We start from the raw sequence: 56,021 nt of genomic DNA, 5'->3' as shown, positions 1-56,021 counted from the left end.
CGGCTACGAACGGCCGGTGCGGCTGCGGCAGCGCAGCGCCGGACTGGTCGGGCTGATAACCCCCGAACTGGACAACCCCATCTTCCCGGCGCTGGCCCAGGTCATCGGGCAGGCGCTGACCCGGCAGGGCTACACCCCGGTGCTGGCCACCCAGACCCCCGGCGGCTCCACCGAGGACGAGCTGACCGAGATGCTCGTCGACCGCGGGGTCTCGGGCATCATCTTCGTCTCCGGACTGCACGCGGACACCACCGCCGACATGACCCGCTACGACCAGCTGCGCGGGCAGGGCGTTCCGTACGTCCTCATCAACGGCTTCTCCGACAAGGTGCAGGCCCCCTTCGTCTCGCCCGACGACCGGGCCGCGATGCACCTGGCCGTGACGCACCTCACCGCGCTGGGCCACAGCCGGATCGGACTGGCGGTCGGGCCCAAGCGCTTCGTGCCGGTGCTCCGCAAGATCGAGGGCTTCCTGGCCGCGGTGGAGGAGCGGCTGGGCCTCACCGGGGCGGAAGCGGAAGCACTCATCGAGCATTCGCTCTACACCCTGGAGGGCGGGCAGGCCGCGGCGGCCGCGCTCGTCCGCCGGGGCTGTACGGCGGTGGTGTGCGCCAGCGACATGATGGCGCTGGGCGCCATCCGGGCCGCCCGGCAGCAGGGGCTGCGGGTTCCGCAGGACGTCTCGGTCGTCGGCTTCGACGACTCCCCGCTCATAGCGTTCACCGATCCGCCGCTGACCACCATCCGGCAGCCGGTGCAGGCCATGGGGCAGGCGGCGGTGCGGACCCTGCTGGAGGAGATCGGCGGTACTCCGGCCCCGCACAGCGAATTCGTCTTCATGCCGGAGCTGGTCGTCCGGGGCAGCACGGCTTCGGGGCCGGGGCGGGGCTGACCGAGCCGGTCCCGGCCACCGGACGAGTGCCGGACGGCCGTCGTATGCCGCCGTCGGCCGGGCGGCCCTCGGACGATCGCTCCGTACCCCCGTCCACCACAGGACGTAGGGCCGCTACCGGAAGACCGTACCGAGGGAGGATCGACCCGAGTCGGCCATCTGGCAGACTCTCTCCCCATGGGTGAATCGAGCGTGAACACACTGGAGACCCGGACGGACACCTCGTCACCCGCCACAAGCGGAACGGGCACCCGCCCGGCGGACCGGCGCGCCGCGCTGGACCGGCTCCGCGCCCCCCGCCGCCCCCGGATCTGGTTCGAGGTCCTGCTCATCGCGGTGAGCTACTGGACGTACTCACTCATCCGGAACTCGGTGCCCGAGCAGAAGGCGGCCGCGATGCGGAACGCCGACTGGCTCTGGGACGTCGAGCACTCGCTCGGCATCGCCGTGGAGCAGTCGGTCAACCACACCGTGAACTCGGTGACCTGGCTGATCGTGGGCATGAACTACTACTACGCCACCCTCCACTTCATCGTGACCATCGGCGTGCTGGTGTGGCTCTACCGCCGGCATCCGGGCCGGTACGCCGCCACCCGCCTGGTGCTGTTCGCCACCACCGGCGTGGCCCTGGTCGGCTACTACCTCTTCCCGCTGGCCCCGCCCCGGCTGATGAACGGCCAGGACTTCATCGACACCGTCCTGGTCCACCACACCTGGGGCTCGATGGCCTCCGGCAACCTCAAGAACATGTCGAACCAGTACGCGGCCATGCCCTCCATGCACATAGGCTGGTCGCTCTGGTGCGGCCTGACGGTCTTCGCCGTGGCGGCCGCGCCCTGGGCCCGGATCCTGGGCCTGCTCTACCCGGCCGCGACGCTCGTGGTCATCGTCGCCACCGCCAACCACTTCTGGCTGGACGCGGCCGGCGGCATGCTGTGCCTGGCCTTCGGCTACGCCGTCTCGCGCGCCTGGTACGGCGCCCTCCCCCACCACCTGCCCCGGCACCCCCGCGACACGGGCCCCCACCCGGCCACGGCCCTCCTCACCCGCGCCCGCACCCGCCGGGCCTGATCCCGGACCGGCCGGACCGCCTGACCGGGCCCCGACCGGGGCCGGCCGGCGGCCGGACCGGGGTGTTTCCTACGCGCCGTAGAACAGGTCGTCGACGACTGCGCGGGCGCGGCGGGTGATGCGGCGGTAGTCGTCGAGCATTTCGCCGACGCGGCCCTCGCCGTAGCCGAGGTAGCGGCCCACGGCGGCCAGTTCGCGGGCGTCGGAGGGGAAGGTGTCGCCGGCGCGGCCGCGGACCAGCATCACCGCGTTGCGGACGCGCGTGGCCAGGACCCAGGCTTCGTCGAGGATCTGGGCCTCGTCGGTCGGGATCAGGCCGGCGGCGGCCGCCGCGGCCAGGGCCGCGCGGGTGCGGGTGGTGCGCAGGCCCGGTTCGGCCCAGGCGTGGCGCAGCTGGATCAGCTGGACCGTCCACTCCACGTCGCTGAGGCCGCCGCGGCCCAGCTTGGTGTGCAGGGCGGGGTCGGCGCCGCGCGGCAGGCGCTCGGACTCCATCCGCGCCTTGAGCCGGCGGATCTCGCGGACCGCGTCCTCGCCGAGCCCCTCCACCGGGTAGCGCAGCGGGTCGATGAGCTCGGTGAAGCGGCGGCCCAGGTCCTCGTCCCCGGCGACCGGTTCGGCGCGCAGCAGGGCCTGGCTCTCCCAGACCAGCGACCAGCGCCGGTAGTAGGCCGCGTAGGAGGAGAGGGTGCGGACCAGCGGGCCGGAGCGGCCCTCGGGGCGCAGGTCCGCGTCGATGAGCAGCGGCGGGTCGGCGGTCGGGAGCTGGAGGAGGCGGCGCATCTCGGCGATGACGGTCTGGGCGGCCTTCGCGGCTTCCTGCTCGTCGACGCCCTCGCGCGGCTCGTGGACGAAGAGGACGTCGGCGTCGGAGCCGTAGCCGAGTTCGTGGCCGCCGAAGCGGCCCACGCCGATGATCGCGAACCGGGTGGGCAGGGTGTCGCCCCAGTGGTGGCGTACGGCGGCGCGCAGGGCTCCGCCGATGGTGGCCGCGGTGAGGTCGGAGACGGCGTCGCCGACCCGGTCGACGAGGACGGCCGGGTCGTCCGTGACGGGCTGGTCCTCGGTGCCGTAGGAGGCGGTGAGGTCGGCGGCGGCGGTACGGAACAGCTCGCGCCGGCGGACCCCGCGGGCGGCGGCGACCCCGGCCTCGGCGCTGTCGGCGCGGCCCACGGCGGCGAGCACCTCCTGCTCCAGGGCTTCGTGGGTGCGCGGCTGCAGGCCCTCGGGATCGCCCAGCAGGGCCACCGCCTCGGGGGCGCGCATCAGCAGGTCGGGGGCGAACCGGCCGGCGGACAGCACCCGGGCGAGGTTCTCGGCGGCGGCGCCCTCGTCCCGGAGCAGCCTCAGGTACCAGGGGGTCTTGCCGAGGGCGTCGGACACCTTGCGGAAGTTGAGCAGGCCGGCGTCCGGGTCGGCGGAGTCGGCGAACCAGCCGAGCAGGACGGGGAGCAGGGTGCGCTGGATGGCCGCCTTGCGGGTGACGCCGGAGGCGAGTGCCTCCAGGTGGCGCAGGGCCGAGGCCGGGTCGGCGTAGCCGAGGGCCTCCAGGCGCTGGCCGGCCGCGGCCGGGGAGAGCCGGATCTCGCCGGGGGCCAGCTGGGCGACGGCGTCCAGCAGCGGCCGGTAGAACAGCTTCTCGTGCAGTCGGCGGACCACGGAGGCGTGCCGCCGCCATGCCTTGTTGAGCTCGGCGACGGGTTCGGTGCGCAGGCCCATGGAGCGGCCGAGGCGGCGCAGGTCGGTCTCGTCCTCGGGGACGAGGTGGGTGCGGCGCAGCCGGTAGAGCTGGATGCGGTGCTCCATGGCGCGCAGGAAGCGGTAGGCGTCGCCGAGCTGGGCGGCGTCGGCACGGCCGACGTAGCCGCCGGCGGCGAGGGCGTGCAGGGCGTCCAGGGTGGTGCCGGAGCGCAGGCCCGCGTCGCTGCGGCCGTGCACGAGCTGGAGCAGCTGGACGGCGAACTCGACGTCGCGCAGGCCGCCGGGGCCGAGCTTGAGCTCGCGGTCGACGTGGGAGGCGGGGATGTTGTCGACGACGCGGCGGCGCATCTGCTGGACGTCGGCGACGAAGTTCTCGCGCTCGGCGGCCTGCCAGACCATCGGCGTTATGGCGTCGATGTAGGCGGCGCCGAGTTCGGCGTCGCCGGCCACCGCGCGGGCCTTGAGCAGCGCCTGGAACTCCCAGGTCTTGGCCCAGCGCTGGTAGTAGGCCAGGTGTGAGGCGAGGGTGCGGACCAGCGGGCCGTTGCGGCCCTCGGGGCGGAGGTTGGCGTCGACGGGCCAGATGCTGCCCTCGACGGTGGTCTCGGAGCAGATCCGCATGAGGTGCGAGGCGAGCCGGGTGGCGGCCTGGAGGGCCTTGCCCTCGTCGGCGCCGTTCGCGGCGTCCCCCACGAAGATCACGTCGACGTCGGAGACGTAGTTGAGTTCGTTGCCGCCGCACTTGCCCATGGCGATGACGGCGAGGCGGCACTGTGCGGCGTCCCCGGGGGCCGCGGCGGAGGCGATCCGCAGGGCCGCGCGGAGGGTGGCGGTGGCGAGGTCGGCGAGCTCGGCGGCGGTCTGGGCGACGTCGGTGGTGCCGCAGACGTCGCGGGCGGCGATGGAGAGCAGGCAGCGGCGGTAGGCGACCCGGAGGGCCACCGGGTCGTGGGCGTCGGCCAGTCCCTCCTCGAACTCGGCGAGGCCGGGGTGCAGGTCGGCCGCCTCGTAGGTGACCAGGGCCTGCCAGTCGCGGGGGTGGCGGGCCAGGTGGTCGGCAAGGGCCTCGGAGGCGCCGAGCACCCCGAGGAGCCGGTCGCGCAGCGGCTTGGCGGTGATGAGGGTGGGGAGCAGTGCGGGCGGGTCCGTCTCCTGCTGCGCCTCGGCGAGCCGGACGAGGCCGCGCAGGGCGAGGTCGGGGTCTGCGGTCGCGCCGAGCGCGTCGAGCAGGACCGGATCGGCGCGTACGGCGGCCAGCGCGTCGGTGTCGAGCAGCTGCGCGGCGGCCTGGGGGTCGGTGAACCCGCTGCGCAGCAGCCGGATGAAGGTGCTGCTCCTGCGTCCCGGGACCGTCATCCCGCCGCCTTTCGTCCCGTTCCTCGAACCGCGTCCTCGTGCCGGCCGCGGCTCCGCCCGTGGTGCCCTTGATCCCGTCCGAGCCTATCCGCAGCGCGCCCGGGGTGCCGGACCCCCGCCGCCGCTGCGTCAGATCCCCTGCCGGTGAAGGGGGTCGCGCGGGCCGGGCGGACCTCGCGCACGCCCTCCGCGTGGCGAAGATCACACGGGCCGCCGGGTTGGCGGGAGGCGATCCGGGCAGCACGGGCCCGCAGCCGCGACTCCGCCCCCGGCTCCGCCCCCGGCTCCGCCCGGACGCCGGATCCCCGGCCAAACCCCCGCGACCGTACGGACAACCGCGATGACCAGGGCATTTTCCGGCGAGCGTGGACCGGCATGCCGCGTCGGGGCCGCCGCCCGCGCTCCACCCACCCGTACGCCAAACCATGCCATACCGCATGCAATCGCAATGATCATCATCATTAGCCGATGATCACGGACAACCTGACGCCCTCTCACCGTCCGTATCCCGGGCGATTTTTCCTTTCACAAATGCGCGGGGCACAATCACCTCCGCTCGCAACCGGAATGAGTGGAGTCATCGGCCGACACGGTGAACCAAGTTCCCCGAATCGGCCTCTATCTGACTGCTCGGCGAAATTTCCGCACCGTACCGACCACTCAGGGGTGACTGATGCTTCCCGCCCTCCGCATCCGCCTCGCGGCCCTGCTCACCGTCCTCACCGCCGGCGCCACCGGCGTCCTCGCCGTCGCCTACGGCCAGGAGACGAGCGCGGACTCCGCACGCGAACCCGCGGACCGGAAGACGAGCATCCGCCCGGCCGGCCCCGCCGACGGCTCGGTGCTGCAGATCGTCGCCCACCCCGACGACGACCTCTTCTTCATGAACCCGGACGTCAGCCGCACCCTGCTCGCCGGGACGAAGGTCACCACCACCTACCTCACCTCCGGCGAGTCCGACGGCATCAACGCCAAGGGCAAGGAGCCCAAGCCCCCGGCCGACACCGCCGCCTACGGCGAGGCCCGGCAGAACGGCATACGCGCCGCCTACGCCCAGATGGCCACCGGCGACCGCACCTCCGCCTGGAACCGCATCTCCATACCCACCGCCGGCGGCGGCCAGGCCGAGGTCGACACCCTGGTGGCCAAGCCCCAGGTGAACCTGGTGTGGCTGCAGCTGCACGAGGCCGGGAGCATCGGCGCCGACCGGCCGAACAGCCTGCGCGGCCTGTGGAACGGGCGGATACCCGCCCTGCACTCGGTGCTCACCAAGGAGAGCCCGGTCAAGCAGCCGTTCACGTACACCAAGGACCAGGCGATAGCCACCATCGCGGCCGTCATCGAGCGCTACAAGCCGACGACGATACGCATGCAGGACCCCACGCCCGGCAAGCACCCCAAGAGCGGCACCCCGGACGACCACCAGGACCACATGTTCGGCGCCAGGTTCACCCAGGCAGCCGTCGAGCGCTACACACAGGTCAAGAACCGCCCGCACTTCACCGTCCAGAACTACCTCGGCTACCACAACGGCGTTCTGGCCAGGACCCTCGACCCGCAGACCGTCCAGGCGAAGGTGGGCGTCCTGCGGACGTACGGCTGGGCCGACCAGAAGAACTACTGCGGCTCCCCCAACGGCTGCGGCGACCGCAAGGTCGGCAACCTCCCCACCGGCCACATCTGGGCGCACAGCCTCCGCTACACCCGCGCCGACAGCACCTCCTGGCTCGTCCGGGGCACCGGCGGCAAGCTCTGGGCCTTCGCCTCCCTCGACGGCGGGATGGCGTACTGGACCCGGGCCGGCGCCGACCCGCAGGCCGCCTGGAACGGCCCGGTGCTGCTCCCCGGCGGCGGCATCGACCCCGGCGTCTCCGCCGCCCGCCTGCCCGACGGCCGGATCGCGGTCGTCGGCACCCGCACCACGCTCGGCCAGCGCCCGCAGGACTACCGCCGCGAGGTCGTGTACGCCGTCCAGAACGCCCCCGACGGCACCTTCGGCGCCTGGCAGTCGGCCGGCACCCCCGAGGCCGCCGACGCCGACGGCTACTCCGCGATCAGCGGGCCCGCGACCGCCGTGGGCCGCAACGGCCTGCTCACCGTCTACGTGCGCGACGCCAAGCGCAGCCTGCGCTCCGCCACCCAGCTGCCCTCCGGCGGCTTCGGCCCGTGGCAGCAGCTCGGCGGCGGCGACCTGCAGAGCGACCCGGTGACCGCGACCGACGCGGCCGGCCGCACCCACGTCTTCGCCGCCACCGGCCGCACCGTCCTGGCCTGGACCCGCCCCGCCCCGGACGCCCCGCTCCAGGGCCCCTTCGCGACCGGCCTCCCGCCGACCACCGTCCCGCTCACCGCGGTCCCCGACGGCCAGGGCGTCCGCCTGTACTTCCGCCGCCCCGACTCCGGCGTGGTCCGCTCCGCCCTGGTCACCCCCGCCCCCGCGGGCAAGCCGGCGGTCTCCGCGGTCACCGAACACGGCGGCCAGGCCGGATACGGCGCCGTGAGCGTCGCCGGCTCCCTGCTCTCGGGCCGCGCGGACAAGGGCACCGTGGGCTCCACCCCGCTCGCCGGCGCCCCCGCCTGGGGCCAGTCCCGGACCATGTTCACCGGCGCCCCGGCGGGCCTGGTCGAAGCCGGCGGCGCCACCACGACCGTCATCGGCCTCGACGCCCGCCTGTACGCCACCACGGCCCCCGCGCCCCGCGCCTCCGCCACCCCCGGCCCCGCCACCGCCCGCGCAGCCTGGGAACCGGTCGTCAACTGACCGCGCCGGCGGGCACGGCGCAGCGCTCCCGAACACGAGAGGGCCGGGACACCCATCGGGTGGCCCTACGGCCGCCGCGCGCACTCACCCGTCCGGACCGCCGAGGCCGTCCTCCCGCACCCGATGCGCGAGGTCGGTCTTCGTGTACGCCGGGCGCCCCGCGTCCCGGTACTTCTCCTTGACCCGGTCGAGGTAGTACTTCGCCGTGTGGGGGCTGATGGCGGCCCGCCGCGCGGTGGCCTTCAGCGTCAGCCCGGACGCGTAGTCGCGGAGCACCTGGAGCTCCCGGGGGGCGAGCTGCGGGCGCTCCGGGCGGGTGTCGTAGGCCCAGGCGAAGGCCAGGTCCGCCGAATGGGCGGTGCCGCCCGCGGCGACCGTCGCGACCGCCTCGACCAGCTCGTCCAACGCATGGTCCTTGGTCAGGTAGCCGTCCGCCCCGGCCGTCACCGCGGCCCGGATCCGCTCCGGGTCGGCGACCGTGCTCAGCACCAGCACCCGGCTGCCGGAGCCCCGTACCCGACGCAGGTTGTCCTCGGCCGTGGACCCGTCGCGCAGCAGCAGGTCCAGCAGGACCACGTCCGCCTCGCGGCCGGGCCCGGCCAGCAGCGCGTCCACCGTCGCCACCGCGTCCAGCAGGCGCAGGCCGCCCGCCCCCGCCAGCCAGGACCGCAGCCCGTCCAGCAGCATCCGGTCGTCGTCGACCGCCGCGACCGTGATCACGCCGGCCAGCACAGGTCCACCCGGGTCCCCTCCCCGGGGACGCTCTCCACCCCGGCCCGCCCGCCGGCCGCGGCCATCCGGCTGTACACCGAGCGGCGCAGCCCCGTCCCGAGCTCCCGGGCGCCCGCGTCCGCGCCCGCGTCGAAGACCGCACCCGCGTCGAAGCCCGCCCCGCGGTCCACGACCGTCACCGCCACGCCCCCGTCGCGCCCCACGGCGGTCAGATAGGCCCGGCCGGTGCCCGCGTGGACGCGGACGTTGTTCAGGGCCTCCGTGACTGCCGCCGCGAGCGCCGCGGCCGCCTCCCCGGGCACCGCGGGCACCGCGGGCAGCGAGTGGTAGCGCGCGGTCACCTCCAGGCCCAGGCACTCGGCGGAGCGGACCGCGTCCTCCAGCGCGGCCCCCAGGGACACCGCCGGGGCCGGGAGCCCGCCGGACGCAGACCGGCCCGCATCCGCCGGAAGCCTCCCCGGCGCGTCCGCGGCCCCGCCCGCACCCCCGCCCGTGCCGCCGTCCGCACCGTCGTACTGCACCAGCCGCCGCAGGTACGCCGCCTCCCGCGCGCAGCGTTCGCGCACCGGCCCGGCGCCGGCGTCCACCCGCCCGGCGGCGATCGCCGTCAGCGTCGCCAGGACGGTGTCGTGCAGCGCCGCGTGGTGCGCCGTCCGCTCGGCCTGCCGGGCGCGCTCCGCCTCCGCGGTCACGGCCCGGTGCTGGGCGGAGTCCACCAGGGCCCCCTCGCGCTCCAGGTACCACGAGAGCACCCCGGCCAGCAGCGCCGAGGTGGCCACGGCGTTGAGGTGGCCGGGCAGGACGGCCGCGCCCCCGTCCGACGGCCCGAGCCGCACCGCCACCGACGTGGCCAGCAGGAGCAGCACGGCGGCCGCGCCCCCGCGCCGTCCGAGGCCCGCGGCCGCGGCCCCGCTCGCCGAGCCGCCCAGCAGCACCACCCAGCCGTGCGCCGAGGCCGCCGTTCCGCCCACCCACCAGAGGGCGAGCCAGGGCAGCGCGCAGCCCATCACGAGCACGTCGGCCCACACCCAGCGGCGGCGGAACCGCCCGCGCGCGTACGCGGTGCCGTAGAGCGCCGCGCTGGAGGCGACGGCGAGGCCGAACATCGTCCAGGAGGCGGTCAGGACGCCGGGGCCGGTGGGCCCGACCGGACCGGCCGCCGGATCCGGCAGCCGCGCCGCGGCCACCGCCGCCACGACGAGGTGGCTGGTCCGGTTGAGCCCGGTCGCCAGGACCATGAACCGCCGGGCGCGCTGCACCCCGGCCCCCGCCCCCACACCGACCACAACCAGCCTCTTCAGTGAACACCCCCCTGAACAGGCGGGTACCGGTGGATCAGTGGATCTCGGTACGTTCTCGGCGTCAAGAACCCCTCAGGACAGCTGATTTCAGCCAGGAGTACACATGGCCCACACACGCATCCGTCTCCACCGGAACGGATTCGGCGCGGCGCTCGCCGCGGCGCTCACGGCCGCGTTCGTCATGCTGCTGCCGCAGTCCGCGCAGGCCGCGGAGAGGCCGCCGATCCGGTACAGCACCGGCCTGGACGACGCCCCGATCTACGAGATCCGCAGCTCGGACAGCGGACGCTGCATGGACATCGCGGGCGAGTCGAAGGAGCCGGGCACCCGCATCCAGGCCTTCGACTGCAAGGGCGGGCTCCACCAGCGGTTCACGTTCCACCAGCTGAACATGGTCAGCTGGTCCTTCAACATCGGAACCTGGGGCGGGGCTCAGTGCCTCAAGGAGCAGTCCTCCCCCTTCGGGCCCACGACGCTGGTCCAGGGGCCCCGCGACAACGACTGCGCCGTCTTCAACTGGGTGGAGCGCGACAGCGCGTCCGCGACCCGCTGGGAGCTCGTGAGCACCCGGGGCCTCTGCGTGCAGGACTCGGGCCGGCGCGAGGCCCTCACCCTCGCCTCCTGCACGTACGGGAGCACGAACGGCCCCACGTTCTGGATGCCCCGCTACGCCGGCACCCACGACTTCCCGGCCGGCACCTGACCGGCCCCGTTCCGGCCCGCCGCACCCGGTCCGGCTCACCCAGTCCGGGCGCCCGCTCCGGTCGCTCCGCGGGTCAGGCCGTGCGAGGGCCGTGGACGAGGTCTACAAGGCCGCCGATCCGACGGCCCACAGGCGGCCCGGGAAGGGTGAGACGGGTCCGGGCCGGCGGCTGAGTGCCGTCGGCCCGGAGGGTCGTGGTGCTGGGATATTGCCGCTGACCTGCCCTTACAGCACCGGGAGGTTCTTGCGGAGTTCGAAGGCGGTGACTTCCGAGCGGTACTCCTCCCACTCCTGCTTCTTGTTGCGGAGGAAGAAGTCGAAGACGTGTTCGCCGAGGGTTTCGGCGACCAGTTCGGAGCGTTCCATCAGGGTGATGGCCTCGCCGAGGTTCTGCGGGAGGGGCTCGATGCCCATCGCGCGGCGCTCGGCGTCGGAGAGGGCCCATACGTCGTCGTCGGCGCCGGCCGGGAGTTCGTAGCCCTCTTCGATGCCCTTCAGGCCCGCCGCGAGCAGGACCGCGTACGTCAGGTACGGGTTGGCGCCCGAGTCGATCGAGCGGACCTCGACCCGGGAGGAGCCCATCTTGCCCGGCTTGTACATCGGGACGCGGATCAGCGCGGAGCGGTTGTTGTGGCCCCAGCAGATGTACGCGGGGGCCTCGCCGCCGGAGCCCGCGGTGCGGCCGGAGCCGCCCCAGATGCGCTTGTAGGAGTTGACCCACTGGTTGGTGACCGCCGCCGTCTCCGCCGCGTGGCGCAGCAGGCCGGCGATGAAGGAGCGGCCCACCTTGGAGAGCTGGTACTCGGCGCCCGACTCGTAGAAGGCGTTGCGGTCGCCCTCGAAGAGGGAGAGGTGGGTGTGCATGCCCGAGCCCGGGTACTCCGAGAAGGGCTTGGGCATGAAGGTGGCCTGGACACCCTGCTCCAGCGCCACCTGCTTCATCACCAGGCGGAAGGTCATGATGTTGTCCGCCGTGGACAGGGCGTCGGCGTAGCGGAGGTCGATCTCCTGCTGGCCCGGGGCGCCCTCGTGGTGGCTGAACTCGACCGAGATGCCCATGGATTCGAGCATGGTGATCGCCTGCCGGCGGAAGTCCATGCCGACGTTCTGCGGCGTGTGGTCGAAATAGCCGGAATTGTCCGCCGGGACCGGCCGGGAGCCGTCCAGCGGCTTGTCCTTCAGCAGGAAGAACTCGATCTCCGGGTGGGTGTAGAAGGTGAAGCCCAGGTCGGAGGTCTTGGCCAGGATCCGCTTGAGGACGAACCGGGGGTCGGCGAAGGAGGGGGAACCGTCCGGCATGAGGATGTCGCAGAACATGCGGGCGGTGCCCGGGGCCTCGGCGCGCCACGGCAGTATCTGGAAGGTCCCCGGATCCGGCTTGGCGATCATGTCGGATTCGTAGACCCGCGCGAAGCCCTCGATCGCGGAGCCGTCGAAGCCGATGCCCTCGTCAAATGCCTGTTCCAGCTCTGCGGGGGCGACCGCGACCGACTTGAGGAAGCCGAGCACGTCGGTGAACCACAGGCGCACGAACCGGATGTCGCGTTCCTCAAGCGTCCGGAGGACGAATTCCTGCTGCTTGTCCATGGGCTCATCCTCGCAGTTCAGGCGACCTGTGCACCACTCTCTCCGGTACCTGGCGGGGCCAGTATTGCGGGCCGTGGTTTCCGCCAGATTACGCACCCCCGAAGTCACCGGGCACCCCGCACTGACCGCTCGGGCGTCACGAGCACTACCATCGGCGCCCATGGGGGGCAGGTCTGACACGCAGCGCGGGCGCGGAGTGCGCCGGGCGGCGCTGCTGTGCGCCCTCGGGACGCTGGTCGGGGCACTGTTCCTGTGTGCGCGGCCGGGCGGCGGCACGGTTCCGGCTTCCGGGCCGGCCGGTCCGCATCCGAGGCCGCTCACCGTGCGCGCCGTGGCCCCCGTGCCGGTCCCCGCGCACTGGGCGCATGCCTCGTACGTCTGCCCGTACGACCTGCCCGCCTGCGCCCCCTTCTCGCACGTCACCCCCGGTCTGGTGCCCGTGCCGCCGCCCGCCGTGGCCGCGCCCGGGGCCGAGCCGCCGCCGCCCGGGGCGGTGCGCGCGGTGGGTGCGGTGCGGCCGGTGCAGCCCCCGGCCCGGGCTCCCGACCTGCATGTCCTTCAGGTGCTGCGGACCTGACCGGTCCGGTCGCCGACGACCCTCGCCGCTCCACCCACCCCCCTCAGCAGAAGGACAGACAGACCGAGATGGCCACCAAGACCAACAAGAACCAGGACGGCAGCTCCCGCCAGCAGCGGATAGCCGAGATGCGGCGCGTCGAGCAGGCCCGGGACCGCCGTATCAAGATCATCACGATCACCGCCTCGGTGGCGATCGTCGCCGGCATCGTCGGCGGGGCCGGCTACGTGGTGATGGACCAGAAGGACAAGGAGAACAAGCGCGTCGAGGCCCTGAAGAAGCCGGTGGACGGCGAGAAGGACTGGGACGCCAAGAAGCTCGGCCGCAACCACGTCGAGACGCAGGTCAAGTACGAGATGACCCCGCCGGTGGGCGGTGACCACAACCCGCGCTGGATGAACTGCGACGGCGACGTCTACGCGAAGGCGATTCCCGAGGTCAACGCGGTGCACTCGCTGGAACACGGCGCGGTGTGGATCACGTACAACGACAAGGCGCAGAAGGCCGACGTCGACAAGCTCGCCGAGAAGGTCAAGAAGACCCCGTACTCGCTGATGAGCCCGGTGAAGGAGCAGTCCGGCGCGATCATGCTGAGTGCCTGGGGCAAGCAGCTGACCGTGGACAACGCGGCCGACCCGCGGGTCGACACCTTCCTCGGCAAGTACGTGCAGGGCCCGCAGACCCCCGAGCCCGGTGCCGCCTGCACGCAGGGTGTGACGGCTCAGTGAGCCGCGAGGAGGGCGGGGCGGTCGACGGCGGGGCGGTCGACGGCGACGCCGCCGGGACCGGTGCCGCTCCCGCGGCCCGGACCGGGCGTACGGTCCGGGTGGCGGTCGGCTCGGTGCTGCTCGCGCTCGTGCTCGCCGCGGCGGCCACGGTCGCCGTGGCCAGCGGTTCCTCCGGGTCCGGGGCGGACGACCCGGACGGCGCCTCGGCCGACGCGGGCTTCGCCCGGGACATGTCCGTCCACCACCAGCAGGCGGTGGAGATGTCCTTCGTCGTGCGGGACCGCACGAAGGACGAGGCGGTCCGCAGCCTCGCCTACGACATCGCCAACACCCAGGCCAACCAGCGGGGCATGATGCTGGGCTGGCTGGACCTGTGGGGGCTGCCGAAGGCCGATCCCGGCCGGGCTCCGATGGCCTGGATGGCCGAGCCCGGCGGGTCCGGGTCCGGCGAGCACTCCGGGCACGGCGGCGGGCACGACACGGGTTCCATGGACGGCATGAGCGGCATGGACGGCCATGGCGGCCAGGGCAGCCAGGGCGGCCACGACATGGGCGGGGTCAAGACCAAGCCCGGTGCGCTGATGCCCGGCATGGCCACCAAGGAGGAGATGGCGCAGCTCGGTGCCGCCGAGGGCGTGCAGGCGGAGGTCCTCTACCTGCAGCTGATGACGGAGCACCACAGGGGCGGCGTCGCGATGGCCCGGGGCTGCGCGAAGCTGTGCGAGAACCCGGTCGAGCGCAAGCTCGCCCAGGGCATGGTGGACGCCCAGCAGTCGGAGATGCTGCTCATGGCGGACATGCTGAAGCAGCGGGGCGCGAAGCCGCTCGGGTAGCGGTACCGGCCCGACCGGGCCCGCCCCGCCCTGCCCCGACGCGGGACACGCGCGGCCGTACGTTCACCCGTACGGCCGCGCGTTCGTGCGTACACCGGCACGCACGCGCCGTACGGCGGCGCCCTCACTCCTGCGCGGCCGCGCCCAGCACCGCCCTTGCGACCTCGTGCGGGCGGTCCGGCATCACCAGGTGCCCGGCCGGTTCGGCCACCTCGAAACGGGCGCCGAGGGCGTCCGCCAGGGCGGCCTGCCGGGCCAGCCAGTGCAGGGCCGGGCGGCTCGCGGAACCGTCGTGGGCCGCGAGGACCACGGCCGGAGCCGTCAGCGGGCGGGTGGTCCGCAGGGCCAGGACCTCGGCGGCGGCGTCCGGGTATCGCGCGTTCTCCAGCAGGGCCCCGCGCCACACCCGGCCCGTGCGGTAGCAGCGGCGTACGAGGTCCCGCGCGGGCGGCGGGGTCCGGTCGGCCCCGCCGGGCCGGGAGAGCCGTACGGCGGCGGCGCGGACCAGCGGCCCCAGCGCGGCCGGCAGACCGACGGCGGTGACGGCCGCGCCGAGGGCGCGCGCGGCGGCGGTCCGCAGGGCGGTGCCGGCGGCACTCGTACGTACGGCCTCCTCCACGCTGCCGTCGACCAGGACCAGGGCCGCGGTGCGGTCCGGGTACAGCCGGGCGAAGACCTCGGCGTGGAACCCGGCGACCGAGTGCCCGACCACCGTCACCGGCCCGGCCGGAAGCCGGGGGGCGAGTGCGTCGAGCAGGGCGGCGATCCGGTGCGCCTCCCCGGCGGCGGTCGGCGGCAGCGCGGCGGGAGCGCTCAGCCCGTGGCCGGGGCGGTCGAAGCGGACCACGGTGCGGTACGGGGCGAGCAGCCCGGCCACGGCGTCCCAGTCGAACCAGCTCAGGCCCAGCCCGGCGGACAGGACGCAGACCGGCCCCCGGCCCTCGACCCGCACGTGCAGCGGCACCCCGTCCCGGCCGGCCCGTACGAAACCGGACCAGCCCGCGCCCGCGCCCGGTCCCGGCTCCGGCGCGGCGCTCACGTACGGCGTTCCCGGTGGACGGAGTACGCGAGCACGCCGAGCCAGACCGCGACCAGCAGCACCTGGAGGCGCTGGCCGGCGCCGAGCGCCCAGGTGCCGCGTCCGGCCGTGAACATGGCTATCGCGCCCAGGGTCCAGGCGGTGGCGAGGAGCTCCAGCGCGACCAGTGCGGGGCCGTAGCGGGCGAGCGGGGCGAACCAGCCGTAGCGGCGGGCTGCGACGGTGAGCGAGACGATCGCGACGAGCGCACCGCACATGGCCAGACTGCTGCTGATGGCGTGCGCCTGGTGGGTGGCGGGCACCAGGCCGGCGGTCTCCCGGGAGGCGCAGGCGGGGTCCACGGTGGGCTTGCAGCTGAGCGGCAGCCAGGCGTCGGCCGCGGTGGCCGCGCCGAACAGGGTCACGCCGAGCCAGCCGATCACCGACCAGGGGCGTCTGGCCTCCGGGTACCGGGCCAGCCGGAGCAGGGCCAGCAGGCCGCCGGCGAAGGCGAGGAGACCGGCGGTGAAGTCGGTGGCCCGGAACAGGCCGCCGAGGGGCTGGTCCTGGGCGGCGAGTTCGCTGACGTACGTCTCGATGGGGTTCAGCCCGGTGGAGAGGACGACTTCGAGCACCCACGCGGTGTAGGCGGCGGCGCTCAGACCGAGGAGGGCGGCGATGGACCGCGTACCTTGTGGGGACATAGTGCGAATCATCCTAAGCAGGGGGGCCGGGCCGCGTCGGCGTCCCCCTGGAAGACGTACGGGCCGGCGGCCGCGTTCCCCGGGCGGTGCGTGGCGCGCGCGACGGACGGCGGAACCCCGGGGGCAAACCCCCTTTGAGGGCGGGTCAGGCGCATGACAGGCTGGGCGGCCACTGCACGACACCACCGCACGACCCCGCCGCAGGACATCACCGCACGTGAGGAACGCCCCAGGCATGAGTACGCCGCCCTCGAACCAGCCGCACACCACCCCGCCCACCGGCTCCCCCGAGCCGAAGGTCGCCGAGGGCGTCGCGATACCCGCCGAGACCCCGGCGGACCCCGCGCCCACCGCGGCGGAGGCCCCGACCCCCACCCACGCTGCGGCCGCCGAACCGGCGGGCACGGCACCGGCGGACGCCGAACCGGCCGGTGCGGCACCTGCGGACGGGGGCCCGGCGGACGCGACCCTGGCGGAGGCGACCCCTGCGGACGAAGCCCCGGCCACGCTCTCCCTCGACAAGACCCCCGCCCGCTCCGAGGCGCCGGCCTCGACGGACGCGACCCTGGCGGAGGCGACCTCGGCGGACGCGGCCCCGGCAGACGCGGCCCCGGCGGACGCGGCCCCGGCCACGCTCTCCCTCGACAAGACCCCGGCCCGCTCCGAGGCCCCGGCTCCGGCCGCCGACGAGGCCCCGGCTCCGGTCGAGGCCCCGGCCGCGCCCACCCTGTCGCTCGACAAGACCCCCGCCCCGGCGGAGACCCCGGCGGCGGCCCCCGCCGAGCCGGCCGCGCCCGCGCAGACCGCTCCCGCGCCGGGCCCGTTCGCGCCCCCCGCCCCGGCCGCCGGGACGCCCGACGGAGCCGCCGCACCCGCCCCGAACCCCTTCGCGCCGCCGACCCCGGCCGCCCCGGCCGCCGGCGCCCCGCAGCCGAGCGCGTTCGTGGCGCACGCCCCCGGCGCCCCCGCGGGCGCTCCGTACGGAGCGCCCGGCATGCCCGGCGCGCCCGGTGGTCCGGCCGGCCCCGGCAATCCGTGGGGCCAGTACCCCGGTTACCCCACGCCGGGCCCGTACCCGGGCGTCGCGGGCTACTCGCCGCAGCCCGACCCGAACGGCATGGCCCTCGGCTCGCTGATCGTCGGCGCCGTCGCCTTCGTCCTCGGCTTCGTGCCGTACCTCTTCGCGATCGTGTTCACCTTCGGCTCGACGGCCATCGGCATCGGCATCGCCGGTCTCGTCAAGGCCAACAAGGGCGGCCGCCGCAAGGGCATGGCCATCGCCGGCATCGTCCTCGGAGCGCTCTCCTTCCTCTCGATGATCGCGGGCATCGTCTTCACCATCCAGGTCGCCGAGGAGCTGGACGACCGCGCCGACTCGGGCTACGAGCGGACCCTGGACGACTATGAGGACGACTACGACTCCGACTCCGACTCCGGCGGCAAAACCGGCAGCACCGGCGGATCAGGCAGCGCCAAGCCGGACACCGGCTTCCCCGGCGACCTGCCCGGCCCCGACGCCCCGCTCGCCTTCGGCAAGACCTACCGCTACGCGGACGGCGTCGAGGTCACCGTCACGGAGGCCAAGGGCTACAAGCCCAAGCCCAACGCGTACATGCCGGACCGCCCCACCTGGGCGGCCAAGGTGAAGGCGACCATCAAGAACAACTCCGCCAAGAAGATCGAGATCCGGCTGGCCCTGCCCTCCGCCCGCGACGACAAGGGCGTCGAGGCGAACCGGATGTTCGACGACGAGGTCTACAAGCCCTTCGACGGCACCCTGCTGCCGGGCCAGGAGGCCACCGCGGTCTTCGGGTACGGGCTGCCCGAGGGCACCAAGGGCCTGCAGTTCGAGATCTCCCCGGCGGCGGTCGGCTACGACAACGCCATCTGGTCGGGCACCCTCGACTGACCCGGGAGACGGGAGCGGGAGCCGGCAGCGGGAGCCGGGAGACGGGGCTCACGCGCACGGATCCAGGACATCGCGTCAGAAAGACGATTACACTGGATCCGTGCCTCAACTACGCCTCGCGCTGAATCAGATCGACGCACACGTCGGCGCCATCGCGGCCAACGCCGACGCGATCGTGCACTGGACCCGGCACTCCGCCGAGCAGGGCGCCCACCTGGTGGCGTTCCCCGAAATGGCCCTGACCGGCTATCCCGTCGAGGACCTGGCGCTGCGCGCCTCCTTCGTCGAGGGGTCCCGGGCCGCACTCCGCGGGCTCGCCGCCCGGCTGGCCGCCGAGGGGTTCGGCGAACTCCCCGTGGTCGTCGGCTACCTGGACCGGGCGGACCGGGCCGAGCCCCGGCTCGGCCGCCCGGCCGGCGCCCCGGAGAACGCCGCCGCGGTCCTGCACCGGGGCGAGGTGGTGCTCCGCTTCGCCAAGCACCACCTCCCCAACTACGGCGTGTTCGACGAGTTCCGGTACTTCGTGCCCGGCGACACCCAGCCGGTGGTCCGGGTGCACGGGGTGGACGTCGCCCTCGCCATCTGCGAGGACCTGTGGCAGGAAGGCGGCCGGGTCCCCGCCACCCGCGCAGCCGGGGCCGGCCTGCTCATCTCGGTCAACGCCTCGCCGTACGAGCGCAACAAGGACGACGTACGCCTGGAACTGGTGCGCAAGCGCGCCCAGGAGGCCGGCTGCACCCTCGCCTACCTGGCCATGACGGGCGGCCAGGACGAGCTCGTCTTCGACGGCGACTCGATCGTCGTCGACCGCGACGGCGAGGTCATCGCCCGCGCCCCGCAGTTCGCCGAGGGCTGCGTCCTGGTCGACCTCGACCTGCCCGCCGCCGCCCCCGACGCGCCCGGGGGCGTGGTCGGCGACGGGCTGCGCATCGACCGCGTGGTGCTCTCCGAGGAGCCGGCGGCGCCCTACGGGCCGGCGGTCACCGGCGGGCAGGCCGACCGCCCGGACGACGACGCCGAGGTCTACGGAGCCCTGGTCACCGGACTGCGCGCGTACGTCCGCAAGAACGGCTTCCGCTCGGTGCTGATCGGGCTCTCCGGGGGCATCGACTCCGCGCTGGTCGCCGCCCTGGCCTGCGACGCCCTCGGCCCCGAGCACGTGTACGGCGTCTCGATGCCGTCCAAGTACTCCTCGCAGCACTCCCGGGACGACGCCGCCGAGCTGGCCCGGCGTACCGGCCTGCACTTCCGGACCGTGTCCATCGAGCCGATGTTCGACGCGTACATGGGTGCGCTGGGCCTGACCGGGCTGGCCGAGGAGAACCTGCAGTCCCGGCTGCGCGGCACCCTGCTGATGGGCCTGTCCAATCAGGAGGGCCACATCGTGCTCGCCCCGGGCAACAAGTCCGAGCTGGCGGTGGGCTACTCCACCCTCTACGGGGACTCGGTCGGCGCCTACGGGCCGATCAAGGACGTCTACAAGACGGACGTGTTCCGGCTCGCCCGCTGGCGCAACCGGACCGCCGCGGAGCGCGGCGAGACCCCGCCGATCCCCGAGAACTCCATCGGGAAGCCGCCGAGCGCCGAGCTGCGCCCCGGCCAGGTGGACACCGATTCGCTGCCCGACTACCCGGTGCTGGACGCGGTCCTGGAGCGGTACGTCGACCGGGACCAGGGCCTGGCGGAGATCGTGGCGGCCGGCTTCGACGCCGAGCTGGTGGCGAGGACCATCCGCATGGTCGACCTGGCGGAGTACAAGCGCCGCCAGTACCCGCCGGGCACCAAGATCTCCGCCAAGGGCTTCGGCAAGGACCGGCGGCTGCCCCTCACCAACGGCTGGCGCGAGCACGCCTGAGGCCGGGGCCGGCTCGCAGGCCCCCGGCCTCAGGCACCGGCCCGCAGGCACCGGCCCGCGGCCCGGCCCGCAGGTCCCGGCCCGGCCCTTACGGGCGGATGGTGACGCGGGCGGCGATCGGAAGGTGGTCGCTGCCCGTGCGCGGGAGGGTCCACGACGCCTCCGGCTTGATCCCGCGGACCATGATCTGGTCGATCCGGGCCATCGGGAACTGGGCCGGCCAGCTGAAGCCGAAGCCGTCGCCCGCCGCGCCCTGGGTGGAGCGCATCTGCGAGGTCACCGGGGAGAGCGCCCGGTCGTTCATGGTGCCGTTGAGGTCCCCGAGCAGGATGACCCGGCGCAGCGGCTCCTGGGCCAGCGCCTGGCCGAGCGCCTCGGCGCTGTTGTCGCGCTGGTTGGCGGTGAAGCCGGCGTTCAGCTTGACCCGTACCGAGGGGAGGTGCGCGACGAACACGGCCACGTCGCCCTGCCGGGTCTTCACGGTGGCGCGCATCGCCCGGATCCAGCCCATCTTGATGTCCACGGGCAGGGCGCTGGTCAGCGGGTACTTGCTCCACACGCCGACCGTGCCCTCCACCGCGTGGTACGGGTAGGTGCTCTCCAGGGCCTTCTCGTAGACGGGCACCGCGCTCGCCTTGAGCTCGGTCAGGGCCAGGACCTCCGCCCCGGCCCTGGCGACGGACTCGGCGGTGGCCCGGGGGTCGGCGTTGTCGGCGTCCACGTTGTGGGCGGCCACGGTGAGGTTGCCGCCCGAACCGGACTTGTCGAAGACCAGGCCGCCGAAGAGGTTGAGCCAGACGGCGGCGGTCAGCAGTATCGCGAGGAGCGCCGTCGCGGACTTCCGGACGAACGCGCCGGCCAGCAGAAGCGGAACGGCCACGCCGAGCCAGGGCAGGAAGGTCTCGATCAGGCTGCCGGTGTTGCCGATGTCGTTCGGCAGGTAGGCGTGGAAGACCATCACCAGGGAGAGCAGACCGGCGAGCACCGCCAGCACGATCCCCCGCCGCCAGATGCCCCCGTCTTTGCGCAGGTCGGCGAGGAGGCGCCGGACGCGGGAGCCGGAAGGCTCGGGCTCCGAGCCGCCGTTCCCGGTATCCGTCACATACGCCTGAGCCATACCACTGTCCTCGCTGCCGTGCTCGCGCTCCGTCCCCGCCCCTTGACCCTAGGCGATATCCGGAGCCTTCCGTGACGTACCGTTCGGTCCGTTCGAGCGGGAAGACGAAGGTGTGCAGTACACGGGTTCCCCTTGTCACGAAACGCGCACATTCGGCCCGCGCGTGCCGCACCCGATTCCTGCGGGCCGCCGCACCCGATTCCCGTGGGCCGCCGCACCCGGTCCTTGTGGGCCGCCGCACCCGGTCCGATACTTCCGCCCCGGCCCGCCGGGGTGCGACGATGTGGATGAGTCCGGGGACGCCGTCAGGGCGCCTCGAGATGACACAAGGAGCAGTTGCAATGACGCATGCCCCCGTTTCGCCTGCCCGCGAAACATCCGGCCCGGTCCTCTACGGAGGCAAGGGCACCCGGCGCATCACCGTCCGCGACCTCACCCTCGCCAAGGAACGCGGCGAGAAGTGGCCCATGCTCACCGCCTACGACGCGATGACCGCGTCGGTCTTCGACGAGTCCGGCATCCCGGTCATCCTCGTCGGCGACTCGATGGGCAACTGCCACCTCGGCTACGACACCACCGTCCCCGTGACGATGGACGAGATGACCATGCTGTCGGCCGCGGTCGTACGCGGCACGAGCAGGGCACTCGTCATCGGGGACATGCCGTTCGGCTCGTACCAGGAGGGCCCGGTGCAGGCCCTGCGCAGCGCCACCCGGCTGGTCAAGGAGGCCGGCGTCGGCGCGGTCAAGCTGGAGGGCGGCGAGCGCTCGCTGCCCCAGACCGAGCTGATCGTGCAGTCCGGCATCCCGGTCATGTCCCACCTCGGGCTCACCCCGCAGTCGGTCAACGCCATGGGCTACCGGGTGCAGGGCCGCGGCGACGAGGCGGCGCACCGCCTGCTGCGCGACGCGAAGGCGGCGCAGGACGCGGGCGCGTTCGCCGTGGTGCTGGAACTCGTACCGGCGGAGCTGGCGGCGGAGGTGACCCGGTCGCTGCACATCCCGACCGTGGGCATCGGGGCCGGCCCCGAGTGCGACGCGCAGGTGCTGGTGTGGACCGACATGATGGGCCTCACCGGCGGGAAGATGCCGCGCTTCGTGAAGCAGTACGCCGCTCTGCGCTCCGTCATGGGCGACGCGGCGAAGGCATTCGCGGAGGACGTGGTGGGCGGGACCTTCCCGCTGGAGGAGCACAGCGTCCACTGACGCTCCCGGCGTCACCGGCACAAGCCCGGCAGCCCGGGAACCCCGGCGCTCCGGCAGCCCCGGCAGTCCCGGCAGCCCGGCAGCCCGTCGTCACCTCGGTGTCGGCGGGCTGTCGGCGTCCTGTAGGCGCTCTGTCGGTGCGTTGTCGGTGGCGGCTGCTCTCATGGTGGGCATGACGCGAATCGACAAGAACCCCGAGCGCGGCGCGGTCAACGCCGTGGAGGTCCGGGGGCTGGTCAAGCACTACGGCGAGACCAAAGCACTGGACGGCGTGGACCTGGACGTCCGCGAGGGCACCGTCCTCGGCGTGCTCGGCCCCAACGGCGCCGGCAAGACCACCCTGGTGCGCTGCCTGTCCACCCTGATCGTCCCCGACGCCGGGACCGCCACCGTGGCCGGATTCGACGTGGTGCGCCAGCCCCGGCAGCTGCGCCGCACCATCGGCCTGACCGGGCAGTACGCCTCGGTCGACGAGAGGCTGTCCGGCCGGGAGAACCTCTACATGATCGGGCGGCTGCTCGACCTGTCCCGCAAGGACGCCCGCCGCCGCGCGGACGAGATGCTGGAACGCTTCTCGCTGACCGACGCCGCCAAGAAGGTCGCCGGGCTGTACTCCGGCGGTATGCGTCGCCGCCTGGACCTCGCGGCCTCCCTGATCGGGAACCCGGCCGTGATCTACCTGGACGAGCCGACCACCGGCCTGGACCCGCGCACCCGCAACGAGGTGTGGGACGAGGTGCACCGGCTGGTCGCCGAGGGGGCGACCGTGCTGCTCACCACCCAGTACATGGAGGAGGCCGAGCAGCTGGCGAGCGAGCTGACGGTCATCGACCGCGGCAAGGTCATCGCCAACGGCAAGGTGGACGAGCTCAAGGCCCGGGTCGGCGGCCGCACCCTGCGGATCCGGCCCGCGGACCCGGCGGACCTGCCCGGGATGGCCCGGTCGCTGGCCGAGGCCGGCCTCGACGGCATCGCGGGCTCGCAGGCCGTGCCCGACGAGGGCGTCCTGCTGGTCCCGATCCTCAGCGACGAGCAGCTGACCGCCGTGGTCGGCCTGCTCGCCGCCCGCGGCTACGCGATCGCCGACCTCGGCACCTACCTGCCGAGCCTGGACGACGTGTTCCTCTCCATCACCGGCCACAAGGCCCAGTCCCCGGCGGACGCTGCGGACGCCGCGGACTCCGTCACCACCGGCACGACCGAGGAGGTCGCGGCATGAGCACGACCACGACCGCCGCGGCCCGCGAGGCGGCTCCCGGCACCACCGCGGTCGCCGCGGCTCCGGCCCCCGACACCCGGATCGGCCTGCGCGGCAACCTGCGGCACATCGGCGCCCTGTCGCGCCGCAACGCCCTCCAGATCAAGGCGAACCCGGAGTCCATCTTCGAGGTCGTCCTGATGCCGATCATCTTCATCCTGCTGTTCGTGTACGTCTTCGGCGGCGCGATCGCGGGCAAGGGCAACCAGGACGCATACGTCAACTACCTGGTCCCGGGCATGATGGCGATGATGGGCCTGAACATCGCCATGGCGGTGGGCACCGGTGTCAACGAGGACATCCAGAAGGGCGTGATGGACCGGTTCCGGTCCATGCCGATCGCCCGCTCCTCCGTGCTCATCGCCAAGATCGTGGTCGAGATCGGCCGGATGCTGGTGGCGACGGCGATCCTGCTCGGCATGGGCTTCCTGCTGGGCCTGGACATCAAGACCTCGGTACTCGACCTGTTCGCCGCGGTCGGGCTGTCGATGGTCTTCGGCGCCTCGCTGATGTGGATCTTCATCCTGCTCGGTCTGACCATGAAGACGGCCCAGGCCGTCCAAGGGGTCGCGATGCTGGTCCTGATGCCGCTCCAATTCGGCAGCTCGATCTTCAGCCCGCCGTCCTCGATGCCCGGCTGGCTGCAGACGTTCACGGACTACAACCCGCTGTCCAACCTGGCCGACGCGGCCCGCAACCTCATCAACGGCGGCCCGGTCGCCCACTCGGCGTGGATGACGGTGGGCTGGGCCGTGGCGATCACCGTGGTCACGGCACCGCTGGCGGTGCGGAAGTTCCGCAACAAGACCTGACCCCCGGTGGCGCCCCAGAGGTGCCGCAGCGGTCCCCGGCGGTCCGGCCGCCGGGGCACCGCCGGTCAGACCAGGGCGGTGGCCTCCTCGGTACCGAGGAGGCCACCCTCGGCGTAGGCCGCCTCGAACGCGGCGTCGCCGAGCACGGCGCGGGCCGTCTCCTCGGACCGGGCCGCGCTCTCGCGTTCGGTGGACACGGCGAAGTGCCCCGCGGGCAGGTGGGTGCGGTAGGCGCCGAGCAGCCGGGCCGCGTCGGCGGCCCGCTCCGGTCCGCCGAGCCCGGCCAGCGCCTCGGCCGCGGTCATCAGGAAGACCGCCCTCATCTGCGGGAAGACCATCTGCGCCATCGGCTCGGCGACGGTGGCGAGCGCCTGCCGGAGCACCGCGCGGGCGTCCTCGTACTTGCCCTCCCAAATGTCCAGCCAGGCCACCAGTCCGAGGAGGTACGCGTCGAAGACGGCGTACGCGCCGAGCGCGAACTCCTCGCGCAGGAACTCCACCTGGGCGCGGGCCTCGGCCAGCCGGCCGGTCCGGCCGAGGCGGATGGCGTAGAACATGCGGGCGGCCGGCATGGCCTCGTTGCCGTACCGCTGCCGGGTGGCGAGCACGTCCGTGAGGATCTCCTCGGCCTCCTCGCCGGCGCCCTGCTCGTGCAGCGCACCGGCCAGCCTCACCCGCAGCACGGTCACCTGGGCCTTGGCCCCGAGCCGTTCCGCATGCCGGATCGCGGCCCGGAAGTCATCGGCGGCCAGGGCGAATTCCCCGCGTTTCTCGCGGGACTCGGCGCGGGCCGAGAGCGCCTCGGCGCAGCCCCAGTCGTCGCCGAGCTCCCGGAAGACGGCGAGGCTCTCCTCGGCGTCGCGGGCGGCGTCGCCGGCCCAGTCCGCCCGGTTGGCGAGCACGTTGGCGCGGAGCTGGAGCGCGGAGGCGAGCTCCCAGCGGAAGGCGAGCTCCCGGGAGGTGTTCACGGTGGCGTCGATGACCTGCCGGAGCAGCACCGCGTCCCCGGAGATCATCACGGCGTAGATCCACATCCCGGCGGGGAGCCTGCAGGTCTGCGGGAGGCCCGGCCGGTACGCCGCGAGCACCCCCGCGATCTCGGCGGCGGTCGACGGGGAGTGCCAGGCCTCGGCGCTCTGGTCGCGGGAGGCCAGGCGGATGAGTCGGATGCCGCGCCATCCCTCTGCCAGCAGGTCGCCGTCGTAGGGCGGCGGCGTGTCGATGATCCGCCGCCGGATGGGCGGGGCCGGGGCGACGGGCGGCCGGAAGGGGTCGGGGCCGAGGACGGCGGCGGCCTCGGACCAGTGCCGGGACTCCGTCTTGAGGTCGTGCATGGTCCAGTACCAGGCGAGGCTGTGGATGAGGCAGAGCACCTCCTGCACGTCCTGCGCGGCGACGGCGCGGCGCAGGGCGGTGCGGAGGTTCTCGTACTCGGTGACGAGCACCCGGACAGCGGCGCGCTGGCCGTGCCCCCGGAGCAGCGGCTCGGTGGTGCGGGCGAGTTCGCGGTAGTGGACCAGGTGCCGCCGTTCGGTGGCCTCCCGGTCGCCGGGGACCTCGCCGAGGCGCTCGGCGGCGTACTCGGCGACGGTCTCCAGCAGCCGGTACCGCATCTCGCCGTCGGGGCCGGGGGCAGCGATGACCAGGGACTTGTCGACGAGCGCACCGAGGACGTCGGTGACGTCGAAGACGGCGGTGCCGGCGGTGCCGGTGGTGCCCGTGGTGTCGGGCGCCCCGGCCGTGCCGGCGGCGCCGGCGGTGCGTGCGCCGGCCGGGCCCTCGTCGGTGCGGACCGCGCCGACCGGGCCCTCGTGGGTGCGGACCGCATCGTCGGCGCAGACCGCCTCGGCGGCCGACAGGTCGCAGCCGCCGGCGAACACCGAGAGCCGGCGCAGGACGGTGCGCTCGGCCCCGTCCAGCAGGTCCCAGGACCAGTCGACGACGGCCCGCAGGGTCTGCTGCCGTGGCAGTACGGTGCGGCTGCCGCTGGTCAGCAGTCGGAACCGGTCGTCCAGCCGGTCGGCGATCTGCCGCGGCGTGAGCAGCCGCAGCCGGGCCGCAGCCAGCTCGATGGCCAGGGGCAGGCCGTCCAGGCGGCGGCAGATCTCGGCGGCCGCGGCCGGGTCCTGGTCCGTCCGGAAACCGGGACGGGCGGCGGCCCCGCGGTCCTGGAGGAGCTGCAGCGCGACGGGGTCCGGCAGCGGCTCGACGGGGCGGAGGGTTTCGCCGGGCACACCGAGCGGTTCCCGGCTGGTGGCCAGGATCCGTACGCCCGGGCAGCGGGCGAGGAGCTCGTCGGCGAGCCGGGCGGCGGCCGCGACCACGTGCTCGCAGTTGTCCAGCAGGAGCAGCAGGCGGCGCCGGGAGCAGAACTCCACGAGGCGTTCCAGCGGGTCGTCGCCGGTCCGGTCGGTCATGGCGCGCAGCTCGTCGGCGGCGCCGCCGCGGAGCTTGGTCTCACGGCCGCCGAGCGCGGCCAGGGCCGCTTCCGGGACGTCGTCGGGGTCGTCCACCGGGGCGAGCTCGACCAGCCACACCCCGTCGGGCCAGCCGGCGCCGGCGGCGCCGCCGGTCCCTTCGGCGGCCTCCTGCGAGAGCCGGGTCTTCCCGGCCCCGCCGGGCCCGAGCAGCGTCACCAGCCGGGATCCGGCCAGGTCCCGCCCGATGACCCGGATGTCCTCCTCCCGCCCGACGAAGGTGGTGAGCCGCGCCCGCAGGTTCCCGACCCCGGCCGGGTTCCCGGAACCGGCACCGTGCCCCGGGCCGGAATCCGCGTACGCACCCGGGCCCGGAGCCGGCTGCCCATGGCCGTCTGTCGCGCCGACGCCGCACGCCGGGCCCTGGACCGTCCCCGGCGGCACCGTGCCGGAAGCCGCCGGGCCGTGAGCCGGGGGCATCGGCGGGGGCGCCGCTCCGTGGGGCGGGGGTGAAGGAGCCGGGGCCGGAGGCACCGGGGCGCGGGGCGGGGACAGCAGGTCCGCGTGCAGGGACCGGAGGGACGGGCCGGGGTCGGTGCCCAGCCGGTCTGCGAGGTCGCGGCGGACGTCCTCGTACGCGGCGAGGGCCTCGGCCGGGCGGCCGGCGTCGCGCAGTGCCCGGATCCGCAGGGCCTGGAGGCGTTCGTCCAGGGGCCGCTCCGTGCAGAGCACGGTCAGCTCCGGCAGGGCCCGGTCCGGTTCGCCCAGCGCCAGCTCCGCCGCGAGCCGGCCCCGGCGCGCGTCCAGCCGTACGGCCTCCCAGCGCGCCGCCTCGGCGCCCGGGTCCGGCAGGTCGGCGAGGGCGGAGCCGCGCCACAGCGCGAGGGCGTCCCGGTAGAGGGCGGCGGCCAGGCCCGCGTCGCCGGCGGTCAGGGCGCCCGCGGCGGTCCGGGTGAGCTCCTCGAAGCGGAACAGGTCGACGTCCCCGTGGTCGGCGGCGAGCCGGTAGCCGCGCGCGTCGGAGGCGACGGCCGCGCGCCCGACGGCCCGGCGCAGCCGCCCGACCAGCGCCTGCAGCGCGGCGACGGCGTCGGCGGGCGGGTTGCCGTCCCAGACCTCGGCGACCAGCACCTCCGAGGGGACCACCCGTCCGGGGCGCAACGCGAGCGCGGTCAGCAGCGCGCGTAGCCGCGCACCGCCGAGCGCGACGGGGCTGCCGTCGTCGCGGACCGCCTGGGCACTGCCGAGAATCGCGTAACGCACCGCCCCATTGTCACTGTTGGCCCCCGGCTCCCGCCCGGGAGTTTCGCCGGGGACCGGCCCGCCGGTCGTACCGACACGGGCGGCCGGTATGTTGCCGCGCATGGGTCACACGGCACACCGCGGCGAGCGGCAGATCAGTCCCGTCTTCCTCGGCATCGCCGCGATCATGGCCGTGACCGGCTGGGCCGTGTGGACCGGCTACGCCGACAGCACCGGTCTGGCGATCTTCCTCTTCGTGACGTCCGCCTGGATCGTGTCGCTCTGCCTGCACGAGTACGCGCACGCCCGGACCGCATTGCACAGCGGGGACCTGTCCGTGGGGGCCAAGGGCTACCTCACCCTGAACCCGCTCAAGTACACGCACGTCCTGCTCAGCGTGGTCCTGCCGGTGCTGTTCGTGATCCTGGGCGGTCTGGGCCTGCCCGGCGGTGCCGTGTACATCGAGCGGGGCCGGATCCGGAAGCGCTGGCAGCACAGCCTGATCTCGGCGGCCGGCCCGCTCACCAACGTGGCGTTCGCCGCCGTGTGCACGGCCCCGTTCTGGCTGCACGCCCTGGACGGGGTGCCGGCCGCCTTCCGCTTCGCGCTGGCCTTCCTCGCGCTGCTGCAGGTATCGGCGGCGATCCTGAACTTCCTGCCCGTGCCCGGCCTGGACGGTTACGGGGTGATCGAGCCCTGGCTGTCGTACAACGTGCGGCGCCAGGTGGAACCGCTGGCGCCGTTCGGGCTGATCGCGGTCTTCGCACTGCTGTGGATCCCGGAGGTCAACCGGTTCTTCTTCGACGTGGTGTACGGCGTCCTCGGCGCGCTGGGCGTGACCGACCTGGACTGGTACTGCGGCTGGGACCTCTACCGCTTCTGGCAGTCCGGCGAGGGCATCTGCCAGACCGCGGCCGGCTGACCCGACCGCCCGGCGGATCCGCGGGACGCGGCCCGGCCCGTGTCCTTCCGACCGGGCCCGCCCATCCGCGGGCCCGGCATGAGCCGACGGGCGCTGTCTAGCCGAGCCGGGCCTCGCGCGCCGCCCTGTCGGCCTTCGCCTTGCGGATGTAGAACCAGGCCATGTTCGAGGTCAGGCCGGCGAGCAGCACCCAGACGATCCCGAGGAAGCTGCCCTCCACGAAGGCGACCACGGCCGCGGCCACGGACAGCGCGCAGACGACAAGGGCGAACACGGCAAGGCGGGGCATGGGGCAGGGCTCCTCGGGGACACTGGGGGGTGGTGCCCCACCAGTGTCCCCCATCCCGCGCAGGGCCCTCGTAAGGGCTCGCGCCCCGGGCCCCGCGGGGCGGCTCAGACGTCGGTGATGCGGAGGCCGGCGTGGGCCTTGTAGCGGCGGTTGACCGAGATCAGGTTGGCCACGAGGGCCTCGACCTGGTGGGCGTTGCGCAGGCGGCCGGAGAAGACGCCGCGCATGCCGGGGATGCGGGCGCAGAGGGCCTGGACCGTGTCGGTGTCGGCGCGGGACTCGCCGAGGACCATGACGTCGGTGTCGATCTCCGCCACGGATTCGTCCTGGAGGAGTACGGCCGAGAGGTGGTGGAAGGCGGCCGTGACGCGGGAGCCGGGGAGCAGGGCGGCGGCCTGCTCGGCGGCGGAGCCCTCCTCCGGCTTGAGGGCGTAGGCGCCCTGCTTGTCGAAGCCGAGCGGGTTGACGCAGTCGATCACGAGTTTGCCGTCGAGCTCCTCGCGGAGGGAGTCCAGGGTCTTGGCGTGGCCCTCCCAGGGGACGGCCACGATGACGACGTCGCTGCGGCGTGCGCACTCCGCGTTGTCGGCGCCCTCGATGCCCAGGCCCAGTTCCCCGGCCGCGGCGGTGGCCCGCTCGGCGGCGCGCGAGCCGATGATCACCTTCTGGCCGGCCCGGGCGAACCGGTAGGCGAGGCCGCGGCCCTGGTCGCCGGTGCCGCCGAGGACGCCGATGACGAGGCCGGAGACGTCCGGCAGGTCCCAGGGGTCCCGTGCCGGGGCCTTCGCGGGAGCCTGGGCCGCGGCCGGGGCGTCGCCGGTGGTGTTGCTGCTGTCAGTGGAGGTCATGGGGGCGAGGGTACTGCCGGGTAGCGCAAGGCCGAACGGGTGAGGGGCGGGGAATCGTCCGCGGTCGTGCCCCTCGTGCGGCAGGATGCCGCGCATGGACGCCGTCAGGGTCGCGCTGCTGCGCGAGGTGCTCGCCGGTACGGAGTGGCCGGGCGCGGCCCGCCGGTTCGCGGGGTCGCTGCGGCGGTCGGTGGTGCCGTCCGGCGGCGGTCTGCTGCTGGTGGGCACCGAGGAGTACGAGCCCTGGCACCTGGCGGCGCACCTGGTGGACGAGGCGGCCTGGTCCGGGCGGCCGGAGCTGGCCCCGACGCTGGTGCGGCACCGGGTGCCCCCCGGCGAGCGGCCCCACCTGGCGGTGGGGCTGGGGCGGCTGGAGGCGTCCCGGCGCGGGGAGACCCTGCTGGTGGTGGCGCCGGAGCGGCCCCCGGCCGGTCTGCTGGAGCGGGTGCACGGCGCCCGGCGGGCCGGGGCGACCGTGCTGTCGCTGGACGGCGGCGACGCCGAGCTGGCGGATCTGGCGCACGAAGCGCTGTCGGTGCCCGCCGGCGCGGACCTGGACCTGGACACGGTGCAGCACCTGGTCAGCGCGGCGGCCGGGGAGAACGGCATGCCCGTGCAGCGGGGTCCGCGGCGGTTCCGGGACCGGCTGGCACGGCTGGCCGACCAGCTGGCGGACCAGCTGACGGCGCCGCCGCCCGGCCGCTGGTGACCAGGCTGGTGACCTGTACGGTCCGGTCTGCCTCCCCGGATGTCCGGACAGGCTCCCTGGTGTCCGGTCTGGCTCCAGGGTGTCCGGGCAGGCCCCCTGGTGCCCGGTGCCCGGGCGGGAGCCCGCCGCCGGTGCCGGTCCGGAGGCCGCGTGTTGCGGTCCGGAGCCCTGGCCGTGGCCCGGGCCGGAGCCCTGGCCGGTGCCGGTCAGGCGCTGCCGGTGGCCGTGCCCGTGTCCCCGTCCCCGTTGCCGTCCCCGTCTCGGGAGGCGTCGTTCCACTTGGGGTCGGTCTGCCATTCGAGGTTGCGCTCCTGGGCGGTCTCCATCGCGTGGGCCGCCTCCTCCCGGGTGGCGTACGGCCCGAACCGGTCCTTGGCCGGGCACTCGGGGCCCTCTTCCACCTTCTTGTGGACCAGGCAGTAGTACCACTCACCCGGTTTGCCGACCTGGCGCTTCTTGAACAGGGCCATCCTGTGCTCCTTCCTCTGCGGCCATGCTGCCCGATCTCCGCTGGATACACTCGCATGCATGTCTGGCCAGTCGCTGCTCGTGCCGGGGAAGCTCTCCCCCACCCTTTCCGTACCCGGAAACATCCGCCGTCCCGAGTACGTGGGGAAGCCCGCGCCCACTCCCTACTCCGGACCGGAGGTGCAGTCGGCCGAGACGATCGAGGCCATGCGCAAAGCCGGCCGGATCGCCGCGCAGGCGATGGAGGAGGCCGCCAAGCTGATCGCCCCGGGCGTGACCACCGACGCCCTGGACAAGGTCGCGCACGAGTACATGTGCGACCACGGCGCCTACCCGTCGACGCTGGGCTACCGGGGCTTCCCGAAATCGCTGTGCGCCTCGGTCAACGAGGTCATCTGCCACGGCATCCCGGACTCCACGGTGCTGCGGGACGGCGACATCGTGAACCTGGACGTCACCGCGTACATCGGCGGCGTGCACGGCGACAACAACGCCACCTACCTGTGCGGTGACGTCGACGAGGAGTCGCGGCTCCTGGTCGAGCGCACCCGGGAGGCGCTGAAGCGGGCCATCAACGCGGTCAAGCCGGGCCGCCAGGTCAACATCATCGGCCGGGTCATCGAGTCGTACGCGAAGCGCTTCGGCTACGGCGTGGTCCGGGACTTCACCGGCCACGGCATCAACTCGTCCTTCCACTCCGGCCTGATCATCCCGCACTACGACAGCCCGCACGCCACCACCGTGATCGAGCCCGGGATGACCTTCACCATCGAGCCGATGCTGACGCTGGGGACCCACGAGTACGACATGTGGGAGGACGGCTGGACGGTGGTCACCAAGGACCGGAAGCGGACCGCGCAGTTCGAGCACACCCTGGTGGTGACGGAGAGCGGCGCGGACATCCTCACGCTGCCCTAGCCGCCGGGGATTCCGGGCCGGGCGTTTCCGGGCCGGGCGTTTCCGGGCGGGCGTTTTCCCGGGCGCCGGACAGGGGATGCATTTACCGACAGCCTGTCGGCAACACATTGACTTAGGTAAGCCTAAGTAGCAGGATCGGTGTGGCGGCGCTGCCGCCGCACCCGTCCGCCTTCCCCTGGAGGTCCTGTCTTGGACGCCTTCTCGACCGTCATCCGCGTCGCGTCGCACGAGCAGCACACCGAGGCCGAGACCTCGACCTTCATGAGCGACCTGCTCGGCGGCCGGCTCGGGGTGGACGCGTACGCGCGCTACACCGAGCAGCTGTGGTTCGTCTACCGGGCCCTGGAGGACGGGGCGGAGGGCCTCAGGGACGACCCGGTGGCCGGTCCCTTCATACGTCCCGAGCTGATGCGGGTGGCCGAGATCGAGCGGGACCTGGCGCACCTGCGCGGACCGCGCTGGCGCGAGACGGCCGTGGCCCTGCCGGCCACCGAGGCGTACGCGGCCCGGGTCGCGGAATGCGCGGACGGCTGGCCCGGGGGCTACGTGGCCCACCACTACACCCGCTACCTCGGCGACCTCTCCGGCGGCCAGATCATCCGCGACAAGGCGGAGCGGACCTGGGGCTTCGAGCGGAAGGGCGACGGCGTCCGGTTCTACGTGTTCGAGTCGATCGGCAATCCGGCCGCGTTCAAGCGGATGTACCGGGAGCTGCTGGACGCGATCGCGGCCGACGACCTGGAGAAGCAGCGCATCATCGACGAGTGCAAGCGCGCCTTCGACTTCAACGGCGCGGTCTTCCGCGAACTGGGGGAACAGTTCCCCCAGTCCGCGTAGCCCGCCCCCGCTACTGCAGGGGTGCGCAGTACACCACGGCCTGCCCTGATTGGGGCTCGCTGCCGTTGTTGGTGAAGGCGACAACCCAGCTGTCGCCGATGGTGTTGACGGCGCCCCGGGTGGAAAAGTGCGGGACGAGCCCGAAGCCGCCCCACCCGCCGGAGACGGCGGTCATGCCCTCCGGGCACTGAGCGGTGCTCGTCCCGGTCTGCCCCGGCTGGACCTCCACCGTGTTGCCCAACTCCTCGGTGAGGGGCGCGCCGAGCCCGCCGGTCCCGGCCGCACCCGTGGCACCGGCCGGGCCTGTGGGACCCGTGGGGCCGGTCGGGCCCGTGGGGCCGGTGGCACCGGGACCGCCCGGCGTACCGGACGTGCCGGGCTGCCCCTGGGGGCCGGTCGGGCCGGTGGGTCCTGTCGGGCCGGTGGCACCCTGGCCGCCCGGCGTACCGGACGTGCCCGGCTGCCCCTGAGGGCCGGTCGGCCCGGTGGGACCGGTGGGACCGGTAGGCCCGATCGGGCCGGTCGCGCCCGTCGGGCCCGTAGCGCCCGGGTCACCGCCACCCGGTCCGGTCGGGCCCGTGGGGCCCGCCGATCCGGTGGGTCCCGTGGGGCCGGTGTCGCCCGCCGGACCCCCGGGGCCGGTCGGCCCGGTCGGACCGGTCGGACCGGCCTGCCCCTGTGGGCCGGTGGCTCCGGTGGCTCCGGCCTGGCAGTCGTCCCCGCCACCGCCGCCCCAGTCGTCCAGGAGGTCGTCCCCACCGGGTCGTCGAGGGCCGCACGGATCGGTTACCGGCGGAGATCCCGCGATGGCCCTTCCCGTTCCCGTCCCGTCCGGGTTCTCCCGGGCCGGGGCAGAGCCCGCCCCCGTTCCGAGCAGGACGAGGACGAGCGAGGCCAGAGCGCCGCCGACCGCCCATTTCCGCCGCCGCCCTGGAAGCGGGCCCAAAACCGACTTCTGCCTGCTGCGATCCATACGGTCTCCTCCTCCGTGGTCCGACCCCGGAGCAGCCTGCCGTTCCCTCGTCGCAGCACGGCGGCAGCCTTTGCGCGCCCGCGCCGAATTCCAGCCGTCCGGCCTACCGCGGGGGCTCGGCGAAGCGGACCCGGCCGCCGATCTCGACCGTGCCGTCGGGTCCCGGTGCGGTCAGGATCTGCGAACCCGCACCCTGGGTGATGTTCAGGGCGCGGTTCAGCTGGGCCGTCAGCAGCAGGGCCGCCGAACCGGTCGCCTCGTCCTCGGTGATGGCCCCGTCCGGGCGGCGCGGGAAACCGCGGGCCCGGATCCGGCCCGCGGTCTCGTCCTCCCAGGCCCAGGCGTAGAGCCAGCCCTCGCCCGGCGGCGGCGCCGGGAGCGCGTCCACCTCCGCCGGACTGGCGTACTGCTGCGTCCGCTTGGCCGTGACCCACTCCGGGCGGGCCGTGATCCAGGTGAACTCGCCGTCGTCGCGCGCCCAGACGGGCCCGGCGGGCGGGTTCAGCTCCTCTATGTCGAGCAGCCAGGCCACACCGACCAGCGGATGCCCGGCGAAGGACATCCGCGTTCCGGGGGTGCGTATGTCGACGATCCCTCGCTCGGGGTCGTCGACGAACACCGTCTCGCTGTAGCCGAGTTCGGCCGCGAGGGCTTGCCTGCCGGCGTCGTCCGGGCAGGTACGCCCGTCCCGGACGACACCGAGCCGGTTGCCGTACCGTCCGTCACCCGCGCAGAAGACCAGGAGCACGTCGAGATCGTTCACGCGGGCATTGAAGCACGTGGAGCACGCTCAGCGGCGCGGCGTCCTGCTGCGGCGGGCGAGGAGCAGGGAGCCGGCACCTGCGGCGACCACCACCCCGGAGGCGGCGAGCAGGCTGCCGGCCGGCACCTCGGCGCCGGTCGAGGCCAGGCTGCCGCCGCCCCGGGCGGTGCCGTCGGAGCCGGAAGTGCCTCCGGAGCCGGAGGTGCCGGCGGAGCCGGCCGGGAGGGGTGCGTTGCGGTCCACGGTCACGGAGAGGGTCAGCGGGTCGATGGCCTGGCCCTCCCGGTACATGGAGCCGGTGGTGCCGTTGGCGAAGACGGCGGCGCCCTGGGCGGTGAAGACCGCCGGGACCCCGTTCAGCGCCAACGCCCCGTTGACGGCCCGGTAGTCGGCCTTCGAGAGGTCGAGGGTGGCGAAGGGCACCGCCGCCTTGGTGCCGGAGGCGGTCCTGACGTCGAGCACCAGGGTGCCGGTGCCGCCGGCCGCCCGGACGCGCAGGCCGCTGAATGTCATGTCGATGCCGTGGGCGGCGTAGCGGAAGTTCAGGCTGCCGTCGAAGGAGGCGTTCAGCTTCTTGTTCTTGGTGTCGAGGTCGCCCTTGCCGAGGGCGAAGTCGAAGAGTTCGCCGTTCCGTACGGCGCCCCCGGCCGGGGTGACCGTGCCGCCCGCGTTCTGCACGTAGCGGCGGAAGGACTCCTTCATGCCCCAGGTGGCCTTGCCCGCGACAAGCTTCTGCGGGCCGGCGGGGGCCGGGCTGCCGGTCCGCGGCGGGGCGGGGGTCTTCGTCGTGCTCGGAGTCTTCGCCGGGGGCTTGGTGGGGGGCTGTGTCGGGGTCTTCGTCGGGTTCGGGGCCTTGGTCGGGGTCTTCGTCGCGGTCGGGGAAGGGGTGGTGCCGGAGGTGCCCGTGGGCTTCGGGCCCGGCCGCTCGAACTCCAGCTTCGCGGTAAGCGGGTCGCCCGGCTTGTTCTCGTACGTGGCCGAGCCGAGGGAGTCCGCCGCCTGCTTGGTGAGGGTGGTGGCCAGTCCCGTCATGTCCGGGCCGGTGAAGGCCGCGGTGGCCAGGGGCACGTCCTGCGCGGTGGTGCCGCCCTTGGTGACGTCCGCGGTCACCTGCCGGGTGCCGCTGTCGATACGGAAGTCGGAGAGCTTGACCTCGAAGCCGTGGCCGGCGGGCGGGGCGGGCGAGGAGAAGGTCACGCTGCCCTTGAAGGCCGCCTTGACCACGTGCCCGGCCGGGTCGTACAGGCCGGTGGCGGAACCGAACCGGAAGGTTCCGTCGGCGTTGCGCTGCGCCCCGTCCGCGACGGCGATGGTGCCGGCGGCCATGCCCGTCACGTAGGCGCGGTAGCTCGCCTTGACCCCCCAGTCCAGGGTGCCGCCGGTGACCTTCAGCGGGGTGGCGGGGCCTTCCGCTGCGGTGGCGGTGCCGGGGAGGGAGAGGGTGGTCGCGCCGAGGGCGACGGCGGTGAGGGCGGCCGCGGCGAGCGCGAGCGGGCTTCGGTAAGGGGAGGAGGACATGGCTGAGCGACTCCTGAGCGAATGAGAAGGAGAAGGAAGAGGAGAAGGAGCAGGGGAGAAGGGGAAGAGAGCCGAGGAGGAAGAGGTGGGGTGACGGGAGGTCAGTCCTGCGGGACCGGGCCCCCGGCCGCGGTCCGCGCTGCCGCGGCCGCCCGACGCCTGCGGACTGCCAGGCCCGTGACGCCGCCGGCCAGGACCAGCGCGGCCGCGCCGAACGCGACGTAGGTCCCGGCGTCCGGGCCGGAGCCGGACTCCCCCGCGGCGGGCGGCGCGGCACCGGACGGCTCTGCGGCCGGGGCGGTTGCCGCCGCGGTCGGGCCGGCGGAGCCCAGGTCGGGCAGGGACGGCAGTGCCGCCGAGGGGGTGAGGGCCACCGACAGCGAGACCGGGTCCATCTCGGTGCCCGGCTTGTACAGGGAGCCGAAGGCCCTGGATCCGCCCCCGGTGAGGGTGGCGGGGGCCTCGGCGAGGGTGACCAGCCCGCCCTCGGCCTTCAGGCCCCTGGCATCGAACTCGACCAGCGCGACCGCCGGTTCGGTGCGCCCGGCGGCGGTGACGTCGGCGGACAGTACGCCCTTGCCGTCGCCGACCTTGACGGTGACCTTGCCGAGCTTGAGGTCGAGGTGGGCTCCGGTGAAGCGGACGGCCCCCGCGAAGGCCGCTTCGACGGTGCCCTTCCGATCGTCGTACGAGCCCTTGCCCTGCGGGAAGCGGAACAGTGCGCCCCCATCCAGGGCACCTTCGGTGAGCTGCCACCCGCCCTGCCCGATCGGGCCGGTCACGTACTCGCGGAAGGTACGGCGGACGCCCCAGTCGACGGCGGCGTCGGCGAAGGCCCCCTGCCCCGGCGGGCCGTCGGTCGGCGGGGCACTCGGCGAAGAGGTGGCCGCGCCGGGGGCCCGTACGTCCGCGGACAGCGTGACCGGGTCGAGTGCGGTGCCCGCCGGGTAGTAGCCGGCGAAGGACTTCGCGCCCTCCTCGGTGAGGGTGGCGGGTACGGCGTCCAGGGCGATCCGGGTGTCGTCGCCGCCCTTCAGCCCGGCCGGGTTCGCGCCGGTCAGGGAGAGCGAGGCGAAGGGGACGCCCTTCTGTTCGGTGACGGTGCCGGTGTCCTTGGCCCGGCCCGCCACGTCGACGTAAAGGGTGCCGGTGCCGCCGGCGATCCTGACCACGGGGTGGCTCACGGTCAGGTCCAGTTCGTGGGAGCCGTCCGGCTTCCGGTGGCCCTGGAACTGCACCCCGCCCGTGAACGCGGCGTCCAGGCTGCCCGTTCCGGGGTCGTGGGACCCGGTGGCGGAGTGGAAGCGGAAGAGGTTCCCGCCGGCCGTGGCGGCACCTTCCTTCAGCCGGAAAGCGCCTTTCGCAACGGGGCCGGTGACATAAGTCTGGAAGGAGGATCTGATGCCCCAGTCGAGCCGGCCGCCCTGCAGCGTACGGGGCGCAGCCTCGGCGGTGCCCGCCGGGAGCAGCACCACCGAGAGGGCCGCCAGCAGGGCCACCGGGAGTACGGCGCCGAGCGCGCGGGCTGGTCGTCCGGACATGGAAGTCCCCTCCAGGGCCTGGTGAGTAAGGTTAGGCTAACCTAAGCTATCTCGGGCCGGGTTTGGCAAGCCCCCGGTCGCCCGGCCATCGAAAACCGGACGAGCCAGACCAGACGGACGAGCCAGACAGCCGGACAGCCGGACAGCCGGACAGCCGGACAGCCGAACGAGCCAGACAGCCGGACCAGCTCCGGACCAGCCGGACGACAGGACGGTGCCTTCGTGCCCACGCCCGCCAGACCAACTCCCTTCCGCCGCACAGCCCTCGGGTCGGCCGCCCTGGCCCTCGCCATGGCCCTGGCCCTCGCCCTGACGGGCTGCGGCGCGGACGGCGGCGGGGCGGGACCCGGTCCCGTGGCCGCCCCCGCCGCCGCACCGGACCGGGTGGAACCCCTGGCCTCCGTGCCCGTTCCCGCGCTGCCGGTCACGGTCCGCTCGGCCGACGGCCGCCGGGTCACCGTCACTTCGGCCGACCGGATCGTGCCGCTCACCGGGAGCCTGGGCGAGATCGTGCACACCCTCGGGCTGGGCGGAAAGGCCGTCGCCCGGGACGTCACCACCACCTTCGAACAGGCCGCCCGCCTCCCGGTGGTGACCCGCGCCCACGACGTGTCGGCGGAGAGCGTGCTGTCGCTGCGCCCCACGCTGGTGCTCGCCGAGACCACCACCGGCCCCGCCGAGGCGGTGCAGCAGATCCGCGACGCCGGGATCCCGCTGCTGGTGCTGCCCCCGGCCAAGTCCCTGGACGACGTACCGGTACGGATCCGCGCGGTGGCCGCGGCGCTCGGCGTCCCAGGGGCCGGCGCCGAGCTCGAACGGCGCACCGCCGACCGGATCGCGGCCGCCCGCGCCAAGGCGCCCGCCGCCGGGCCGAGGAAGCCCAGGGTCGCCTTCCTCTACCTGCGCGGCTCCGCCTCCGTCTATCTGCTGGGCGGCGCCGACTCCGGGGCCTCCTCGCTGCTGGAGGCGGCCGGCGCGGTGGACGCGGGCAAGGAGTCGGGACTGGCCAAGGACTTCACCCCGATCACCAGCGAGGCGCTGGCCGCCGCCGCGCCCGACGCGGTCCTGGTCATGACCAAGGGGCTGGAATCGGTCGGCGGCATCAAGGGCCTGGTGGAGATCCCGGGCGTCGCGCAGACCCCGGCCGGGCTCGACCGCCGCGTGCTCACCGTCGACGACGGCCTCCTCCTCAACTACGGCCCGCGTACCGACCGGGTGCTGGCCTCGCTGATCGCCCAGCTCTACGGGCCCGGCCCGACGGGGACCAAGTGACCGCGGCCCACGACGAACTGCGCGGCACCCCCGCGCCTCCCGCACCCCCCGAACGCGAAGAGCACCGGACGCAGGCCCCCCGGCCCGCCGCCGTCCCGGCCCGCCCGAGCCGGGCCCGGTGGCTGGGACCCGCCCTGGCCGCCGCCCTGGTGGCGCTCGCGCTGGTGTCCGCCGGGACCGGTGCCTACGAGATCCCCACCACCGACGTCCTCTCCTCCGTCCAGCACCGCCTCGGCCTCGGCGGAGCCCCGCTCGACCGGGTGGGCGAGAGCGTCCTGTGGAACGTGCGGCTGCCCAGGGTGGTGCTCGCGCTGCTGGTCGGCGCCTCCCTGGGGTGCGCGGGCGCGCTGATGCAGGGGGTGTTCGGCAACCCGCTCGCCGAGCCCGGGGTCATCGGCATCTCCGCCGGGGCCGCCGTGGGCGCGGTCGCCGCCATCGGGCTGGGGCTGTCGTTCCTCGGCACCTGGACGGTCACCGCCTGCGCGTTCGCCGCCGGACTGATCACCGTCGGGGCCGTCTACCTGCTGTCCCGTAGCGGCGGCAGGACCGAGGTGGTCACCCTCATCCTCACCGGCATCGCGGTCAACGCCTTCGCGGGTGCCCTCATCGGCCTGTCCGTCTTCTTCGCGGACAGCGGCCAGGTCAACCAGATCACCTTCTGGCAGCTCGGCTCGCTGGCCCAGGCCACCTGGCCCAAGGTGCTCGCCGTACTCCCCTGTGCCGCCGCCGGGTTGCTGGCCGCTCCCCTCCATTCCCGCCGCCTGGACCTGCTCGCCCTCGGCGAGCGGCCGGCCCGGCACCTGGGCGTGGACGTGGAGCGGCTGCGGGTCGCACTGATCCTGGTGGTGGCCCTGCTGACCGCCGCCGCGGTCGCCGTCGCCGGCGTCATCACCTTCGTCGGCCTGCTCGTTCCGCACCTGCTGCGGATGGCCAACGGCCCCGGCCACCGCTTCCTGGTGCCCGGCAGCGCCGTCGCCGGAGCCGTGGTCCTGGTCGCGGGCGACCTGGCCGCCCGTACGCTCGCCCAGCCCGCCGAACTCCCCCTCGGCGTGCTCACCGCACTGCTCGGCAGCCCCTTCTTCTTCTGGCTGCTGCGCCGCACCCGCCGCAAGCAGGGAGGCTGGGCATGAGGCACGGCACCGCTCCCGTCGGCACGAAGGCCTCCGGCCGGCCCGCCGGAAGGCTCTTCGGCCGGCCCGCCGGAAGGCTGTTCGACCGGCCCGCCGGAAGGCTGTTCGGCCGCAGCCGGTGCAGCGTCCCGGCACCCGCCGCACCGGGCACCGTGCTCGCCGAGGCCGCCGGCCTGCGGGTCCGGCTCGGGCAGCGGGAGGTGCTGACCGGTATCGATCTGACCGCCCGCGCCGGTGAGGTGCTCGCCCTGGTCGGGCCCAACGGTGCGGGCAAGTCCACCCTGTTGGCGGCTCTGGCCGCCGACCTGCCGGCCGCGGGCGGGACCGTACGGGTCGGCGGGCGCCCGGTCGGCGAGTGGTCGGCGGCCGATCTGGCGCTGCGCCGCGCCGTGCTGCCCCAGGCTGCCTCGCTGTCCTTCCCGTTCCCGGTGGCGGAGGTGGTGCGGATGGGCCGGGCGCCCTGGTCCGGTACTCCGCACGAGGAGGAGGACGGGGCGGCGGTGGCCGCGGCGATGGCCGCCACCGAGGTCACCGGTTTCGCGGCCCGGCCCTTCTCCGCGCTGTCCGGCGGCGAGCGGGCCCGGGTGGCACTGGCCCGGGTGCTGGCCCAGCGCGCCCCGCTGCTGCTCCTCGACGAGCCGACCGCGGCGCTGGACCTGCGGCACCAGGAACTGGTGCTGCGGATCTGCCGGGAGCGGGCCGCGGCCGGGGACGGCGTGGTGGTCGTCCTGCACGACCTGGGGCTGGCGGCGGCGCACGCGGACCGGGTGGCGGTGCTGCACGGCGGCCGCGTCGCGGTGGCCGGGCCGCCGGGCGAGGTGTTCGAGGACGGGCTGCTGAGCCGGGTGTACCGCCAGCCGGTGGAGGTGCTGCGGCACCCGCGGACCGGGTCCCCGCTGGTGCTCCCGGTCCGCGGGTGAACCGATCGAACCCCGACCGGCCGCACAGCACGTACGGAACAGAAGGGAAATGCCGGACATTTACCATGAAAGCGCCTGATTTGAACCGCACTTGACTCCACCTTGGCGCCCCCGTGTCCGCCTCTTGAGGCGACCGTGATGACCCCGTGACGGTCCCGCACCCTGCGCCGGGTCTTGTGACACGGATCACCGCAAGAGGGTTCTGCAGGCAAGTAAGGCTCGGCTAAGTTAGGTCCGCCTCACCGGCCCGTCCTCCGCTCTGGGCGGCCCCACGCCGAATCTGTCAGGAGCCTCCATGCGCCCCGCCCGCCGAACCTCTCGTCTCACCGCCGCCGCCGCGGTGGCCGTCGTCGCCGCCGTGACCGCGGTCACCGGCTGCTCGAAGAAGACCGAGTCGGGCGACGCGGACGTGATCCGGGTCAAGGCCACCGACACCTCCTGCGAGGTCTCCGTCAAGGAGTTCCCGGCCGGCAAGGTCGCCCTGGAGGTCGAGAACAAGGGCTCCAAGGTCACCGAGGTCTACGTCCTCTTCCCGGACGACCGGATCGTGACCGAGCGCGAGAACATCGGCCCCGGCACCAAGACCACCATCACCGCCGAGATCAAGGCCGGCGACTACGAGATCGCCTGCAAGCCCGGCATGAAGGGCGACGGCATCCGCCAGAAGGTCAAGGCCACCGGCGCCGGCACCGCCCAGAAGCGCAGCCCCGAGCTGGACGCCGCGGTCGCCGAGTACCGCAAGTACGTGCTGCAGCAGGCCGAGGAGACGCTCCCCAAGGCCCAGGCGTTCGCCGACGCCGTCAAGGCCGGTGACGTGGAGGCCGCGAAGAAGGCGTACGCCGCCTCCCGCATCGGCTGGGAGCGCACCGAGCCGGTTGCCGAGTCCTTCGGCGACATCGACCCGAAGGTCGACGTCCGCGAGGACGGCCTGGAGGCCGGCCAGGACCCGGCCAAGGACTGGACCGGCTGGCACCGCCTGGAGAAGGCGCTGTGGCAGGACGGCAAGATCGGCGACACCGAGAAGGGGCTCGCCGACAAGCTGATGGCCGACCTCACCGACTGGCAGAAGCGGGTCGGCCAGGCGGAGATCACCCCGACCTCGATGGCGAACGGCGCCAAGGAGCTCCTGGACGAGGTCGCCTCCGGCAAGGTCACGGGCGAGGAAGAGCGCTACAGCCACACCGACCTGGTCGACTTCAAGGCCAACGTCGAGGGCGCGCAGAAGGCGTACGAGCTGCTCAAGCCGCACGCCTCGAAGGCCGACCCGGCCCTGGCCGCCGAGCTGGACAAGCAGTTCGCCGCCATGAACACGCTGCTCGACAAGTACCGCGCCGACCGGAACGGCTACGAGTTCCAGTCCTACGACCAGGTCGGCGAGCCGCAGCGCAAGGAGCTCTCCGACGCCGTCAGCGCGCTCGGCGAGCCGCTGTCGAAGCTCGCCGCGGCCGTCGCCAAGTAGTCGGGGAGTCCTCAGATGACGGAGAAGAAGGACGTGAAGGACGGGGCGGCGTCGGTGGACCCGGCCCCCGCGGCGGACCCGGCGGCCGGCGGCACCACCGCCTCCGCCCCCTCCCGCCGCTCGGTCCTCGGCTGGGGCGGTGCCGGGCTCGCGCTCGGCGCCGCCGCGGCCGGCGGGACCGCCGCCGTGCTGCGCAGCGGCCCGGACAGCGTGCCGGCCGCGCTGACCGGGGCGGCCGTGCCCTTCCACGGCGCGCACCAGGCGGGCATCGCCAGTGCCGTCCAGGACCGGCTGCACTTCGCCGCGTTCGACGTGAAGACCAAGGACCGGGCCGAGCTGGTCCAGCTCCTCAAGGACTGGACCCGCGCCGCCGAGCGGATGACCGCCGGCCTGCCGGTCGGCGAGGGCGCCGTCGGCGGGCTGCCCGAGGCCCCGCCGGACGACACCGGCGAGGCGCTCGGCCTCAAGCCGTCCCGGCTCACCCTCACCATCGGCTTCGGCGCCTCGCTGTTCGCCAAGGACCGGTTCGGCCTGGAGGGCAAGCGCCCCGAGGCGCTCGTCGACCTGGAGCTGTTCCCCGGCGACAACCTGGACCCGGCCCTCTCCCACGGCGACATCTGCGTGCAGGCGTGCTCCGACGACGTCCAGGTCGCCGTGCACGCCATCCGGCAGCTGGCCCGCATCGGCTTCGGCAAGACCGTGATGCGCTGGTCGCAGCTCGGCTTCGGGAAGACCTCCTCGACCACCCCCGAGGAGCAGACCCCGCGCAACATGATGGGCTTCAAGGACGGCACCCGGAACATCTCCGGCACCGACACGGCCGCCCTGGAGAAGCACGTCTGGGTCGCGGACAAGGACGTGCCGGGCGCCTCGGCCTGGATGGCGGGCGGCTCCTACCTGGTGGCCCGGCGGATCCGGATGAACATCGAGATCTGGGACCGTACGCCGCTCCAGGAGCAGGAGGACATCTTCGGCCGGGACAAGGCCGAGGGCGCGCCGGTCGGCAAGTCCAAGGAGCGCGACGAGCCGTTCCTGAAGGCGATGAAGCCGGAGGCGCACGTCCGCCTCGCGCACCCCGACACCAACGACGGGGCGACCATCCTGCGCCGCGGCTACTCCTTCACCGACGGCACGGACGGACTGGGCCGGCTCGACGCGGGCCTGTTCTTCCTGGCCTACCAGCGCGACGTGCGCAAGGGCTTCATCCCGATCCAGCGCAAGCTGGCGAAGGCCGACGTCCTCAACGAGTACATCCAGCACGTGAGTTCGGCCGTCTTCGCCGTTCCTCCGGGCGTCCGCGACAAGGACGACTGGTGGGGCCGGGCGCTGTTCTCGTAGGGGGCGACGCACATGTTCAGCAACTATCTGATCGGTCTCCGGGAGGGCCTGGAGGCCAGCCTGGTCGTCTGCATCCTGGTGGCCTACCTGGTGAAGACGGGCCACCGGAACCGGCTGCCGGCGCTCTGGCTCGGGGTCGGCATCGCGGCCGGCGTCAGCCTGGCCTTCGGCGCCGCCCTCGAATTCGGCACCCAGGAGCTCACCTTCGAGGCGCAGGAGGCGATCGGCGGGACCCTGTCGATCGTCGCCGTGGGCCTGGTGACCTGGATGGTCTTCTGGATGAAGCGCACCGCGCGGCACCTGAAGGCCGAGCTGCACGAGAAGCTCGACGCGGCCCTGGCCATGGGCACCGGGGCCCTGGTGACCACCGCCTTCCTCGCCGTCGGCCGGGAGGGCCTGGAGACCTCGCTGTTCGTCTGGCGTTCGGTGAAGGCGGCCGGTGACGGCGCCGGCCCGCTGACCGGCGTCCTGCTGGGCATCGGCTCCTCGATCGTGCTGGGCTGGCTGTTCTACCGGGGTGCGCTGCGGATCAACCTGGCGCGCTTCTTCACCTGGACCGGCGGTCTGCTGGTGGTGGTCGCGGCGGGCGTGCTCGCGTACGGCATCCACGACCTGCAGGAAGCGGACTTCCTGGGCGGGCTGACGGACAAGGCGTTCGACGTGAGCGCCACGATCCCGCCGGACAGCTGGTACGGCACCCTGCTCAAGGGCACCTTCAACTTCCAGCCGGACCCCACCGTGCTGCAGGTGTGGGTGTGGGCCCTGTACGTGGTCCCGGCGCTGCTGCTGTTCCTGGGCACGGACTGGGTGGGCCGGCTGGTGAAGGCGGCGTCGTCGCTGGCCAAGACGACCGAGAACTGATCCCCGGCTCCTCGGCAACCGATCGTCGGCCCCTCGGCAGAAGAGCCGGTCGTCGGCAGAGGACGGGAAACGCCGGAGCCGGCGGAGGGCGTGTACGCCTCCGCCGGCTCCGGCGTTTCCGTCTTGCGGATCCTCAGGCGATCCGGGCGCCCTCGCCGCCGACCCGCACCCGCGGGTCGCCCGCACGCAGCTCGACCGTCAGCACTCCGGGCCGGCCCATGTCCTCGCCCTGGTGGAGGGTGAGCACGGCCTCGTCCGGGACCAGGCCCAGCTCGCGGGCGTACGCGCCGAAGGCGGCGGCCGCGGCCCCGGTGGCGGGGTCCTCGACGACCCCGCCGACCGGGAAGGGGTTCCGTACGTGGAATTCCCGGTCTCCGGACCGGTGCACCAGCTGGACCGTGACCAGGTCCAGGCGGCGCATCAGGGCCTCCAGGCGCGGGAAGTCGTAGGCGAGGTCCGCGAGCCGGGCGCGGGTGGCGGCGCCGAGCACCAGGTGGCGGGCGCCGGCGTAGGCGATGCGCGGCGGGATCGCCGGGTCGAGGTCGGCGGCGGGCCAGTCCAGTGCGGCCAGTGCCTCGGCGAGATCGTCGTCGGCCACGGCCTCGACGTGCGGCTCGACGCTGGTGAGGGTGGCCCGCAGGGTGCCGCCCTCCTGCGTGACCGTCACCGGGACGGGCCCTGCCTGGGTGGTGAACAGCAGCTCGCCCGGCCCGATCCGCTCGGCCAGCGCCACCGCGGTGGCCACCGTCGCGTGGCCGCAGAAGGGCACCTCGGTCCTGGGGCTGAAGTAGCGGACGGTGAAGGCGCGGCCCGGCTCGCCGGCCTGGGTGTCCGGCGGCGCGGTGAGGAAGGCGGTCTCGCTGTATCCGAGGTCGGCGGCGATGCCCAGCATCGCCGCTCCGTCGAGTCCGGAGGCGTCCAGGACGACCCCGGCGGGGTTGCCGCCGTCCGGGTCCGCGGAGAAGGCGGTGTAACGCAGTACGTCAGTCATGTACACCCCAACTGCCCCTCGGGCCCCGCCATTCCCGTGGCCGGCCGGGCGGGGCTCTGCCGTTGGGGCCGGGGGCTCTGCCTTGCGGCCGGGGGTCAGCCCTTGCGCGGCTGGTTGAAGCGGAGCATGTTGCCGGCGGGGTCGCGGAAGGCGCAGTCGCGGACGCCGTAGGGCTGGTCGATGGGCTCCTGCAGCACCTCGCCGCCGGCTGCCTGGATCCGCTCGAAGGTGGCGTCCACGTCGTCGGTGGTGAAGATGACCCCGCGCAGCAGGCCCTTCGCCAGCAGTTCGGCCATGGCCTGCCGGTCGGCGGACGAGCCGTTCGGGTCCGCCAGCGGCGGTTCGAGGACGATCTCCACACCGGGCTGCGAGGGCGAGCCCACGGTCACCCAGCGCATCCCCTCGAAGCCGACGTCGTTGACGACCTCCAGGCCGAGCACGTCGCGGTAGAAGGCGAGCGCCTTGTCGTGGTCGTCGACGGCGATGAAGCACTGGGAAACCTTGATGTCCATGCGCCACACGCTACGCGCGGGGGTCGGGCTTCGCTTCTCCGTTCCTGACCGGCCGGGTGCGGATCTTCGCGATGCAGGCCGGGATGGGGGCGCCCTCCTCGTGGTCGCGGGCCCGGTAGGCGCTCGGGGTCTCCCCCACCAGCTCGGTGAAGCGCGAACTGAACGAGCCCAGCGAGGTACAGCCGACCTCGAAACAGACCTCCGTTACCGTCAGGTCGCCCCGGCGCAGCAGCGCCTTGGCCCGTTCGATCCGGCGGGTCATCAGGTAGCTGTACGGGGTCTCGCCGTAAGCGGCCCGGAAGCTGCGCGAGAAATGTCCCGGTGACATGAGGGCGACCCTGGCCAGCGCCGGGACGTCGAGCGGCTCGGCGTAGGAGCGGTCCATCAGGTCGCGCGCCCGGCGCAACCTGACCAGGTCTTCCAGTGTGCTCACCCGATCACCATCCCACAGGCCGGGCCGCCCCCGCCGCGTCCGCGGTCAGCCCCGCCCGATGTACGGCATGGCGGTGGCCATCACGGTCGCGAACTGCACGTTGGCCCCAAGCGGCAGCTCCGCCATGTGCCGGACGGTGCGGGCCACGTCGGCAGCGTCCATCACCGGCTCGACCGCGAGCTGTCCGTTGGCCTGCAGGATGCCCGTCTGCATCCGCTCGGTCATCTCGGTCGCCGCGTTGCCGATGTCGATCTGGCCGCAGGCGATCCGGTACGGGCGGCCGTCGAGGGAGAGCGACTTGGTGAGGCCGGTCATGGCGTGCTTGGTCGCGGTGTAGGCGATCGAGTTCGGGCGCGGCACGTGGGCGGAGATGGAGCCGTTGTTGATGATCCGGCCGCCCTGCGGGTCCTGCTCCTTCATCATCCGGAAGGCCGCCTGAGCGCACAGGAACGCGCCGGTCAGGTTGACGTCGACGACCTGCTTCCAGGCCTCGTAGGCGATGTCCTCGACCGGCACCCCGGCCGGGCCGAAGGTGCCCGCGTTGTTGAAGAGCAGGTCCAGCCGGCCGTACCGCTCGCGCACGGCCGCGAACAGCGCCGCCACGTCCTGCGGGTCGCTCACGTCCGCCCGTACGCACAGCACCTCGGCGTCCGGCCGGACCGCCCGCGCCGCCTCGGCCATGGCCTCCAGCGGCTCCGGCCGGCGCCCCGCCACCGCGAGGGACCAGCCGCCCTCGGCCAGGGCCAGGGCCACGGAACGCCCGATGCCCGAACCGGCACCGGTCACAACAGCGATCTTGTTCCCGCTCGTGTCGTTCATGTTGCGGGAGAGTACGTCACACCGCGCTCACCGCCCGGGACGTTCCGACAGCTGAGAACATGAACGGGTCGGGGATGTTGAAAAGATGACGATCAGAGTGGAGCGCCAGATGTCCGAGAGAGGTCCTGTACCGGATTCCTCTTCCGCAACGTCCCCGCCGGCCACGGCAACGGGCGCACCCGCGGCCACCGCGCCCGCAGCCGGCACACCCGTCGCCGGCACGCCCACCGCCGGCCTGCCCGCGGCCACGACGCCCCCGGCCACCGCCGCCGCCCGCCGGACCGGGCTGCTCGTCACCTTCGTCCTCGGCGGGCTCTCCGCCCTCCCCCCGCTGTCCATGGACATGTACCTGCCGGCGCTGCCGCAGGTCACCACGGCCCTGAACAGCCCCGCGGCCACCATCCAGCTGACCCTCACCGCCTGCCTGGCCGGCATGGCCGTGGGCCAGCTGGTCATCGGGCCGATGAGCGACAAGTGGGGCCGCAAGCGCCCTCTGACCATCGGCATGGTGATGTACGTGCTGGCCACCGCGGTCTGCGCGTTCGCCCCGACCGCCGGCATGCTCATCGGCTTCCGGCTGCTCCAGGGCCTGGCCGGATCGGCCGCCATCGTGATCGCCCGCGCGATCGTGCGCGACCTCTACGACGGCGTGGAGATGGCCCGCTTCTTCTCCACCCTGATGCTCATATCCGGGGTCGCCCCGATCGTCGCCCCGCTGATCGGCGGCCAGGTGCTGCGCTTCTCCGACTGGCGCGGCGTCTTCCTCGTCCTGACCGCGGTCGGCACCCTGCTGACCGTGGTGATGTGGCGCGGCCTCGGCGAGACCCTGCCGCCCGAACGCCGGCACACCGGCGGGATCGGCGCGGCCCTGCGCACCATGCGCGGACTGGTCGCCGACCGGGGGTTCGCCGGGTACATGCTGACCGGCGGCTTCGCCTTCGCCGTGCTGTTCGCCTACATATCGGCCTCGCCCTTCGTGGTGCAGGAGATCTACGGCGCCTCCCCGCAGACCTTCTCCCTGCTCTTCGGCCTGAATTCGGTCGGCCTGATCGCCGCGGGCCAGATCAACGGCAAGCTGCTGGTCGGCCGCGTCAGCCTGGACAAGGTGCTGGCGGTGGGCCTGGCCGTGATCACCGCCGCCTCGGTGGCGCTGCTGCTGATGTCCTCCGGGGTGTTCGGAAAGGTCGGACTGGTGCCGGTCGCCGCCGCGCTGTTCGCCGTGATGTCCGCGATGGGCATCGTCCTTCCCAACACCAACGCACTGGCCCTGATGCGGACCCCGCACGCGGCCGGGTCGGCGTCCGCCCTGCTCGGCACCTCCTCGTTCCTGGTGGGCGCGGTGGCCTCCCCGCTGGTCGGGATCGCCGGGGAGGACACGGCGGTGCCGATGGCCGTGGTCCAGCTGACCTGCGCGCTGCTCGCGGTGGCCTGCTTCGCGGCACTGGGCCGCCCGTGGCAGCGCCGCGGGACCGGGGAGAAGGGCGAGGTCACGCCCGCCGCGGGCGGCACCGGGGACCACGGGGAGCCGTAAACTTCGCGGGTGATCCCCGATTCCACCTCCGCCGAATCCCTGCGGGCCGCACTGGCCGGCCTCCTCGACGGACTGCCGCCCAAGCAGGCCGCGGCCGCCGTCGACCGGCTGATCGCCAACTACCGCGGGCGGACCCCGACGGACGCCCCCGTACTGCGCGACCGCTCCGACGTGGCGGCGTACGCGGCGTACCGGATGCCGGCGACCTTCGAGGCGGTACGGGCGGCCCTGGACGGACTCGCGTCCGCCGCCCCCGGCTGGACCCCGGCGTCGCACGTGGACGTGGGCGGCGGCACCGGCGCGGCCACCTGGGCCGTGGACGCCACCTGGGCGGGGCCGCGCGGGACGGCCGTCCTGGACTGGGCGGAACCGGCCCTGACCCTGGGCCGGGAACTGGCGGCCGCCTCGGGGTCGGAGGTGCTGCGCGGCGCCGAGTGGCGCAAGGCGGTCATCGGGACGGGGCTGACCCTGCCGGAGGCGGACCTGGTCACCGTCTCGTACGTGCTCGGCGAGCTGACCGGCGAGGCCCGGCGGGCGGTGGTCGCCGAGGCGGCCCGCGCCGGACAGGCGGTGGTGGTGATCGAACCGGGCACCCCCGAGGGCTACCTGCGCATCCGGGAGGCCCGGGAGCAGCTGATCGCGGCAGGGCTGCGGGTGGCCGCGCCCTGCCCGCACGACGGGACCTGCCCGATCGAGGTGGGCCGGGACTGGTGCCACTTCTCCGCCCGGGTCAGCCGGTCCTCCCTGCACCGGCAGGTGAAGGGCGGCTCGCTGGCGTACGAGGACGAGAAGTTCAGCTATGTGGCGGCGGTCCGCTTCCCGGCGGCCCCGGTGGTCTCCCGGATCACCCGGAAGCCGCAGATCCGCAAGGGGCTGGTCCTGCTCGACCTGTGCGGCCCGGAGGCGGAGGGCCTGACCCGGGCCACGGTCAGCAAGCGCCACGGCGACCTGTACAAGGGCGCCCGGGACGCCGAGTGGGGCGACGCCTGGCCGCCGGCCGAGGACGACGCCCGGCCGCCGGCCGCGGACTGACCGCGGCCGGGGCCGGGCGCCCGCTCCGGTCAGTCCCGGAGCTCCAGGGTGCAGCACTTCACGCTGCCGCCGCCCTTGAGCAGCTCGCCCAGGTCCATGCCGACCGGTTCGAACCCGCGCTCCCGCAACGGTTCGAACAGCCCGGTCGCCGCCTGGGGCAGGAACACGTGCCGGCCGTCCGAAACCGCGTTCAGACCCAGCACCGCCGCGTCCCGTTCGGTGGCGATCAGCGCGTCGGGGAAGAGCCGGCGCAGCACCGCCCGGCTGCCGGGCGAGAAGGCCTCCGGGAAGTACATGACCTCGTCGCCGTCGAGCACGCTGAGGGCGGTGTCCAGGTGGTAGTAGCGGGGGTCCACCAGGTCCAGGCCGATCACCGGCCGGCCGAAGAACTCCTGGGCCTCGTCCGCCGACAGCGGACTGGAGCGGAAGCCGCGGCCGGAGAGCACGTAGCTCGCGGTGACCGCGAAGTCCCCCTCGCCCTCGTTGATGTGGGCGGGCTCGTGGATCTCGGTGTAGCCGTGGGCGCGGAACCAGGCCAGGTGGGCCTCGGCCTCGGCCGCGCGTTCCGGGTGGGCGAACCGGGCGCCGAGCACCCTCCCGTCGACCACGGTCGCGCCGTTGGCGGCGTAGACCATGTCCGGCAGGTCGGGTACGGGGTCGAGGACCTCGACGGTGTGGCCGAGCGAGCGGTAACGGTCACGGAGGTCCTCCCACTGGGCGAGTGCCAGGGGCAGGTCCACCGGTTTCGTGGGATCCATCCACGGGTTGATGGAGTACGTGACCTTGAAGTGTGCCGGTGGGCACATCAGGTAGCGCCGGGGTGTGGCGTCTCTGCGCAAAGAGGGCTCCCTACGAAGACAGTTGGGAGAATCGTCTCTCCTCCAAGCCCACCGCGCAGTGAACTGTTCGGGTGATTTGGCCGACGAAAGGATTTCCGACGGTTCAAGACGAGACGTCTCGGCTCGTATTACACTGACGGACATGGCAAAGACTCCCGACGCCTCGCGCCGCAGCGACCGCTCCCGCCGGGCCATCCTGGACGCGGCCCTCGCCCTGGTCGGCGAGGTGGGCTACAACAAACTGACCATCGAGGCCATCGCCGCCCGGGCCGGGGTCGGCAAGCAGACGATCTACCGGTGGTGGCCGTCCAAGGCGGCGGTCCTGCTGGAAGCCTCGCTGGCGATGGCCGGGGACGCGGCCGAGGAGGGCGGCTGGACCGGCTTCCCGGACACCGGCGACCTGGCCGCCGACCTCAAGCAGGTGCTCCGGGCCACGGTCGACGAGTTCAACGACGAGACCTACGAGGCCCCGGCCCGCGCCCTCACCGCCGCCGGGGCGACCGACCCCGAGCTGGGGGCCCGCTTCACCGAGCAGCTCCTGGAGCCGCAGCTCGCCCTGTACGAGCAGCGGCTGCGCACCGCGCGGGAGGCCGGCCAGATCGCCGAGGACACGGATCTACGCCTGACGGTGGAGATGCTCGTCGGCCCTCTGACGTACCGCTGGCTCATGCGCACCGCCCCGCTCACGCACGCGTTCACGGACGCACTGGTGGACCGGGTGCTGCGGGGCGTCGCACCGCGCTGAGCACGGGGCGGGCGGCGCGGGGCGCCGGGGTCGCCGCGGGGCCCGGCACGGTACCTTGCGCGGCACCCGACGCTGCCGCCGGCACCGGGGCGCGCACGGGCGCGCACCGGGGCGCGCACGGGCGCGCACCGGGGGCGCGCACCGGCCCCGCACAGCGGAATGAACTCCGGACGTGCGCCCCGTGACCCCCCGGTGAGCAAAGTCACCGACCCGCCCCGGCCGGAAACAATCGACCGGAATCCACCCTTTCGTCAGCCTTCGGGCCGTGTCCCGGCGGGCGAGGGCGGTCACGAGGGCAGCGGGATGGTGGGACGATGTCAGGGTCTGCCTGAGGGTCTGCCGGGCATCGGTTGAGGTGAGGGGATACATGGGGTCCGTGGGGTCTGAGTCCGGCCGCTTCAAACGTGGTGCGCAGAGCAGGATTTCCCAGTGGCTGCGCCTGCGGCCGAAAGCCTCCGCCGAAGACCCCGGACGAGAGCGCGAGCGACTGCTGCTGGCAGTGGCCGCGGCGGGACTGCCGATCGCCCCGGCCGCGCACCCCGTCGGCTACCGCTGCTCCTGTGAACGCATGGGCTGTCCCACCCCGGCCCGCCATCCGCTGTCCTTCGCCTGGCAGACCCAGTCGACGACGGACCGCTCGCAGATCGAGCGCTGGGTGCGGAACCAGCCCCAGGCCAACTTCGTCACCGCCACCGGCATGGTCCACGACGTCCTGGACGTCCCGCTGGAGGCCGGGCGCGACGCGCTGGAACGGCTGCTGGCCGCGGGCATCGCGGTCGGACCGGTCGCCGAGTCCGGCGCCGACGGTCCCGCCGCGCAGGCCCGGATGCTCTTCTTCACCGCCACCCGCGGCACGCCCGAGGACGAGGACGAGTGGTGGCCGTGCGAACTGGACTGCCACCCCGAGACGATGGACGAGCATCCCGGTCTGCGGTGGCACTGCCGCGGCAGCTACGTGCTGCTGCCGCCCGCCGCGCTCCCCGGCGACCTGGCGGTGGCCTGGGTCCGCGGGATGGAACACCCGCTGCCGGATCCGCTGACGCTCCTCGAAACCCTCACGGACGCGTGCGCGCTCCACGCCGGCACGGCCGACCACGACCCCGTCGCCTCGGTGGCCTGGCCCCTCAGCCGCTGACCCCCTCCTGGGGTTCACCCCCACCCGACACCGGCTCCGCCGAGGCGTGAACGCCGGCTCCGCCGAGGTGTGGGCAGGCGTAGCGCCACCAAGCCCAGCCCGGCCAGGGCAACGGCCGACCCACACCGCGGCGCGGTACGGGCACCGAGCCCCACCCAGGACGCGGCCGGCCCGCAGGGGGTCAGTGGATCTGGGTGACCACCACGTCCAGGGACCACGGCTTCGCCGGCTTCGCGGGGGCCTCCGCCTCGACCGCGTAGCCCAGGTCCCGCAGGGCCGTGACCAGTTCCGCCGGGCTGCCCGGCACGGAGCCCGAGATCAGCAGGTCGCGGACCAGCCGCCCCTTCGTCGCCTTGTTGAAGTGCGAGACCACCGACCGCTTCTCCACCCCGTCCACCACCTGCGCATGCAGCACCCGCACCGTCGCCGTGCGCCCCGCGAGCTCCCCCTTCGGCTTCCACGCCGCCCCGTACGCCGCCGACCGCAGGTCCAGCACCAGCCCGTCCCCGGCGGCAGCCGGCATGACCTCGGCCATCGGCGCGCGCCAGTACGCCCCGAGCGCCCCCAGCCCCGGCAGCTTCACGCCCATCGAGCACCGGTACGAAGGGATCCGGTCCGTCAGCCGCACCGCACCCCACAGGCCGGAGAACACCAGCAGCGACTCGTCGGCCAGCGCCCGGGCCGCCGCCGGCAGATCGGCCGCCCCCAGGGCGTCGTAGAGCACCCCGGTGTAGATCTCGCCGGCCGGCAGGGCCGCGGCGGACCGCAGCGCGGCGTTCTTCGCGACCTCGCCTCGCAGCCCCTCGCTCAGCCCCAGCACCTCGCGCGCCTTGAGCTCGTCCGCCGAGCACAGCTCGACGAGCTCCTCCAGGACGGCCGCCCGGGCCTCCGCCAGCCCCGGCAGGGAGAGCCCCTCGGGGCGCAGGGGTGCGCCGGAGCCGCCGGCGGCCTTTCCTTCGGACGGCGGCAGCAGCACGAGCACGGTGGTTCTCCTTCGGTACGGCACGACACGGCCGGTACGGCACGGCGCGGGGGTGCGGCCCCGACATGCCAGCGTAGGCCCTTCCGGCCGGCCACCGTTCCCTCGTCCGCGGCCGCCCGCCCGCGCCCCCACCCCGCCCGGCCCCGCCCGCCGTGCCGGGCCGTGCCCGCCGACCTACGCTCGGGGACATGCCCCGTCGCCCGATGCACATGTCCGACGCGGCCAAGGCCGCTCTGAGCACCGCCCTGCAGAACCTCCGGACGGCCCTGGGAGCCGACGCGGACTTCCCCGAGCCCGTGCTCCAGGCGGCCGCGGCGGCCGCCCAGGCGCCCGTGCTGTCCCACGAGGACGCCACCCACCTGCCGTTCTTCACCATCGACCCGCCGGAGTCGCAGGACCTCGACCAGGCCATGTACCTGGAGCGGCGGCCGGGCGGCGGGTACCGCGTGCACTACGCCATCACCGACATCGCCGCCTTCGTCACGCCGGGCGGCGTGCTGGACGCCGAGGCCGGCAAGCGGGTCGAGACGCTGTACTTCCCCGACGTCAAGGTGCCCCTGCACCCGCCCGTGCTCTCCGAGGGCGCGGCCAGCCTGCTGCCGAACCGGACCGTCCCCGCCCTCCTGTGGCGGCACGACCTCGACGCCCAGGGCGAGGTGACCGCCTCGGACGTGCGCCGCGCCCTGGTCCGCAGCCGGGCCAAGCTGAACTACGCCTGCGTCCAGCAGGACATCGACGCGGGTACCGCCGAGGAGTCCGTGGCCCTGCTCCGCGACATCGGCGTGCTGCGCGAGGCCGTGGAGGCCGACCGCGGCGCCGTCTCCCTGGCCCTGCCGGACCAGGAGGTCACCTTCGAGAACGGCGAGTTCCACCTGGACTACCGGGCACCGCTGCCCGTGGACGGCTGGAACGAGCAGCTGTCCCTCATGACCGGGATGGCCGCGGCCGGGCTCATGCTGGACAGCGGTACGGGCGTCCTGCGGACCCAGCGCAAGCGGACGCCCGACCCGGTCCCGGGGCTGCACCTCATCGCCCGGCAGCTCGGCATCGAGTGGCCGGAGCACATGTCGTACGCCGAGCGGATCCGCACCCTCGACCCGGGCCTGCGGAACCACGCGGCCTTCCTCCACGAGGCCATCCGCCTGTTCCGGCCGGCGGAGTACAAGACCTTCCGCGACGGCGCCGTCCCGCCCCTGCACGTGCACGCCTCGATCGCGGCGCCGTACACCCACTGCACGGCCCCGATGCGCCGCCTGGTCGACCGGTACGCCGGTGAGCTGTGCGTGGCCGCCTGCGCCGGCCAGGCTCCGCCGGCCTGGGTGCTCGCGGCCCTGGACGGCCTGCCGGCCAGGATGGCCGGCGGAAAGGGGGGCAAGGCGGACCGGGAGTCCGTGGACATCGTGGAGGCGGCCCTGCTCATGAAGCGGGAGGGCGAGGTCTTCGATGCCGCCGTCATCGACACCGACGTGGACGCTCCCGCGCCGGCTTTCGGAGGGCTCGCCTATCTGGCGGACCCGCCCGTGATGGGCCGGATCAGCTCGCCGACCGGGAGTCTCGAACTCGGTGCGAGCGTCCGCGCCAAGCTCGACCGGGCCGACCCGAAAGCGGGCCTGGACGTGGACAAGATCCTCTTCAGCGTGCCGTAGGGCGTGTCCCCCGGCCCGGACGGTCCCGGCCGGGGCACCGTCCGCCGCCCGCACCGCACGCCGCAGGGCCTCCCGTACGGCCGCGCTCGTCCAGGTCACCGTCATCCCCGTCCTCGCTCCGGGAACGCCCCCATCACCCGGCGGACGACCGCGGCGATCTCTCCGATCCGCATGGGGCCAGTGGAATCCCTGACGTCGCGGCAAGGTCAAGCGGACCGGTGGGCTCGGGTGGGCGGAGCCGGCCGGGCGGGGGCGGTCGGGCGGGGACGCGGCGCCCGGTAGCATGGTCATTCGCAGAACGACACAGGCGGACGGCCGCGTCGGGGCTCCGGCCCCGCCGAGGAACGTCCGGGCTCCACAGGGCAGGGTGGTGGGTAACGCCCACCCGGGGTGACCCGCGGGACAGTGCCACAGAAAACAGACCGCCGGGGGCTTCGGCCCCCGGTAAGGGTGAAACGGTGGTGTAAGAGACCACCAGCGCCTGGGGTGACCCAGGCGGCTAGGTAAACCCCACCCGGAGCAAGGTCAAGAGGGGTCGTCTCCGGACGGCCCTGCGCGGACGATCGAGGGCTGCCCGCCCGAGTCCGCGGGTAGACCGCACGAGGCCGGTGGCAACACCGGTCCTAGATGGATGGCCGTCTCCCCGGCGACCGCGAGGTCACCGGGTGACAGAACCCGGCGTACAGCCTGCGTCGTTCTGCACCGAACGTGGGGGGGGGGGCGCCCCCCCCGGGGGGGGGGGGGGGCGCGGCCGGGGGCGCCCCGGCCCCCCCCCCCCCCCCCCCGCCGCGCCGCCCCCCCCCCCCCCCCA

48 protein-coding genes and 1 other RNA gene (1 of these 49 cut by a window edge) are annotated in these 56,021 nt (G+C 73.9%); 28 read left to right on the top strand and 21 right to left on the bottom strand.

Translation table 11 applies throughout. The annotated features are described in order from the left end of the window. Both AB0O36_RS16860 and AB0O36_RS16855 read left to right on the top strand, forming a co-directional pair. Window positions 1-892: the 3' portion of a LacI family DNA-binding transcriptional regulator gene (locus AB0O36_RS16860; protein WP_365110319.1), read on the top strand. Its footprint begins 131 nt before the window's first position; only the last 892 of its 1,023 coding nucleotides appear in the window; the start codon falls outside the window, past its left edge; it ends in the stop codon at window positions 890-892. A 177-nt stretch (window positions 893-1,069) separates the two neighbouring features. Continuing rightward, complete coding sequence (locus tag AB0O36_RS16855) at window positions 1,070-1,963, top strand: phosphatase PAP2 family protein (RefSeq protein ID WP_365110316.1); 894 nt, start codon at window positions 1,070-1,072, stop codon at window positions 1,961-1,963. Window positions 1,964-2,032: 69 nt separating this feature from the next. On the opposite strand, the gene AB0O36_RS16850 is transcribed toward AB0O36_RS16855, so the two are convergent. Then, window positions 2,033-5,020 carry a bifunctional [glutamine synthetase] adenylyltransferase/[glutamine synthetase]-adenylyl-L-tyrosine phosphorylase gene (locus AB0O36_RS16850; protein ID WP_365110314.1) on the bottom strand — a complete coding sequence of 996 codons (2,988 nt, stop codon included), beginning with the start codon at window positions 5,018-5,020 and terminating at the stop codon, window positions 2,033-2,035. 673 nt (window positions 5,021-5,693) lie between these two features. Here AB0O36_RS16850 and AB0O36_RS16845 point away from each other — a divergent pair. Next, entirely contained in the window at window positions 5,694-7,781 is a 2,088-nt protein-coding gene (locus tag AB0O36_RS16845; RefSeq protein ID WP_365110311.1) for a PIG-L family deacetylase, read from the top strand. A gap of 84 nt (window positions 7,782-7,865) precedes the next feature. On the opposite strand, the gene AB0O36_RS16840 is transcribed toward AB0O36_RS16845, so the two are convergent. Together AB0O36_RS16840 and AB0O36_RS16835 are read right to left on the bottom strand one after the other, a co-directional pair. Continuing rightward, a complete protein-coding gene (locus AB0O36_RS16840; protein ID WP_365110308.1) occupies window positions 7,866-8,501 on the bottom strand; it encodes a response regulator transcription factor in 636 nt (211 codons plus the stop codon). After that, complete coding sequence (locus AB0O36_RS16835) at window positions 8,498-9,799, bottom strand: ATP-binding protein (protein WP_365110305.1); 1,302 nt, start codon at window positions 9,797-9,799, stop codon at window positions 8,498-8,500. The genes AB0O36_RS16840 and AB0O36_RS16835 overlap by 4 nt, the downstream gene beginning before the upstream one ends. Window positions 9,800-9,917: 118 nt before the next feature. Here AB0O36_RS16835 and AB0O36_RS16830 point away from each other — a divergent pair, with 118 nt between their 5' ends. Further along, complete coding sequence (locus AB0O36_RS16830) at window positions 9,918-10,517, top strand: ricin-type beta-trefoil lectin domain protein (protein WP_365110302.1); 600 nt, start codon at window positions 9,918-9,920, stop codon at window positions 10,515-10,517. 225 nt (window positions 10,518-10,742) lie between these two features. Here AB0O36_RS16830 and AB0O36_RS16825 read toward each other — a convergent pair whose 3' ends face one another. Then, window positions 10,743-12,104 (bottom strand): glutamine synthetase family protein, encoded by a 1,362-nt coding sequence (locus tag AB0O36_RS16825; RefSeq protein ID WP_365110299.1) that lies wholly within the window; start codon window positions 12,102-12,104, stop codon window positions 10,743-10,745. Window positions 12,105-12,264: 160 nt separating this feature from the next. On the opposite strand from AB0O36_RS16825, the gene AB0O36_RS16820 reads away from it, so the two are divergent. The 3 genes from AB0O36_RS16820 to AB0O36_RS16810 all read left to right on the top strand — a co-directional run bounded on the left by AB0O36_RS16820 (window position 12,265) and on the right by AB0O36_RS16810 (window position 14,242). Then, window positions 12,265-12,681 (top strand): hypothetical protein, encoded by a 417-nt coding sequence (locus AB0O36_RS16820; RefSeq protein ID WP_365110296.1) that lies wholly within the window; start codon window positions 12,265-12,267, stop codon window positions 12,679-12,681. Window positions 12,682-12,749: 68 nt separating this feature from the next. Then, complete coding sequence (locus AB0O36_RS16815) at window positions 12,750-13,409, top strand: DUF3105 domain-containing protein (protein WP_365110293.1); 660 nt, start codon at window positions 12,750-12,752, stop codon at window positions 13,407-13,409. 98 nt (window positions 13,410-13,507) lie between these two features. Next, window positions 13,508-14,242 carry a DUF305 domain-containing protein gene (locus AB0O36_RS16810; protein ID WP_365110591.1) on the top strand — a complete coding sequence of 245 codons (735 nt, stop codon included), beginning with the start codon at window positions 13,508-13,510 and terminating at the stop codon, window positions 14,240-14,242. Window positions 14,243-14,366: 124 nt separating this feature from the next. Here AB0O36_RS16810 and AB0O36_RS16805 read toward each other — a convergent pair whose 3' ends face one another. Together AB0O36_RS16805 and AB0O36_RS16800 are read right to left on the bottom strand one after the other, a co-directional pair. Next, window positions 14,367-15,281 (bottom strand): alpha/beta hydrolase, encoded by a 915-nt coding sequence (locus tag AB0O36_RS16805; protein ID WP_365110290.1) that lies wholly within the window; start codon window positions 15,279-15,281, stop codon window positions 14,367-14,369. After that, window positions 15,278-15,964: a DUF998 domain-containing protein gene (locus AB0O36_RS16800; protein ID WP_365110287.1), complete on the bottom strand. Its 687-nt coding sequence runs from the start codon at window positions 15,962-15,964 to the stop codon at window positions 15,278-15,280. Before AB0O36_RS16800 ends, AB0O36_RS16805 begins: the two co-directional genes overlap by 4 nt. A gap of 235 nt (window positions 15,965-16,199) precedes the next feature. Here AB0O36_RS16800 and AB0O36_RS16795 point away from each other — a divergent pair, with 235 nt between their 5' ends. Together AB0O36_RS16795 and AB0O36_RS16790 are read left to right on the top strand one after the other, a co-directional pair. Beyond that, window positions 16,200-17,873: a DUF4352 domain-containing protein gene (locus AB0O36_RS16795; protein WP_365110284.1), complete on the top strand. Its 1,674-nt coding sequence runs from the start codon at window positions 16,200-16,202 to the stop codon at window positions 17,871-17,873. 100 nt (window positions 17,874-17,973) lie between these two features. After that, complete coding sequence (locus AB0O36_RS16790; RefSeq protein ID WP_365110281.1) at window positions 17,974-19,728, top strand: NAD+ synthase; 1,755 nt, start codon at window positions 17,974-17,976, stop codon at window positions 19,726-19,728. Window positions 19,729-19,816: 88 nt separating this feature from the next. On the opposite strand, the gene AB0O36_RS16785 is transcribed toward AB0O36_RS16790, so the two are convergent. Continuing rightward, complete coding sequence (locus AB0O36_RS16785; protein ID WP_365110278.1) at window positions 19,817-20,845, bottom strand: endonuclease/exonuclease/phosphatase family protein; 1,029 nt, start codon at window positions 20,843-20,845, stop codon at window positions 19,817-19,819. Between the two features lie 341 nt (window positions 20,846-21,186). On the opposite strand from AB0O36_RS16785, the gene panB reads away from it, so the two are divergent. The 3 genes from panB (at window position 21,187) to AB0O36_RS16770 (ending at window position 24,120) form a co-directional block, all read left to right on the top strand. After that, a complete protein-coding gene (gene panB, locus AB0O36_RS16780) occupies window positions 21,187-22,050 on the top strand; it encodes a 3-methyl-2-oxobutanoate hydroxymethyltransferase (protein WP_365110275.1) in 864 nt (287 codons plus the stop codon). 163 nt (window positions 22,051-22,213) lie between these two features. Beyond that, complete coding sequence (locus AB0O36_RS16775; RefSeq protein WP_365110272.1) at window positions 22,214-23,269, top strand: ATP-binding cassette domain-containing protein; 1,056 nt, start codon at window positions 22,214-22,216, stop codon at window positions 23,267-23,269. Next, the gene (locus AB0O36_RS16770) at window positions 23,266-24,120 is read left to right on the top strand and encodes an ABC transporter permease (protein WP_365110269.1); all 855 of its coding nucleotides are present in this window, start codon (window positions 23,266-23,268) and stop codon (window positions 24,118-24,120) included. Before AB0O36_RS16775 ends, AB0O36_RS16770 begins: the two co-directional genes overlap by 4 nt. 65 nt (window positions 24,121-24,185) lie before the next feature. On the opposite strand, the gene AB0O36_RS16765 is transcribed toward AB0O36_RS16770, so the two are convergent. After that, window positions 24,186-27,800 carry a BTAD domain-containing putative transcriptional regulator gene (locus tag AB0O36_RS16765; RefSeq protein ID WP_365110266.1) on the bottom strand — a complete coding sequence of 1,205 codons (3,615 nt, stop codon included), beginning with the start codon at window positions 27,798-27,800 and terminating at the stop codon, window positions 24,186-24,188. A 100-nt stretch (window positions 27,801-27,900) separates the two neighbouring features. On the opposite strand from AB0O36_RS16765, the gene AB0O36_RS16760 reads away from it, so the two are divergent. Continuing rightward, window positions 27,901-28,701, top strand: coding sequence for a site-2 protease family protein (locus AB0O36_RS16760; RefSeq protein ID WP_365110263.1), 801 nt, complete (start codon window positions 27,901-27,903; stop codon window positions 28,699-28,701). A gap of 97 nt (window positions 28,702-28,798) precedes the next feature. On the opposite strand, the gene AB0O36_RS16755 is transcribed toward AB0O36_RS16760, so the two are convergent. Then, window positions 28,799-29,044 (bottom strand): hypothetical protein, encoded by a 246-nt coding sequence (locus AB0O36_RS16755; RefSeq protein ID WP_365110260.1) that lies wholly within the window; start codon window positions 29,042-29,044, stop codon window positions 28,799-28,801. A gap of 50 nt (window positions 29,045-29,094) precedes the next feature. Further along, window positions 29,095-29,838 (bottom strand): NADPH-dependent F420 reductase, encoded by a 744-nt coding sequence (npdG, locus tag AB0O36_RS16750; protein WP_365110257.1) that lies wholly within the window; start codon window positions 29,836-29,838, stop codon window positions 29,095-29,097. A 94-nt stretch (window positions 29,839-29,932) separates the two neighbouring features. On the opposite strand from npdG, the gene AB0O36_RS16745 reads away from it, so the two are divergent. After that, on the top strand, window positions 29,933-30,547 hold the full coding sequence (locus AB0O36_RS16745) for a hypothetical protein (protein WP_365110255.1): 615 nt from the start codon (window positions 29,933-29,935) through the stop codon (window positions 30,545-30,547). A gap of 206 nt (window positions 30,548-30,753) precedes the next feature. On the opposite strand, the gene AB0O36_RS16740 is transcribed toward AB0O36_RS16745, so the two are convergent. Further along, a complete protein-coding gene (locus AB0O36_RS16740; RefSeq protein ID WP_365110252.1) occupies window positions 30,754-31,017 on the bottom strand; it encodes a hypothetical protein in 264 nt (87 codons plus the stop codon). Between the two features lie 58 nt (window positions 31,018-31,075). Here AB0O36_RS16740 and map point away from each other — a divergent pair, with 58 nt between their 5' ends. Together map and AB0O36_RS16730 are read left to right on the top strand one after the other, a co-directional pair. After that, window positions 31,076-31,933 carry a type I methionyl aminopeptidase gene (map, locus tag AB0O36_RS16735; protein WP_365110249.1) on the top strand — a complete coding sequence of 286 codons (858 nt, stop codon included), beginning with the start codon at window positions 31,076-31,078 and terminating at the stop codon, window positions 31,931-31,933. A 189-nt stretch (window positions 31,934-32,122) separates the two neighbouring features. Then, window positions 32,123-32,770, top strand: a complete 648-nt coding sequence (locus tag AB0O36_RS16730; protein ID WP_365110246.1) for a biliverdin-producing heme oxygenase — start codon at window positions 32,123-32,125, stop codon at window positions 32,768-32,770. A gap of 10 nt (window positions 32,771-32,780) precedes the next feature. On the opposite strand, the gene AB0O36_RS16725 is transcribed toward AB0O36_RS16730, so the two are convergent. From AB0O36_RS16725 to AB0O36_RS16710, 4 genes are all read right to left on the bottom strand, one after another. Continuing rightward, a complete protein-coding gene (locus AB0O36_RS16725; protein ID WP_365110243.1) occupies window positions 32,781-32,999 on the bottom strand; it encodes a hypothetical protein in 219 nt (72 codons plus the stop codon). A gap of 847 nt (window positions 33,000-33,846) precedes the next feature. Next, window positions 33,847-34,506, bottom strand: coding sequence for a PhzF family phenazine biosynthesis protein (locus AB0O36_RS16720; protein WP_365110241.1), 660 nt, complete (start codon window positions 34,504-34,506; stop codon window positions 33,847-33,849). Window positions 34,507-34,533: 27 nt separating this feature from the next. Further along, window positions 34,534-36,024 carry an HtaA domain-containing protein gene (locus tag AB0O36_RS16715; RefSeq protein ID WP_365110239.1) on the bottom strand — a complete coding sequence of 497 codons (1,491 nt, stop codon included), beginning with the start codon at window positions 36,022-36,024 and terminating at the stop codon, window positions 34,534-34,536. Window positions 36,025-36,125: 101 nt separating this feature from the next. Further along, the gene (locus AB0O36_RS16710; RefSeq protein ID WP_365110237.1) at window positions 36,126-37,565 is read right to left on the bottom strand and encodes an HtaA domain-containing protein; all 1,440 of its coding nucleotides are present in this window, start codon (window positions 37,563-37,565) and stop codon (window positions 36,126-36,128) included. Window positions 37,566-37,856: 291 nt separating this feature from the next. Here AB0O36_RS16710 and AB0O36_RS16705 point away from each other — a divergent pair, with 291 nt between their 5' ends. The 6 genes from AB0O36_RS16705 to efeU all read left to right on the top strand — a co-directional run bounded on the left by AB0O36_RS16705 (window position 37,857) and on the right by efeU (window position 44,545). Beyond that, window positions 37,857-38,837 (top strand): ABC transporter substrate-binding protein, encoded by a 981-nt coding sequence (locus AB0O36_RS16705; RefSeq protein ID WP_365110589.1) that lies wholly within the window; start codon window positions 37,857-37,859, stop codon window positions 38,835-38,837. Further along, window positions 38,834-39,967, top strand: coding sequence for an iron ABC transporter permease (locus AB0O36_RS16700; RefSeq protein WP_365110235.1), 1,134 nt, complete (start codon window positions 38,834-38,836; stop codon window positions 39,965-39,967). Before AB0O36_RS16705 ends, AB0O36_RS16700 begins: the two co-directional genes overlap by 4 nt. Then, the gene (locus AB0O36_RS16695) at window positions 39,964-40,887 is read left to right on the top strand and encodes a heme ABC transporter ATP-binding protein (RefSeq protein WP_365110232.1); all 924 of its coding nucleotides are present in this window, start codon (window positions 39,964-39,966) and stop codon (window positions 40,885-40,887) included. The genes AB0O36_RS16700 and AB0O36_RS16695 overlap by 4 nt, the downstream gene beginning before the upstream one ends. A 295-nt stretch (window positions 40,888-41,182) precedes the next feature. After that, a complete protein-coding gene (efeO, locus tag AB0O36_RS16690; RefSeq protein WP_365110229.1) occupies window positions 41,183-42,346 on the top strand; it encodes an iron uptake system protein EfeO in 1,164 nt (387 codons plus the stop codon). 15 nt (window positions 42,347-42,361) lie between these two features. Continuing rightward, on the top strand, window positions 42,362-43,684 hold the full coding sequence (gene efeB, locus AB0O36_RS16685) for an iron uptake transporter deferrochelatase/peroxidase subunit (protein WP_365110227.1): 1,323 nt from the start codon (window positions 42,362-42,364) through the stop codon (window positions 43,682-43,684). A 12-nt stretch (window positions 43,685-43,696) separates the two neighbouring features. Further along, a complete protein-coding gene (gene efeU, locus AB0O36_RS16680) occupies window positions 43,697-44,545 on the top strand; it encodes an iron uptake transporter permease EfeU (protein WP_365110224.1) in 849 nt (282 codons plus the stop codon). Window positions 44,546-44,678: 133 nt separating this feature from the next. Here the strand turns inward: efeU and AB0O36_RS16675 are convergent, their stop codons facing one another. From AB0O36_RS16675 to AB0O36_RS16660, 4 genes are all read right to left on the bottom strand, one after another. Beyond that, window positions 44,679-45,536: a PhzF family phenazine biosynthesis protein gene (locus AB0O36_RS16675; RefSeq protein WP_365110221.1), complete on the bottom strand. Its 858-nt coding sequence runs from the start codon at window positions 45,534-45,536 to the stop codon at window positions 44,679-44,681. A 95-nt stretch (window positions 45,537-45,631) separates the two neighbouring features. Then, window positions 45,632-46,048, bottom strand: a complete 417-nt coding sequence (locus AB0O36_RS16670) for a VOC family protein (protein WP_365110219.1) — start codon at window positions 46,046-46,048, stop codon at window positions 45,632-45,634. 10 nt (window positions 46,049-46,058) lie between these two features. Then, window positions 46,059-46,481, bottom strand: coding sequence for a helix-turn-helix transcriptional regulator (locus AB0O36_RS16665; protein ID WP_365110216.1), 423 nt, complete (start codon window positions 46,479-46,481; stop codon window positions 46,059-46,061). A 45-nt stretch (window positions 46,482-46,526) separates the two neighbouring features. Beyond that, complete coding sequence (locus AB0O36_RS16660) at window positions 46,527-47,300, bottom strand: SDR family oxidoreductase (protein ID WP_365110213.1); 774 nt, start codon at window positions 47,298-47,300, stop codon at window positions 46,527-46,529. Window positions 47,301-47,385: 85 nt separating this feature from the next. Here AB0O36_RS16660 and AB0O36_RS16655 point away from each other — a divergent pair, with 85 nt between their 5' ends. Both AB0O36_RS16655 and AB0O36_RS16650 read left to right on the top strand, forming a co-directional pair. Then, complete coding sequence (locus AB0O36_RS16655) at window positions 47,386-48,831, top strand: multidrug effflux MFS transporter (RefSeq protein ID WP_365110210.1); 1,446 nt, start codon at window positions 47,386-47,388, stop codon at window positions 48,829-48,831. 9 nt (window positions 48,832-48,840) lie between these two features. Further along, window positions 48,841-49,863 carry a small ribosomal subunit Rsm22 family protein gene (locus AB0O36_RS16650; protein ID WP_365110207.1) on the top strand — a complete coding sequence of 341 codons (1,023 nt, stop codon included), beginning with the start codon at window positions 48,841-48,843 and terminating at the stop codon, window positions 49,861-49,863. A gap of 29 nt (window positions 49,864-49,892) precedes the next feature. Here the strand turns inward: AB0O36_RS16650 and ddaH are convergent, their stop codons facing one another. Then, window positions 49,893-50,702, bottom strand: a complete 810-nt coding sequence (ddaH, locus tag AB0O36_RS16645) for a dimethylargininase (RefSeq protein WP_365110204.1) — start codon at window positions 50,700-50,702, stop codon at window positions 49,893-49,895. 142 nt (window positions 50,703-50,844) lie between these two features. Between ddaH and AB0O36_RS16640 the strand changes: the two genes are divergently transcribed. Both AB0O36_RS16640 and AB0O36_RS16635 read left to right on the top strand, forming a co-directional pair. Continuing rightward, entirely contained in the window at window positions 50,845-51,447 is a 603-nt protein-coding gene (locus AB0O36_RS16640; protein WP_365110201.1) for a TetR/AcrR family transcriptional regulator, read from the top strand. A gap of 376 nt (window positions 51,448-51,823) precedes the next feature. After that, on the top strand, window positions 51,824-52,582 hold the full coding sequence (locus tag AB0O36_RS16635) for a bifunctional DNA primase/polymerase (protein WP_365110198.1): 759 nt from the start codon (window positions 51,824-51,826) through the stop codon (window positions 52,580-52,582). Window positions 52,583-52,763: 181 nt separating this feature from the next. Here AB0O36_RS16635 and yaaA read toward each other — a convergent pair whose 3' ends face one another. Continuing rightward, the gene (yaaA, locus tag AB0O36_RS16630) at window positions 52,764-53,564 is read right to left on the bottom strand and encodes a peroxide stress protein YaaA (RefSeq protein ID WP_365110196.1); all 801 of its coding nucleotides are present in this window, start codon (window positions 53,562-53,564) and stop codon (window positions 52,764-52,766) included. Window positions 53,565-53,752: 188 nt separating this feature from the next. Here yaaA and AB0O36_RS16625 point away from each other — a divergent pair, with 188 nt between their 5' ends. Together AB0O36_RS16625 and rnpB are read left to right on the top strand one after the other, a co-directional pair. Next, window positions 53,753-55,210: an RNB domain-containing ribonuclease gene (locus AB0O36_RS16625; protein WP_365110194.1), complete on the top strand. Its 1,458-nt coding sequence runs from the start codon at window positions 53,753-53,755 to the stop codon at window positions 55,208-55,210. Between the two features lie 299 nt (window positions 55,211-55,509). Beyond that, window positions 55,510-55,909: RNase P RNA component class A (rnpB, locus tag AB0O36_RS16620), an RNA gene on the top strand. Window positions 55,910-56,021: the final 112 nt, after the last annotated feature.

The sequence above is a fragment of the Streptomyces sp. NPDC089799 genome (genome assembly GCF_040684755.1).
Lineage (GTDB): Bacteria > Actinomycetota > Actinomycetes > Streptomycetales > Streptomycetaceae > Streptomyces.
The sequence above is the reverse complement of the archived record's forward strand: the minus strand, read 5'-3'. Positions and strand labels throughout refer to the sequence as shown.

Excerpts from the sequence above, each read along its gene's own strand:
- AB0O36_RS16660 (WP_365110213.1), bottom strand. The coding sequence starts at position 47,300 with ATGAACGACACGAGCGGGAACAAGATCGCTGTTGTGACCGGTGCCGGT.
- AB0O36_RS16740 (WP_365110252.1), bottom strand. The coding sequence starts at position 31,017 with ATGGCCCTGTTCAAGAAGCGCCAGGTCGGCAAACCGGGTGAGTGGTAC.
- AB0O36_RS16770 (WP_365110269.1), top strand. The coding sequence starts at position 23,266 with ATGAGCACGACCACGACCGCCGCGGCCCGCGAGGCGGCTCCCGGCACC.
- AB0O36_RS16830 (WP_365110302.1), top strand. The coding sequence starts at position 9,918 with ATGGCCCACACACGCATCCGTCTCCACCGGAACGGATTCGGCGCGGCG.
- AB0O36_RS16760 (WP_365110263.1), top strand. The coding sequence starts at position 27,901 with ATGGGTCACACGGCACACCGCGGCGAGCGGCAGATCAGTCCCGTCTTC.
- AB0O36_RS16675 (WP_365110221.1), bottom strand. The coding sequence starts at position 45,536 with ATGACTGACGTACTGCGTTACACCGCCTTCTCCGCGGACCCGGACGGC.
- AB0O36_RS16625 (WP_365110194.1), top strand. The coding sequence starts at position 53,753 with ATGCCCCGTCGCCCGATGCACATGTCCGACGCGGCCAAGGCCGCTCTG.
- efeO (WP_365110229.1), top strand. The coding sequence starts at position 41,183 with ATGCGCCCCGCCCGCCGAACCTCTCGTCTCACCGCCGCCGCCGCGGTG.
- AB0O36_RS16850 (WP_365110314.1), bottom strand. The coding sequence starts at position 5,020 with ATGACGGTCCCGGGACGCAGGAGCAGCACCTTCATCCGGCTGCTGCGC.
- AB0O36_RS16655 (WP_365110210.1), top strand. The coding sequence starts at position 47,386 with ATGACGATCAGAGTGGAGCGCCAGATGTCCGAGAGAGGTCCTGTACCG.
- npdG (WP_365110257.1), bottom strand. The coding sequence starts at position 29,838 with ATGACCTCCACTGACAGCAGCAACACCACCGGCGACGCCCCGGCCGCG.
- AB0O36_RS16825 (WP_365110299.1), bottom strand. The coding sequence starts at position 12,104 with ATGGACAAGCAGCAGGAATTCGTCCTCCGGACGCTTGAGGAACGCGAC.
- AB0O36_RS16855 (WP_365110316.1), top strand. The coding sequence starts at position 1,070 with ATGGGTGAATCGAGCGTGAACACACTGGAGACCCGGACGGACACCTCG.
- AB0O36_RS16640 (WP_365110201.1), top strand. The coding sequence starts at position 50,845 with ATGGCAAAGACTCCCGACGCCTCGCGCCGCAGCGACCGCTCCCGCCGG.
- AB0O36_RS16695 (WP_365110232.1), top strand. The coding sequence starts at position 39,964 with ATGAGGCACGGCACCGCTCCCGTCGGCACGAAGGCCTCCGGCCGGCCC.
- AB0O36_RS16710 (WP_365110237.1), bottom strand. The coding sequence starts at position 37,565 with ATGTCCGGACGACCAGCCCGCGCGCTCGGCGCCGTACTCCCGGTGGCC.
- AB0O36_RS16715 (WP_365110239.1), bottom strand. The coding sequence starts at position 36,024 with ATGTCCTCCTCCCCTTACCGAAGCCCGCTCGCGCTCGCCGCGGCCGCC.
- AB0O36_RS16755 (WP_365110260.1), bottom strand. The coding sequence starts at position 29,044 with ATGGGGGACACTGGTGGGGCACCACCCCCCAGTGTCCCCGAGGAGCCC.
- AB0O36_RS16775 (WP_365110272.1), top strand. The coding sequence starts at position 22,214 with ATGGTGGGCATGACGCGAATCGACAAGAACCCCGAGCGCGGCGCGGTC.
- AB0O36_RS16705 (WP_365110589.1), top strand. The coding sequence starts at position 37,857 with ATGGCCCTGGCCCTCGCCCTGACGGGCTGCGGCGCGGACGGCGGCGGG.
- efeU (WP_365110224.1), top strand. The coding sequence starts at position 43,697 with ATGTTCAGCAACTATCTGATCGGTCTCCGGGAGGGCCTGGAGGCCAGC.
- AB0O36_RS16785 (WP_365110278.1), bottom strand. The coding sequence starts at position 20,845 with ATGGCTCAGGCGTATGTGACGGATACCGGGAACGGCGGCTCGGAGCCC.
- AB0O36_RS16795 (WP_365110284.1), top strand. The coding sequence starts at position 16,200 with ATGAGTACGCCGCCCTCGAACCAGCCGCACACCACCCCGCCCACCGGC.
- AB0O36_RS16820 (WP_365110296.1), top strand. The coding sequence starts at position 12,265 with ATGGGGGGCAGGTCTGACACGCAGCGCGGGCGCGGAGTGCGCCGGGCG.
- AB0O36_RS16800 (WP_365110287.1), bottom strand. The coding sequence starts at position 15,964 with ATGTCCCCACAAGGTACGCGGTCCATCGCCGCCCTCCTCGGTCTGAGC.
- AB0O36_RS16815 (WP_365110293.1), top strand. The coding sequence starts at position 12,750 with ATGGCCACCAAGACCAACAAGAACCAGGACGGCAGCTCCCGCCAGCAG.
- AB0O36_RS16745 (WP_365110255.1), top strand. The coding sequence starts at position 29,933 with ATGGACGCCGTCAGGGTCGCGCTGCTGCGCGAGGTGCTCGCCGGTACG.
- map (WP_365110249.1), top strand. The coding sequence starts at position 31,076 with ATGTCTGGCCAGTCGCTGCTCGTGCCGGGGAAGCTCTCCCCCACCCTT.
- efeB (WP_365110227.1), top strand. The coding sequence starts at position 42,362 with ATGACGGAGAAGAAGGACGTGAAGGACGGGGCGGCGTCGGTGGACCCG.
- panB (WP_365110275.1), top strand. The coding sequence starts at position 21,187 with ATGACGCATGCCCCCGTTTCGCCTGCCCGCGAAACATCCGGCCCGGTC.
- AB0O36_RS16670 (WP_365110219.1), bottom strand. The coding sequence starts at position 46,048 with ATGGACATCAAGGTTTCCCAGTGCTTCATCGCCGTCGACGACCACGAC.
- AB0O36_RS16845 (WP_365110311.1), top strand. The coding sequence starts at position 5,694 with ATGCTTCCCGCCCTCCGCATCCGCCTCGCGGCCCTGCTCACCGTCCTC.